This is a genomic window from Nocardia sp. NPDC060255 (assembly GCF_042727395.1).
Lineage (GTDB): Bacteria > Actinomycetota > Actinomycetes > Mycobacteriales > Mycobacteriaceae > Nocardia.
The window spans coordinates 1-57,671 of sequence record NZ_JBHXAU010000036.1 but is presented as its reverse complement, the minus strand read 5'-3'; the positions used below and the strand labels follow the sequence as shown (position 1 = coordinate 57,671).

The 57,671-nt window shown below is 68.8% G+C and carries 50 protein-coding genes (1 of these 50 running past the window's edge); 30 read left to right on the top strand and 20 right to left on the bottom strand.

The features are described from left to right. Window positions 1–196 carry the final stretch of an adenylyltransferase/sulfurtransferase MoeZ gene (gene moeZ, locus ACFWF1_RS40230; RefSeq protein ID WP_379285747.1) on the top strand. 971 nt of this gene lie to the left of the window's left edge, so only the last 196 of its 1,167 coding nucleotides appear in the window; the start codon falls outside the window, past its left edge; its stop codon occupies window positions 194–196. A 96-nt stretch (window positions 197–292) separates the two neighbouring features. Next, window positions 293–1,147, top strand: a complete 855-nt coding sequence (locus ACFWF1_RS40225) for a TIGR02569 family protein (RefSeq protein ID WP_379285562.1) — start codon at window positions 293–295, stop codon at window positions 1,145–1,147. A gap of 76 nt (window positions 1,148–1,223) precedes the next feature. Here the strand turns inward: ACFWF1_RS40225 and ACFWF1_RS40220 are convergent, their stop codons facing one another. Continuing rightward, window positions 1,224–2,732, bottom strand: a complete 1,509-nt coding sequence (locus ACFWF1_RS40220) for an MFS transporter (protein ID WP_379285560.1) — start codon at window positions 2,730–2,732, stop codon at window positions 1,224–1,226. A gap of 214 nt (window positions 2,733–2,946) precedes the next feature. Next, a complete protein-coding gene (locus tag ACFWF1_RS40215) occupies window positions 2,947–3,618 on the bottom strand; it encodes a FadR/GntR family transcriptional regulator (protein WP_379285558.1) in 672 nt (223 codons plus the stop codon). A gap of 65 nt (window positions 3,619–3,683) precedes the next feature. Between ACFWF1_RS40215 and ACFWF1_RS40210 the strand changes: the two genes are divergently transcribed. After that, window positions 3,684–4,940, top strand: coding sequence for a CynX/NimT family MFS transporter (locus ACFWF1_RS40210; RefSeq protein ID WP_379285557.1), 1,257 nt, complete (start codon window positions 3,684–3,686; stop codon window positions 4,938–4,940). A 62-nt stretch (window positions 4,941–5,002) separates the two neighbouring features. Here ACFWF1_RS40210 and ACFWF1_RS40205 read toward each other — a convergent pair whose 3' ends face one another. Continuing rightward, entirely contained in the window at window positions 5,003–5,308 is a 306-nt protein-coding gene (locus ACFWF1_RS40205) for an alpha/beta fold hydrolase (protein ID WP_379285745.1), read from the bottom strand. Window positions 5,309–5,383: 75 nt separating this feature from the next. Between ACFWF1_RS40205 and ACFWF1_RS40200 the strand changes: the two genes are divergently transcribed. Further along, complete coding sequence (locus tag ACFWF1_RS40200; protein ID WP_379285555.1) at window positions 5,384–6,001, top strand: WHG domain-containing protein; 618 nt, start codon at window positions 5,384–5,386, stop codon at window positions 5,999–6,001. A gap of 17 nt (window positions 6,002–6,018) precedes the next feature. Here ACFWF1_RS40200 and ACFWF1_RS40195 read toward each other — a convergent pair whose 3' ends face one another. Continuing rightward, window positions 6,019–6,474 (bottom strand): hypothetical protein, encoded by a 456-nt coding sequence (locus ACFWF1_RS40195; RefSeq protein WP_379285554.1) that lies wholly within the window; start codon window positions 6,472–6,474, stop codon window positions 6,019–6,021. A 35-nt stretch (window positions 6,475–6,509) separates the two neighbouring features. After that, the gene (locus ACFWF1_RS40190) at window positions 6,510–7,772 is read right to left on the bottom strand and encodes a YhgE/Pip domain-containing protein (protein ID WP_379285552.1); all 1,263 of its coding nucleotides are present in this window, start codon (window positions 7,770–7,772) and stop codon (window positions 6,510–6,512) included. Between the two features lie 484 nt (window positions 7,773–8,256). On the opposite strand from ACFWF1_RS40190, the gene nirB reads away from it, so the two are divergent. From nirB to ACFWF1_RS40150, 8 genes are all read left to right on the top strand, one after another. Then, window positions 8,257–10,767 carry a nitrite reductase large subunit NirB gene (gene nirB / locus ACFWF1_RS40185; protein WP_379285743.1) on the top strand — a complete coding sequence of 837 codons (2,511 nt, stop codon included), beginning with the start codon at window positions 8,257–8,259 and terminating at the stop codon, window positions 10,765–10,767. 64 nt (window positions 10,768–10,831) lie between these two features. Continuing rightward, window positions 10,832–11,233 (top strand): nitrite reductase small subunit NirD, encoded by a 402-nt coding sequence (gene nirD / locus ACFWF1_RS40180; protein ID WP_379285551.1) that lies wholly within the window; start codon window positions 10,832–10,834, stop codon window positions 11,231–11,233. A 4-nt stretch (window positions 11,234–11,237) separates the two neighbouring features. Further along, window positions 11,238–12,449 (top strand): uroporphyrinogen-III synthase, encoded by a 1,212-nt coding sequence (locus tag ACFWF1_RS40175; RefSeq protein ID WP_379285549.1) that lies wholly within the window; start codon window positions 11,238–11,240, stop codon window positions 12,447–12,449. After that, the gene (locus tag ACFWF1_RS40170) at window positions 12,446–13,204 is read left to right on the top strand and encodes a sirohydrochlorin chelatase (protein WP_379285547.1); all 759 of its coding nucleotides are present in this window, start codon (window positions 12,446–12,448) and stop codon (window positions 13,202–13,204) included. The genes ACFWF1_RS40175 and ACFWF1_RS40170 overlap by 4 nt, the downstream gene beginning before the upstream one ends. Before the next feature lie 199 nt (window positions 13,205–13,403). Next, window positions 13,404–17,729, top strand: coding sequence for an amino acid adenylation domain-containing protein (locus ACFWF1_RS40165; protein ID WP_379285545.1), 4,326 nt, complete (start codon window positions 13,404–13,406; stop codon window positions 17,727–17,729). Then, entirely contained in the window at window positions 17,726–18,439 is a 714-nt protein-coding gene (locus ACFWF1_RS40160; RefSeq protein WP_379285544.1) for a DUF6875 domain-containing protein, read from the top strand. The genes ACFWF1_RS40165 and ACFWF1_RS40160 overlap by 4 nt, the downstream gene beginning before the upstream one ends. Window positions 18,440–18,479: 40 nt before the next feature. Next, window positions 18,480–19,457: an alpha/beta hydrolase gene (locus tag ACFWF1_RS40155; protein WP_379285542.1), complete on the top strand. Its 978-nt coding sequence runs from the start codon at window positions 18,480–18,482 to the stop codon at window positions 19,455–19,457. A gap of 43 nt (window positions 19,458–19,500) precedes the next feature. Then, window positions 19,501–19,842, top strand: coding sequence for a TfoX/Sxy family protein (locus ACFWF1_RS40150; protein WP_379285540.1), 342 nt, complete (start codon window positions 19,501–19,503; stop codon window positions 19,840–19,842). A gap of 1 nt (window position 19,843) precedes the next feature. Here ACFWF1_RS40150 and ACFWF1_RS40145 read toward each other — a convergent pair whose 3' ends face one another. Continuing rightward, complete coding sequence (locus tag ACFWF1_RS40145) at window positions 19,844–21,547, bottom strand: metallophosphoesterase (RefSeq protein WP_379285539.1); 1,704 nt, start codon at window positions 21,545–21,547, stop codon at window positions 19,844–19,846. Between the two features lie 193 nt (window positions 21,548–21,740). Between ACFWF1_RS40145 and ACFWF1_RS40140 the strand changes: the two genes are divergently transcribed. From ACFWF1_RS40140 to ACFWF1_RS40125, 4 genes are all read left to right on the top strand, one after another. After that, complete coding sequence (locus ACFWF1_RS40140; RefSeq protein ID WP_379285537.1) at window positions 21,741–22,187, top strand: cupin domain-containing protein; 447 nt, start codon at window positions 21,741–21,743, stop codon at window positions 22,185–22,187. Between the two features lie 62 nt (window positions 22,188–22,249). Next, entirely contained in the window at window positions 22,250–23,140 is an 891-nt protein-coding gene (locus tag ACFWF1_RS40135) for a hypothetical protein (RefSeq protein WP_379285536.1), read from the top strand. A 398-nt stretch (window positions 23,141–23,538) separates the two neighbouring features. After that, window positions 23,539–23,991 (top strand): VOC family protein, encoded by a 453-nt coding sequence (locus ACFWF1_RS40130; RefSeq protein ID WP_379285534.1) that lies wholly within the window; start codon window positions 23,539–23,541, stop codon window positions 23,989–23,991. Window positions 23,992–24,014: 23 nt separating this feature from the next. Further along, window positions 24,015–24,449 carry a YdeI/OmpD-associated family protein gene (locus ACFWF1_RS40125; RefSeq protein ID WP_379285532.1) on the top strand — a complete coding sequence of 145 codons (435 nt, stop codon included), beginning with the start codon at window positions 24,015–24,017 and terminating at the stop codon, window positions 24,447–24,449. A gap of 4 nt (window positions 24,450–24,453) precedes the next feature. Here the strand turns inward: ACFWF1_RS40125 and mtnC are convergent, their stop codons facing one another. The 5 genes from mtnC to ACFWF1_RS40100 form a co-directional block, all read right to left on the bottom strand. After that, on the bottom strand, window positions 24,454–25,143 hold the full coding sequence (mtnC, locus tag ACFWF1_RS40120) for an acireductone synthase (protein ID WP_379285530.1): 690 nt from the start codon (window positions 25,141–25,143) through the stop codon (window positions 24,454–24,456). After that, a complete protein-coding gene (locus ACFWF1_RS40115; RefSeq protein WP_379285529.1) occupies window positions 25,140–25,715 on the bottom strand; it encodes an acireductone dioxygenase in 576 nt (191 codons plus the stop codon). Before ACFWF1_RS40115 ends, mtnC begins: the two co-directional genes overlap by 4 nt. Next, the gene (gene mtnA, locus ACFWF1_RS40110; protein ID WP_379285528.1) at window positions 25,712–27,382 is read right to left on the bottom strand and encodes an S-methyl-5-thioribose-1-phosphate isomerase; all 1,671 of its coding nucleotides are present in this window, start codon (window positions 27,380–27,382) and stop codon (window positions 25,712–25,714) included. Before mtnA ends, ACFWF1_RS40115 begins: the two co-directional genes overlap by 4 nt. A gap of 127 nt (window positions 27,383–27,509) precedes the next feature. After that, window positions 27,510–27,857, bottom strand: a complete 348-nt coding sequence (locus tag ACFWF1_RS40105) for a DUF1330 domain-containing protein (RefSeq protein ID WP_379285526.1) — start codon at window positions 27,855–27,857, stop codon at window positions 27,510–27,512. 104 nt (window positions 27,858–27,961) lie between these two features. Beyond that, entirely contained in the window at window positions 27,962–30,274 is a 2,313-nt protein-coding gene (locus ACFWF1_RS40100) for an arylsulfatase (protein WP_379285524.1), read from the bottom strand. Window positions 30,275–30,550: 276 nt separating this feature from the next. Between ACFWF1_RS40100 and ACFWF1_RS40095 the strand changes: the two genes are divergently transcribed. From ACFWF1_RS40095 to ACFWF1_RS40080, 4 genes are read left to right on the top strand one after another with little or no spacing between them, the layout of a single operon-like run. Continuing rightward, the gene (locus ACFWF1_RS40095; RefSeq protein ID WP_379285522.1) at window positions 30,551–32,137 is read left to right on the top strand and encodes an ABC transporter substrate-binding protein; all 1,587 of its coding nucleotides are present in this window, start codon (window positions 30,551–30,553) and stop codon (window positions 32,135–32,137) included. Between the two features lie 5 nt (window positions 32,138–32,142). After that, the gene (locus tag ACFWF1_RS40090; protein ID WP_379285520.1) at window positions 32,143–33,102 is read left to right on the top strand and encodes an ABC transporter permease; all 960 of its coding nucleotides are present in this window, start codon (window positions 32,143–32,145) and stop codon (window positions 33,100–33,102) included. Then, window positions 33,099–33,968: an ABC transporter permease gene (locus ACFWF1_RS40085; protein WP_379285518.1), complete on the top strand. Its 870-nt coding sequence runs from the start codon at window positions 33,099–33,101 to the stop codon at window positions 33,966–33,968. Before ACFWF1_RS40090 ends, ACFWF1_RS40085 begins: the two co-directional genes overlap by 4 nt. After that, a complete protein-coding gene (locus tag ACFWF1_RS40080; protein ID WP_379285516.1) occupies window positions 33,965–35,710 on the top strand; it encodes a dipeptide ABC transporter ATP-binding protein in 1,746 nt (581 codons plus the stop codon). Before ACFWF1_RS40085 ends, ACFWF1_RS40080 begins: the two co-directional genes overlap by 4 nt. Window positions 35,711–35,781: 71 nt before the next feature. Here ACFWF1_RS40080 and ACFWF1_RS40075 read toward each other — a convergent pair whose 3' ends face one another. The 6 genes from ACFWF1_RS40075 to ACFWF1_RS40050 all read right to left on the bottom strand — a co-directional run bounded on the left by ACFWF1_RS40075 (window position 35,782) and on the right by ACFWF1_RS40050 (window position 40,604). Beyond that, a complete protein-coding gene (locus ACFWF1_RS40075) occupies window positions 35,782–35,982 on the bottom strand; it encodes a hypothetical protein (protein WP_379285514.1) in 201 nt (66 codons plus the stop codon). Window positions 35,983–36,127: 145 nt separating this feature from the next. Next, window positions 36,128–36,889, bottom strand: coding sequence for a methyltransferase domain-containing protein (locus ACFWF1_RS40070; protein WP_379285512.1), 762 nt, complete (start codon window positions 36,887–36,889; stop codon window positions 36,128–36,130). A 44-nt stretch (window positions 36,890–36,933) separates the two neighbouring features. Beyond that, window positions 36,934–38,667: an NTP transferase domain-containing protein gene (locus ACFWF1_RS40065; protein ID WP_379285510.1), complete on the bottom strand. Its 1,734-nt coding sequence runs from the start codon at window positions 38,665–38,667 to the stop codon at window positions 36,934–36,936. 76 nt (window positions 38,668–38,743) lie between these two features. Next, window positions 38,744–39,487, bottom strand: coding sequence for a VOC family protein (locus tag ACFWF1_RS40060; RefSeq protein WP_379285508.1), 744 nt, complete (start codon window positions 39,485–39,487; stop codon window positions 38,744–38,746). A gap of 40 nt (window positions 39,488–39,527) precedes the next feature. Beyond that, a complete protein-coding gene (locus ACFWF1_RS40055; protein WP_357380677.1) occupies window positions 39,528–39,824 on the bottom strand; it encodes an MGMT family protein in 297 nt (98 codons plus the stop codon). Between the two features lie 3 nt (window positions 39,825–39,827). Then, on the bottom strand, window positions 39,828–40,604 hold the full coding sequence (locus ACFWF1_RS40050) for an alpha/beta fold hydrolase (RefSeq protein WP_379285506.1): 777 nt from the start codon (window positions 40,602–40,604) through the stop codon (window positions 39,828–39,830). Window positions 40,605–40,675: 71 nt separating this feature from the next. Here ACFWF1_RS40050 and ACFWF1_RS40045 point away from each other — a divergent pair, with 71 nt between their 5' ends. Both ACFWF1_RS40045 and ACFWF1_RS40040 read left to right on the top strand, forming a co-directional pair. After that, the gene (locus ACFWF1_RS40045; protein WP_379285504.1) at window positions 40,676–44,602 is read left to right on the top strand and encodes a PD-(D/E)XK nuclease family protein; all 3,927 of its coding nucleotides are present in this window, start codon (window positions 40,676–40,678) and stop codon (window positions 44,600–44,602) included. A 199-nt stretch (window positions 44,603–44,801) separates the two neighbouring features. After that, window positions 44,802–48,665: a UvrD-helicase domain-containing protein gene (locus tag ACFWF1_RS40040; protein ID WP_379285503.1), complete on the top strand. Its 3,864-nt coding sequence runs from the start codon at window positions 44,802–44,804 to the stop codon at window positions 48,663–48,665. Here ACFWF1_RS40040 and ACFWF1_RS40035 read toward each other — a convergent pair. Beyond that, window positions 48,622–49,035: a hypothetical protein gene (locus ACFWF1_RS40035; protein WP_379285502.1), complete on the bottom strand. Its 414-nt coding sequence runs from the start codon at window positions 49,033–49,035 to the stop codon at window positions 48,622–48,624. The two genes, ACFWF1_RS40040 and ACFWF1_RS40035, sit on opposite strands and share 44 nt — an antisense overlap. A gap of 140 nt (window positions 49,036–49,175) precedes the next feature. Here ACFWF1_RS40035 and ACFWF1_RS40030 point away from each other — a divergent pair, with 140 nt between their 5' ends. Beyond that, window positions 49,176–50,231, top strand: coding sequence for a potassium channel family protein (locus tag ACFWF1_RS40030; protein ID WP_379285501.1), 1,056 nt, complete (start codon window positions 49,176–49,178; stop codon window positions 50,229–50,231). 45 nt (window positions 50,232–50,276) lie between these two features. After that, window positions 50,277–51,179, top strand: a complete 903-nt coding sequence (gene nudC / locus ACFWF1_RS40025) for an NAD(+) diphosphatase (protein ID WP_379285500.1) — start codon at window positions 50,277–50,279, stop codon at window positions 51,177–51,179. 60 nt (window positions 51,180–51,239) lie between these two features. Here nudC and ACFWF1_RS40020 read toward each other — a convergent pair whose 3' ends face one another. Beyond that, window positions 51,240–51,470: a mycoredoxin gene (locus tag ACFWF1_RS40020; protein WP_379285741.1), complete on the bottom strand. Its 231-nt coding sequence runs from the start codon at window positions 51,468–51,470 to the stop codon at window positions 51,240–51,242. A 121-nt stretch (window positions 51,471–51,591) separates the two neighbouring features. Between ACFWF1_RS40020 and ACFWF1_RS40015 the strand changes: the two genes are divergently transcribed. Genes ACFWF1_RS40015 through ACFWF1_RS40005 form a run of 3 tightly spaced genes read left to right on the top strand, consistent with a single transcriptional unit; the run spans window position 51,592 to window position 52,907 of the window. Next, window positions 51,592–52,014 (top strand): hypothetical protein, encoded by a 423-nt coding sequence (locus ACFWF1_RS40015; RefSeq protein ID WP_379285499.1) that lies wholly within the window; start codon window positions 51,592–51,594, stop codon window positions 52,012–52,014. Then, window positions 52,011–52,445 carry an EVE domain-containing protein gene (locus tag ACFWF1_RS40010; RefSeq protein WP_379285498.1) on the top strand — a complete coding sequence of 145 codons (435 nt, stop codon included), beginning with the start codon at window positions 52,011–52,013 and terminating at the stop codon, window positions 52,443–52,445. The genes ACFWF1_RS40015 and ACFWF1_RS40010 overlap by 4 nt, the downstream gene beginning before the upstream one ends. A gap of 9 nt (window positions 52,446–52,454) precedes the next feature. Next, complete coding sequence (locus ACFWF1_RS40005; protein ID WP_379285496.1) at window positions 52,455–52,907, top strand: MarR family winged helix-turn-helix transcriptional regulator; 453 nt, start codon at window positions 52,455–52,457, stop codon at window positions 52,905–52,907. Here the strand turns inward: ACFWF1_RS40005 and ACFWF1_RS40000 are convergent. Then, window positions 52,902–54,170 carry a low temperature requirement protein A gene (locus ACFWF1_RS40000; protein ID WP_379285494.1) on the bottom strand — a complete coding sequence of 423 codons (1,269 nt, stop codon included), beginning with the start codon at window positions 54,168–54,170 and terminating at the stop codon, window positions 52,902–52,904. The genes ACFWF1_RS40005 and ACFWF1_RS40000 overlap by 6 nt on opposite strands. A gap of 48 nt (window positions 54,171–54,218) precedes the next feature. Here ACFWF1_RS40000 and ACFWF1_RS39995 point away from each other — a divergent pair, with 48 nt between their 5' ends. From ACFWF1_RS39995 to ACFWF1_RS39985, 3 genes are all read left to right on the top strand, one after another. Then, complete coding sequence (locus ACFWF1_RS39995; RefSeq protein ID WP_379285739.1) at window positions 54,219–56,390, top strand: ATP-dependent DNA helicase UvrD2; 2,172 nt, start codon at window positions 54,219–54,221, stop codon at window positions 56,388–56,390. Between the two features lie 111 nt (window positions 56,391–56,501). After that, the gene (locus ACFWF1_RS39990; RefSeq protein WP_379285492.1) at window positions 56,502–56,828 is read left to right on the top strand and encodes a hypothetical protein; all 327 of its coding nucleotides are present in this window, start codon (window positions 56,502–56,504) and stop codon (window positions 56,826–56,828) included. A 139-nt stretch (window positions 56,829–56,967) separates the two neighbouring features. Beyond that, window positions 56,968–57,291, top strand: coding sequence for a WhiB family transcriptional regulator (locus tag ACFWF1_RS39985; RefSeq protein ID WP_379285490.1), 324 nt, complete (start codon window positions 56,968–56,970; stop codon window positions 57,289–57,291). The last annotated feature ends 380 nt before the right edge of the window (window positions 57,292–57,671 follow it).

The following is a 57,671-nucleotide window of genomic DNA, read 5'->3' as shown; positions in this document are numbered from 1 at the left end:
GGACCGCATCCTGTCCGGCGAGGCGCTGTCCGAGCTCCCGCAGAATCGCCCGATCGTGCTCCACTGCAAGACCGGTGTGCGTTCCGCCGAGGCGCTGGCCGCCCTCAAACGCGCCGGCTTCTCCGACGCCACCCACCTGCAAGGTGGAGTCATCGCCTGGGCGCGGCAGATCGACCCGTCACTGCCCGTCTACTGATCGGCCGAAGGACGCTGTGACCCCGGCCCGAGCGGTCGGGGTTGCGTATCGGCGCGGCGTCCTGTACAGCGTCCACCCCGGCGGTACGGTACGGCCGTGACTTCTGTGGAACCCCCCGAGCACGTGCGCTCCACGTTCGGTCTACGCGAGGTTTCCCCCGTCACCTTGGGCGACTGGGAAGGTGGCTGGCGGTTCGGGGACGTGGTGCTCAGCCCGGTCGCCGATCACGCACGTGCGGCGTGGTCGGCCAAGGTGCGCGAGACGCTGAAGGTGGACGGGTTGCGCCTGGCCCGCCCGGTGCGCGCGACCGACGGCCGCTATGTGGTCTCCGGCTGGCGGGCCGACACGTATCTGGAAGGCATCCCGGAACCCCGGCACGACGAGGTGGTTTCGGTGTCGCTGCGCCTGCATCAGGCCACGACACATCTCGAGCGGCCCCGCTTCCTGGTGCAGCCGCCCGTCGCCCCGTGGGTCGATGTGGACGTGTTCGTCGCCGCCGACCGGGCCGCCTGGGAGGCGGTGCCGCTGCGCAGCCTGCGCGCGGGCGGCACACTACCGTCGGCGGATTCGCCGGACGGACAGCGCAGCATGGAACTCATCGGCCAGCTGGCCACCCTGCGCAAGCCGGTGCAGACGCCCGCCCAACTGGTGCACGGCGACCTGTTCGGGACTGTGCTGTTCGCCGGAACATTCACGCCCGGCCTCACCGACATCACGCCGTACTGGCGGCCCGCGCCGTGGGCGGCCGGGGTGATCGTAGTGGACGCACTGGCCTGGGGCGGTGCCGACGACGGACTGCTGGAGCGCTGGCGGGACCTGCCGGAATGGCCGCAGATGTTGTTGCGCGCGGTCATGTTTCGGCTCGCCGTACACGCGCTGCATCCGCGCTCGACGCCGGAGGCGTTCCCCGGTTTGGCGCGCACGGCGGACATGGTCCGCCTCATGCTCTGACGCACAGCAGTCGGCCGCCGAAAGTCTTGTGCATCCCTGACTTTCGACGGCCGACTTGCGTTATGCGTTGTGTCGGTCAGATCTTGGCGTAGGCCAGCGACGGCACTCGGTCCACGGCGAACGAGGACCGCAGGTAGAACCACCAGGTGACCGCGCCCATCAGCAGGAACGCCACGGCGTAACCCCAAAACGCCGGGGCCATCGTGTGATAGTGCGTGTTGGACAACCGCAACGCCTGCTGCAGCACCCAGCCGCCCGACGCGCCGACCGCGCCGATCACACCGATCGCCGCACCGGCCTGCCGCCGCGCGGAGGCGGTCGACTCGGTGATGTCCAGGCCGTGCTCGGCGGCGTACTTCTTGGAGATCGCGCTGAAGATGGTCGGGATCATCCGGTAGGTCGAGCCGTTGCCGATGCCGGTCATCACGAACAGCACCAGGAACGAGATCAGGTACAGCGGAAAGCTTTTCAGCTCCAGCGAGGCCATGATCAGCGCGACCGCGACCGCCATGCCGACGAACACCCACAGGGTGATCTTGGCGCCGCCGATCTTGTCGGAGACCCAGCCGCCGAACGGACGACTGAACGAACCGACGAACGCGCCGAGAAAGGCGAGGTTGCCGATCGTACTGATCCAGCCGATATTGGCCAGGCTGGGGAAGTTGGCCTTGATCAGCGTCGGGAAGGCGAAGGAGAACCCGATGAACGAGCCGAAGGTGCCGACGTAGAGCACCGCCATCACCCAGGTGTGCTGGTTGGTCAGCGCCAGCTTGTAGGACTTACCGTCGGACTTGGCCGTCGCGATGCTGTCCATGTAGCGCAGCGCGCCGAACAGTGCCAGCAGGATGAACGGGATCCACACCAGGATGGACAGCGTGATACCGAAGCGGTAGCCTCCGGGATCCTTGGCCATGATGTGCGTGCCGAGCGTGATCAGCAGCGGCAGCACCAATTGCGTCTGTGCCACACCGAGATTGCCGCCGGCCGCGTTGACGCCGAGCGCCGCGCCCTTCTTGCCCTCGGGGAAGAAGAAGTTGATGTTGGACATCGACGAGGAGAAGTTGCCGCCGCCGACACCGGCGAGCGCGGCCAGGATCATGAAGACCCACATCGGCGTGCTCGGCTGGTTGATGAAGTAGACCAGGCCGAGCGTGGGAATGAGCAGCATCGCCGCGCTGAACGCGGTGAAGGCCCGCCCGCCGAATTTCGGGATGGCGAAGGTGTACGGAATGCGCAGTGCCGCGCCGACCAGCGTCGGGGTCGACGACAGCAGCAGCGCGTTGCTCACCGCGGTCGGGTCGCCCTTGCCGAGCCCGGCCAGGAAGCCGAAGCCCGCGGCACCCATGCTGGTGACCACGGTGCCCCAGATGACCCAGATGCTGAAGCCGAGGTTCTCGGCGAACACCGAGAAGATCAGGTTCTTGCGCGCGGTCTGCGCGCCGCCGGACTCCCAGAATTTCAGGTTGTCCGGTTCCCACTGCTCCAGCCAGCGGCCGCGGGTCTGGTGCCGGAAGGTCGGTGGGTCCGATGGAGCGTCAGTCGCGGTATCCGACTCGGTGCCGGATGCGGCTGCGATGGCAGTCATCGGCGTCCTCTCGTTCGCACTCGACCGGCCCTCATCGCGGCACTGGCGCCGCCGGCGGAGTCGAGTTGCCTAGCTACGGTCGTTTCACAACGTAGGGCGTGCTTGTTGCGGCACCGTGGCTTCGCGTGACGTTCGAGGCAATTCCGACTCACACTCGGAGCAGACGGCAAGTGAGAGTTGCACACTCGGCGTCCGCTCCGACGCGGTAGCGGTCCTATCGTACTTCTGGATACTCGGCGATGAGGGTGTTGAGGAAGCAACGGGCCGCCTCGGCCGCGCGCTGGGGGTCGCCGTCGATCACGGCGTGCACCAGCTCGGCGTGCGCCTCGGGGAAGGAGTCGTCGGATTTCAACGTCCTGGCCCGGATCACCTGTTCGATGATCGGCAGCAGCGAGTCGTAGAACTCGAGGTAGACGGCGTTGTGGCTGGCCACCACGATGGCGCGGTGCAGCTCGACGTCGGACTCGATCGCGGTCGGGTTGTCGTCGTTGTAGGCCTTGTCGCGTTCGCTGAGCAGCTGCAGCAGGTTCGCGATATCGCCGTCGTCGCGGCGGCGCGCGGCCAGCGCGGCGGCCGTGGTGTCGAGCGCGAGGCGTAGTTCGAGGACGTCACGTTCTTCGGCGTCGGCGAAGTACTTGCCGAGCGTGCCGCCGAGGTCGGATGAGGCGATCACATAGGTTCCCGAACCTTGGCGTCGCTCCAGCATCCCCGCGTGTACGAGCGCCTGGACGGCCTCGCGCACGGTGTTTCGACCCGTTCCGGTGAGCTCGGTCAGCTCCGGTTCGGTAGGGATGCGGGAGCCGATGGGCCAACGGCTGGAACGGATTTCGGCACGCAGCTGCTCGGTGACCTGGGCGATGAGGCTGGTGCGCCGGACTGGTTGCACCTGCATAGAGTACCGCTCATCACAAATCGTTGCCTCCTATCATCCGGTCATCCTATGATTTCGCAGTGACTGCAACCCTCCAGAAAACCTCGACCGAGCAGGAATCACCGCAGGTCGAGCAGCGTCGGCGCGCGCTGACGGAGGGTCGTCTCCTTGTTCTCGCGGCCATCGTTATGTCCGCGCTCACGCTCCGCGTCGCGGTCACCGCGTTCAGTCCGCTGGCCGAGCGCATCGGTGACGACGTGGGCTACGGCACCGCGGTCGTCGGCGTCTTCGGCATGATCCCGACCGCGATGTTCGCGGTGTCCGGTCTGCTGACCCCGGTGCTCGTGCGCCGCTTCGGGCTGGAGCGCACCGCGCTGGTCGCCATGCTGATGGCCGGCCTCGGTCAGTTGGTCCGGGTGCTGCTGTCGGGCACCGGCGAACTCCTCGTCTTCTCCGCCCTGGCCCTCGCGGGCATGGGCATCGGCAACGTGGTGATCCCGCCGCTGGTGAAGCGCTACTTCGCCGATCGGCTCGCGGTGGTCAGCTCGCTCTACATCATGATGGTGCAGCTCGGCACCGTGGTGCCGGCGTTCGTCGCGGTACCGATCGCCGATGCGCACGGCTGGCGGTTCTCGCTCGGCCTGTGGTCGGTACTCGGCTTCGCGGCCGTGCTGCCGTGGCTCGGCGTGCTGCGTGACCGGCGCGGCCGCGAGGTCGTGGACACCACCGCGCTGCCGGCCGACGCGCCGCGCACCGGACGCGTCTGGCGTTCCCCGGTCGCCTGGGGCATGGCGGGCATGTTCGGCATGACCTCGTTGATCACCTACGCGATGTTCACCTGGCTGCCCAAGATCCTCAGCGACGCCGGCGCAAGCGCCGGATTCGGTGGCTCGATGCTCGGCCTGTTCGCGGTGGTCGGGCTGGCCGCCGCGCTCAGCGCGCCGACGGTAGTCACACGATTCCGCAATCCGTTCCCCGTCGTGGTCGGCTGCGCGGCCTTCTTCATCGCCGCCTTCGTCGGACTGCTCGTCGCCCCGATGAGCGTGCCCATCCTCTGGGTGGTGCTGCTCGGCCTGGGCCCGAGCACCTTCCCGATGGCACTGACCCTGATCAACCTGCGCACCAGCACCCCCGGTGGCTCCGCCGCGCTGTCCGGCTTCACCCAGGGCGTCGGCTACGCGGTCGCCTGCGTCGGCCCGCTGCTGTTCGGCGTGCTGCACTCGATGACCGACGGCTGGCTCGCCCCCTTCGCCTTGCTCAGCGTGGCCGTCCTGGTGCTGCTCGCCGGTGCCTGGCTGGCCTGCAAGCCACGCATGCTCGAAGACACCTGGAACTGAGCCACCAGCGGAACCCACGGCCTGGCCGTGGGTTCCGACCAGCACCGATCAGTGTGCCGGTGTCATCGATCCGCGGCGGCGACGATCAGCTCGGCGATGGCCTCGGGTGCGCCGAGCATGGCGGCGTGGCCGGTGGCGACCTCGATGGTGGTGGCCTTCATCCGTTCGGCCATGAGCCGTTGTCCCGCAACGGGAATCATCTGATCGTGGGTAGCCAGGACGTAGTAGGCGGGCAGGCGCTGCCACGCGGGCGCGCCCATGGGCTCGAGCATCCCGGCGAGGGCGAGGGGCCGCTGAGTGGCGGCCAGCACCGCGGCGGCAGCCGGGTCGACATCGGGTGCGAAGACCTCGTGGAAGTGGTCGGCCAGGATGGTGCTGCTAAGTTGACGGTGTCAACTTGTGGTTTCGATGAAAAACAACGGTGAAATCTGGGGTGTCTGCGTATGGCGAGCTCGTCGGTCCGGCGGGAGCACTACCACCACGGCGACCTGCACAACGCGCTGGTGGCGGCCGCCGTCGCGCTGGCCAGGGACGGTGGTCCGCAGGCGGTGGTGCTACGTGAGGTCGCGCGGCAAGTCGGGGTATCGGCGACCTCCGCGTATCGGCATTTCGCCAACCACCTCGACCTGTTGGTCGCGGTGAAAGCCCATGCGCAGCAGGCGCTCACCGCGGCGATGCGCGCCGAGCAGGTACCCGGCCGCGTCGACGGGGGAGCACCCGGCGACCAGAGTCTGGCCCGGCTGCACGCCTTGGGGCGCGGGTATCTGCGCTTCGCCGAGACCGAGCCCGGCTGGTTCCGAGCCGCGTTCGATCAGCACACGCCGACCGCCGCGGGCTCGGAGTCCTTCCGCCTGCTGTCCGAGGCGCTGGACGAGCTGGTGCGCAGCGGGCGCATGCCTGCCGCCCGGCGCCCCGGCGCGGAGCTCTCGGTGTGGGTCACGGTGCACGGCCTGGCCGAATTCCTGCTCGACGGTGGCCCGCTGAGCACGCTCGGAGAGGTCGAACGAGAGCGCGCCATCACCAGGACCCAGCGCTTCATCACCGACGCGCTGACCGGTTGAGCCGCAGGCTGTCCGGTTCATCCGTGGTGGCGTTGCTGACGCGCCGCGCGCCGCTCGGCGTGCCGGTCGTCGCGGGCCGCGCGCCGGGCGGCGCGCTCGTCCTGTTCGCTGTGATAGTCGGCCAGGCCGGTGATCACCAGGCGCCCCCAGGTGACCTGGCCGGTGATCCGCAATCGAGGCATGCCTGGTTGCGGTCGGCGGCCGGGCGCCAGGTCGACGCCCGCGCCGGTGGCGCTGAGCCGATCGGTATCCACTGCCCATTCGTCCGGCACGATCAGCACGATCTTGCCTGCCCGGCAGTCGACGCGGATCTCGACCTCGTCGTGCGCGCATTGGGCCGTGGTGAAGTCCAGCGTGATGGATCCCATCGTCGAGGTGGCGATGATCGAGGCGGGCACCTGCCAGGTGCCGGTCTTGGTCACGGCACCCCACCAACTGTTGACGGTCATGGGTTCGGGCGTCGGAGATGTCATGGCGTGTCCTGTCTTTCGAGGTGGGTGCGGTGGGTTCAAGCGCGGTCGGCCTGCGTGCGTTCGTAGACGCTGACGCGGTGGCGGCCGGTGCGGTCGTAGAAGGCGGTGACGAGCAGTCCGGCGGAAAGGCTGGCCACCAGCCACAGGGCGATGACGAGGACGCTGCCGATCACCGCGTCGCCGGTGACCGGAAAGATCAGGTCGCGGGCGGCGTCGGTGGTGTGCCGCATCGGCAGGATCTGCCCGAGCCACCGGAACACCTCCGGCTGCAGCTCGGGTGGGTAGGCGCCGCCGGAGGACGGAACTCCGAACACCACAAGGACAATCGTGGCGACCAGCGCGCCCGGTGCGCCGAAGACGGCCAGCAGGACGAGTGGCAGCACACCGGCGGTGGCGACCGCGAGCATCGACAGACCCCACAGGCCGAGCGGATGTTCGGCGGGCATGCCGAACGCGAGCACCGCGACGGCCTCGATCACCGTGCCCGCCACGGCCGCGCAGCCGGCCATCAGCCCGGTCTTGGCCAGCAGCGTGTGCACCCGGTTGATCGGCAGCGGCGGGTGGGTAGCGCGCTTGTGCAGGAACTCTCGCGGCGTGAATCCGAGCACGCCGTCGACACCGGAGTGCAGTAGCTGGGCGAGCAGGAATCCGGTCAGGATCAGCACCAGGGTGTAGTAGAACGCGGCCATTCCGCCCGCGCTGTGCGCCGGGACCGGTCCGACCGGAGTGAGGGTGACCCGGATCGGGTCGGCGGCCAGACCACCTGCCGCGAGCAGGCCGGTCGGCGCCGCGGGATCCGCCGCGTGCGCCGAGGCGAGTCGCGCGCCCAGCTCCCGGGACAGCCGCGCGAGCACGGCTTGTGCGATGCCGTTGGCGGTACCGCTGGCCGCGGGGCCGGCGATCGGGTTGGTCAGCACCGTCACGCGGACCGCGTCGGGCTGGGCTTGCGGGTCGGTCAGTGCGTCGACGCGAGCGCTGAAGTCGGCCGGGATCACCACTGCGGCATAGGCCGTGCCGGTGGTGAGCAGCTCGCGGGCCTGCGCCTCGTCGGTGACCGGCAGCCAGTGCGCCGACTCGTGGGCGCCTCCGGTCAGGATCTCCTCGGTCAGTGTGGCGCCCAGGTGCTGGGCGCCGTCGCCCTGGTCGGTGTCGGCCCAGGCGATGGGTATCCGTTGGGTCGGTGTGTCCGTGTCCAGTGCGCCGCCGAGGTATCCGACGGTCAGCACGATGGCCAGTAGTGCGCCGAACAGGGTGAATATCCAGATCTTCGGGCTGCGCAGGAGTGCGGTGGCGTGCATATCGTTCGTCCTTTGGTTCGCTCGTCGAGCGCGTTGTTCGCCGGCACTCCGTGATGTTGACAGCGTTAACTTAACCGGGCATGTGAACACCGTCAACATGAGGGCGTGTGACGCCGCCCATAACTGCTCGGCGGTCATATCCGAGGTCGATTTTTCGGCATGCGTCGTTCTCGGCCGGCGAAGCGCCGACCGATCTCACCGTTCGAGTTGCGGGGCGGTGCGGCGGCGTTCATGATTTTCGCGTCACACCTCACCGGCTGATTTTTTGCGAGGTCGGTCTTTTGGTGGCGCGCGGAAATCGTTGCGTCACTTTCGCGCAACATAGCGCCGAACTCACGTGGGTATTTGTCGACCCGTGAGCAACCGTTGATGCTGTGGTCATCGCGCGCAGCATGGCGGCAATACCTGTTTCCTACCGTGGGGCCAACCGGATCATGGGAGGCCCTTCTTGAGCACGCCGACGCATCACTCAGTCGCACCCGCACTGCGTAAGACCGCGGTGGTGGTCGGCCACGGCATGGTCGGGCACCGGTTCGTGGAGGCGCTGCGCGCGCGGGACGAGGCGGGGCAGTGGCAGGTGGTGGTGCTGAGCGAGGAGCGGCTGCCCGCCTACGATCGCGTCGGCCTGTCCGCCTACGTGGGCGCGTGGGACACCGCCGCGCTGGCGCTGCCCGGTAACGAGTACGCGGGGGACGCGCTGGTCGAGCTGCGGCTCGGGCAGCGGGCCGAGACGATCGACCGGGACGCTCGCAAGGTCACCACGTCGGCGGGCGACGCCATCGCCTACGACGCGCTGGTGCTCGCCACGGGCTCGTACCCGTTCGTACCGCCCGTGCCGGGGCATGACCGGCCGGAGTGCTTCGTTTACCGCACCATCGACGATCTGGACGGCATCAGAGCGGCCGCTGAGGCCGCCGGACCGGGTGCCGTCGGCGTGGTGGTCGGCGGCGGGCTGCTCGGCCTGGAGGCCGCGAATGCGCTTCGGCTGCTCGGTCTCACGCCGCACGTGGTCGAGTTCAACCAGCGGCTGATGCCCGCGCAGGTGGACGAGGGCGGCGGCGCGATCCTGGAACGACTGGTCACCGATCTCGGCTTGTCCGTGCACACCGGCGTCGGCACCGCGTCGATCGAGGCGGCCGACAACGGTGTTCGGGTCTGCCTGTCCGACGACTCGGTGATCGAGGCGTCGCTGGTCGTCTTCTCCGCCGGTGTCCGTCCGCGCGATCAGCTCGCCCGCGACAGCGGCCTAGAGGTCGGCCCGCGCGGCGGCATAATCACCGATCTGGGTTTGCGGACCTCGGATCCGAACGTCTGGGCCATCGGCGAATGCGCCGCGGTCGAGGGCACCTGCTACGGCCTAGTCGCGCCCGGCTACACCACCGCCGAGATCGTCGCCGACCGATTGCTGGGCGGCGCAGGCGAATTCCCCGGCGCGGACATGTCCACCAAGCTCAAGCTGCTCGGCGTCGACGTGGCCAGCTTCGGCGACGCGCACGGCAGCACCGCGGGCGCGCTGTCGGTGGTGCTGCACGACGCCGCCAAGGGCACCTACGCGAAACTCGTTGTCTCCGATGACGCGCGGATCCTGCTCGGCGGCATCCTGGTCGGCGACGCCACCGCCTACGCCGCGCTGCGCCCGCTGGTCGGGCGTCCGCTGCCCGCCGAGCCCGCCGCGCTGATCTCGCCCGCCGGTGCGGAATTGGGCGCCGACGCACTGCCCGATGACGCGCAGATCTGCTCCTGCAACAACGTCTCCAAGGGGGCGATCTGCGGCGCGATCGCCGATGGCGCGTGCGATATTCCCGGTATCAAGAAGTGCACGTCCGCCGGAACCTCCTGCGGCGGTTGCGTTCCCATGCTCAAGAAGCTGCTGGAGCAGTCCGGCGTCGAGCTGTCCAAGGCGCTGTGCGAGCACTTCGGCCAGTCGCGGGCGGAGTTGTTCCAGATCGTCCAGGTCACCGGCATCCGTACCTTCTCCGGCCTGATCACCAAGTACGGCAAGGGCACCGGCTGCGACATCTGCAAGCCGACCGTCGCCTCCATCCTGGCCTCGACCTCCAGCGAGCACATCCTCGACGGCGAGCAGGCCGCGCTGCAGGACACCAACGACCACTTCCTGGCCAACCTGCAGAAGAACGGCACCTACTCGGTGGTGCCCCGGATGCCCGGTGGCGAGGTGACCCCCGACCAGCTCATCACCATCGGCCACATCGCCAAGGAATTCGACCTTTACGTGAAGGTCACCGGCGGTCAGCGGATCGATCTGTTCGGCGCGCGAGTGGAACAGCTGCCGCGGATCTGGCAGCGCCTCGTCGATGTCGGCATGGAATCCGGTCACGCGTACGGCAAGTCGCTGCGCACGGTGAAGAGCTGCGTCGGCTCCACCTGGTGCCGCTACGGCCAGCAGGACTCGGTCGGCATGGCCGTGCTGCTCGAAAAGCGTTACCGCGGACTGCGTTCCCCGCACAAACTGAAGCTTGCCGTCTCCGGTTGCGCGCGCGAATGCGCCGAGGCGCGCGGTAAGGACGTCGGCGTGATCGCCACCGAACACGGCTGGAATCTGTATGTCGGTGGCAACGGCGGACTTTCGCCCAAGCACGCGGTGCTGCTCGCCGGTGAGCTCGATGACGAGACGCTGATCAAATACATCGACCGCTATCTGATGTTCTATGTCCGCACCGCCGACCGATTGCAGCGCACCGCGCCGTGGCAGGAGGCCCTCGAAGGTGGGATCGACTACCTGAAGCAGGTCGTCTGCGAGGACAGCCTCGGTATCGCCGACGAGTTGGAGGCGTCGATGGCCCAGCATGTCGCGGGTTACCGCGATGAGTGGGCCGCCGTACTGGAAGACGAGGAGAAGCTGTCGCGCTTCGTTTCCTTCGTGAACGCCCCGGATGAGACAGATCCCACAATCTCGTTCGACGAAACCGGCGAGCGCAAGGTGCCCGTCCTGCTGGGGATGCCGGACGTTCCGGTCGCCACGCACGGGAAATGACCGCTTAACCCCATAGAAACAGGGCGCCTGTACCAATGGGTAAGGCGATTGGAGGATGACACCCATGACCGTGCTCGATACCCCCGGCATCGCCGCAGTTACCGCCACCGGTTGGACGCAAGCGTGCCGGCTCGACTACCTGATCCCCGGCCGCGGCGTCGCGGTGTTGCTGAAAGGTGGCCGCCAGGCCGCCCTGTTCCTGCTGGCCGACGGCATGCTCTACGCCGTGGGCAATATCGATCCGATCGGCCGGGCCGCGGTCATCTCGCGCGGCATCGTCGGTGACCGCGGCGGCGTCCCCGTCGTCGCCTCACCGTTGCTGAAGCAGGCCTTCTCCCTGGTCGACGGGCGCTGCCTGGACGACGAATCGGCGCTGCTGCCGGTGTACGCGGTCCGCGTAGCCGACGGCATCGTTTCGATCTCCAACGAGCCGGTAGGTTCCGGGCTCGCTTCCTCGGACGGGTAACCGCATGACAACCACCGACGCCGGCCCCTGCCTCGCCGGTTTCACCATCGGCATCACCGCGGCCAGACGGGCCGACGAGTTCGCCACGCTGCTGCTGCGCCGCGGCGCCGACATCGTGTCGGCCCCGGCCATCCGGATCATCCCGCTGGCCGACGACACCGAGCTGGAGCGGGTGACCCGCCAGCTCATCGTCGACCCGCCGCGAATCGCGGTGGCCACCACCGGCATCGGCTTCCGCGGCTGGATGGAGGCGGCCGAAGGCTGGGGCATCGCGGAGGACCTGCGTGCCACGCTCGGCGGCACCCGGATGCTGGCGCGCGGCCCGAAAGCCAAGGGCGCCATCCGTGCCGCCGAACTGCGCGAGGAATGGTCGCCCGCGTCGGAGTCCTCCGCCGAGGTGCTCGATCATCTGCTCGCCGAGGGCGTGGAGGGCGTGCGCATCGCGGTCCAGCTGCACGGCGCCACCACCGAATGGGAGCCGGTGCCCGACTTCTGCGAGGTATTGCGTTGTGCCGGTGCGGATGTCGTGCCGGTGCCGGTGTATCGGTGGATGCCGCCGGAGGATCAGGGTCCGATGGACCAGCTGATCGAGGCCATCGTGACGTCCAATCTGGACTGCGTGACGTTCACCAGCGCGCCCGCCGTGGCGTCGATGTTGATGCGCGCCAAGGAAACCGGGCTGCTCGAGGGTGTGCTGCACGCGCTGCGCGGGCGGGTGCTCGCCGCGTGCGTCGGCCCGATTACCGCGGCGCCGCTGGAAGAGCTCGGGGTGGCCACATCGATGCCGGGACGTGCCCGGCTCGGCGCGCTCGCCCGGCACGTCGCCGAGGAACTGCCGCGGCGGGCCAACCGGATCTACGCCGCCGGGCACACGCTCAGCGTGCGCGGCGGCTGCGTGGTGGTCGACGGCGCGGTACGTCAGCTCGCGCCCGCGCCGATGGCGCTGATGCGGTCGCTGGCCCGGCAGCCGGGCCGGGTGGTGTCCCGGGAGAACCTGCTCGCCGCGCTGCCCGGCGGCGGTGACGACACGCACGCGGTGGAGACCGCGATCGCGCGGCTGCGCGCGGGACTCGGTGCGCCGAAGGCGATTCAGACGGTGGTCAAGCGCGGCTACCGGTTGGCGCTGGACGCGGCCGAATGCATCGACAACAACCCGCGGCCCGAGCCCGTCGTCGACGCGCCGACGCGGTACGTGCAGACCTTGGGGACTTCGTGACCGACCCCGCCCTAGTGCTGGTGGCGCACGGCACCAGGAGCACTCGCGGGGTGCAGATGATCGCCGCGCTGGCCGAGGCGGTGGCCAGGGAGCTCGGCGTCGCGATTTCGGGGCGCGATGCCGAGCTACCCGGGATGTCGCCGGTGCGAACCGCTTTCGTCGACGTGCTCGGTCCGTCGCCCGCCGAGGTGCTGCGCGATCTGACCGATCCGGCGGGGGAATCCGTTCCCGCCGTGGTCGTTCCGGCGTTCCTGGCCTCCGGCTATCACGTGTATCAGGACGTCCCACGGGAAGTCGCCGACAGCGGCCACCCCGCGGTGGCGGTCACTCCGGCGATGGGACCGGACCCGGCACTGGCCCGGATCATGACCATGCGCCTGCGTGCCGCGGGCTGGCGCCCCGGCGACGCGGTGGTCTTCGCCGCCGCCGGTTCCTCGGATCCCCGTGCCCGCCAGGATGTTCGCCGGGCCGCCGCCCTGCTCACCGAACGCCTCGGCACGCGGGTCTGTCTCGGCTACATCGCTACCGGCGCGCCTCGCGTCCCGGAAGTCGTTGCCGCCCTCCGTGATTCCGGTGCCGAACGGGTGTTCATCGCGTCGTATCTGCTGGCGCACGGCTTGTTTCAGCAGCGCCTGCACGAGGCGGGGGCCGACGGCGTCGCCGAACCCATCGGCGTGCATCCCGCCGTGGTCCGGCTCATCGCCGACCGCTACCGGGCGGCCGCGCGGGACCTGGTGCGGTCGCGCGTCGTCTGAACGAGGAAGCGTTTGCCGAGGTGCATGCCATCGCGTAGCGCTGTCCATGTCGGCGGACTCATCGCGGCGAGCTGAGCCAGACCGAACGCCCCGATCTGATTCATTTGTGCTGACAGTGGCCGCAGCACGCGCCGATTGTGCTGGAATTCCGGCTCGTTCATGCTTGGATGCCGTAAGTTTGCCGGTGAACGATTCAGCGGTGGCTTCCGAATCCGAGGGAGGCGTGTTGACCGGAGCCGACGACGCCGTGTCGCTCGACCGGACGGCGGCAACGGCACGGTCGACGTATCCATTGTCGACGGCGCAGCTGCGCTGGTGGGTGGCCCAGCAGTTGCAGCCGTCGGTGCCGATCACGGTCGCGATGTACCTGGACCTGACCGGCCCGCTCGACGTCGCCCTGATGTCGCGGTGCGCCCGCCGCGCGGCCCGCGAACTCGAGTCGCCGAACCTGCGGTTCCGCCTCGTCGACGGGTACCCGCAGCAGTACGTCGACGACGCGGCGGAGCTGCCGATACGGCTCGCGGATCTGACCGATGCGGCAGACCCGATCGGTGCGGCGCGGGATCAGATGGAACGCGACTACAGCTCGCCGCTGGATCCGCGGACCGATGATCTCACCGTCGCAATCGTGTTCCGGATAGCGCCGGACCATCATCTGCTGTATCTGCGCAGTCACCACATCGTCGTCGACGGCGTGGGAGCCGCCGCTGTGTTGCGTCGCACGGGCGAGCTCTACCGCTCGGAAGTCGTCGCGGGGCAGGGACTCGGTGACTCGTCGAGCCCGGCGTCGGATCGCGTCGGCACGTCAGCCGGGCGCGAGTCGGGCGGCGGCGGTCGCCGGTCGGCCGCGCGGGTGCTGTGGCGCTCGGCGGACGCCGCCCCGATCAGCGAATCCGGCAGCGCCGCAGTGGGTTCGATCCAAACCCTGACCGCCGTCAATACGCCGGTGGACAACGGTGCGGCACAGCATGATTCGGCAACAGCCCCGGATGTGGTCCAACCGAAGGCCCGCCGGGCAATGTCGGTGCTCGAACTGTTGGAAGACGAACGCCGATACCAGGATTCGTCCCGCGCCTCCGCCGACCGCGCGTACTGGCACAACCAACTCCAAACACTCGGCGAACCCCTCGGCCTGGCCGGGCGCCCCGCCGCACCGGAACCACGACCGCACCGGGTGACCGCGACACTGGATGCCGCGACGGCGGAACTGGTCGCCGCCGCCCGCGCCCGCCACGGCGCGACCTTCCCCGAACTGGTCGTCACCGCCTTTGCCTGCTACCTGGCCCGAATGACGGGCCGCGCCGAGGTCACACTCACCTTGCCGGTCACTGCGCGTCCTACCGCGGCGCTGCGCCGCTCGGCGGGCTCGATGTCGAATGTGGTGCCGCTGCGGCTCGCCGGCATCAACACCGGCACCGTCGGCGCGGTCATCGCCCAGGTGCGATCGCGAGTGATCGGCGCGCTGCGCCATCAGCGGTACCGGTATGAGGACATGCAACTCGACCGCGGGCAACACCACGTGGTGCGTGGCGGATTCGGGCCGGTCGTCAACGCGCTCGGATTCACCGAGCCGTTCGGCCTCGGGCCACTGACCGGCCAGGTGCGCCTGCTGTCGCTCGGTCCGGTCGAGGACCTGCTGGTGAACGGCTATCAAGCCGGTCCCGACGAACGCTCGATCAGCATCGACTTCCACGCCAATCCGGCCCGCTACCGGCCCGACATGGTGGCCTGGCAGCACCGCATGTTCCTCGACTACTTCGCCCGCTTCCTGGCCGCCGAATCCGATTGCCCGATACCGGCTTTGGACCTCACGCCGCCCGCCCCGGTGGCGGCGGCGCCCGCAGGACCGATTCGAGTGCTGCCTGACCTGCTGGGCTCGGGTCTCGTGCCGGACGCCGTCGCGATACAGGACGGCAGCCGCACGATGACCTACCGCGAGCTGGACGAGACGTCTTCGCGATGGGCTCGCGAACTGATGGCGGGCGGCGCTCGGCCCGGCGAGTTCGTCGTGGTCGCCATCACGCGATCACTCGAATCGGTACTCGCGCTGTGGGCGGTTGCCAAGGCCGGCGCGTGTTTCGTGCCGGTCGACCCGAACGACCCCATCGATCGCATTGCGAACGTGATTGCGGATTCCGGAGCGCGGCAAGGGCTTACGGTCGCCGCGGTACGCGACTATCTCCCATGCGACACCGCCTTCGCCGATCGCGACGTCGAACCCATCCCCGTCGGGGACGGAAGACAGCGTCCGAACACACGGGCCGACGGTGCAGTCGGCGGCCGCAAGGGCGCGGGCAGGTGCGGCATTCATTGGCTGATGCTCGACGACTCCCGGACCATGGCGGAAGCCGATCGCCGGGCGAGCACACCGATCGACGACAAGGAACGCCCACGGTCGCTGCGGCCCGACCATCCGGCCTACTTGATCTACACCTCGGGCACCACCGGGGCACCGAAGGGTGTGCTGGTCACCCATCGCGGTCTCGGGTCGCTGACCGGCTACATCACCGAACACTATGGGGTCGGCCGGGATTCGGTCGTGCTGCACGCGCACGCGCCATCGTTCGACGCGCATCTGCTGGAACTGCTCGCCTGCTTCGCGGCGGGAGCCCGGCTGGTGGTCGAACCGCCGTCGGTGGTCGCGGGCGACGCGCTGGCCCGGCTGATCGAGGACAGCGGCAGCACCCACTTCCTCACGACGCCCGCGGTGCTGGCCACCCTGACACCCGCCGAGCTGCCCGGCCTGCGGGCCGTCGTGGTCGGCGGCGAGGCCTGCCCGGCGGAACTGGTGCGCGCGTGGGCGCCGCACGTGCGCCTGTTCAACGGCTACGGGCCGACCGAAACCACCGTCATGGCAACGCAAACGGCGGCGATGGTGCCCGGCGAGCCCATCACGATCGGCGCGGCGCTGCCGGGAGTGCTTGCGGTGGTGTTCGATTCGCGGCTGGTGCAGGTGCCGTCGGGTGCCAGAGGTGAGCTGTACCTCGGTGGTCTCGGGGTCGCCGACGGCTACCTCCGCAATCCGGCAGGCACCGCCGTCCGGTTCATCGCCGACCCGTTCGGTATCGGGCAACGGCTGTATCGCACCGGCGATCTCGTCAGCGCCGGCCCGGATGGCGCGTTCGAATTCCTCGGCCGGATGGACGGGCAGGTCGAGGTGCGCGGGCGGCGCATCGAACCGGCGGAGATCGAGTCGGCGCTGCGCGCGGAGCCGGGGATCGCGGATGCGGTGGTGACCGTCGCCGATGCCGGACAGCCGGAGGCCAGGCTGGTCGGTTATGTGGTGACGGCAGCGGGGATTCGGTTCGATCCCGCCGAAACGTTGCGCAGACTGCGCGGCACGCTGCCCGCGGCACTGGTTCCATCAGCGCTGATCGAGCTCGATCGACTACCGGTGTCGGGCAACGGAAAACTCGACCGCACCGCCTTACCGTCGCCGGTCGTGGCACCGCGTCCCTATCGGGCTCCCGAGACCGCAACGCAGCAGTTGGTTGCCGAGCACGTCGGCAAGGCAACAGGGCACCCGCGAGTCGGCCTGGACGACGACTTCTTCGAACTCGGCGGGAATTCTCTACTGGGCGTGGCGGTCTCGGCCGAGCTGGCCGCCGCGACCGACGTCCCGGTGACGGTGCGCTGGCTCTACACCACACCGACCGTCGCGGCGCTCGCCGAACGGATCACCGGCTACGACGGCGCGGACGACACCGCCGACGACGCACTGGGCGTCCTACTCACCCTGCGCCGCAAGGGAAATCGACCACCGCTGTTCTGCGTCCACTCCGCGGTCCCGCTGGCCTGGTGCTACGCCGGGCTGGCTCGCTACATCACCGACCGTCCGGTGTACGGCCTGCAGGCGCCGACCCTGTCCGGCGCCGACCGAACGATCAGCACCATCGATGACCTCGCCGACGCCTACGTCGACGCGATGCTCCGCGTCCAGCCGGAGGGCCCATATCACCTGCTCGGTTGGTCGCTCGGCGGTCAGATCGCGCACGCCATCGCCGTCCGGCTGCGGGCTCGTGGCGCCTCGGTCGCCGCGCTGGCCATGCTGGACAGCGTCGTCTTTCCCGACGGCGCCGGCCCGCCGCCGGTGCCGCGCATGCGAGACCTGTTGACCCACTTGCTCGGTGACGAACCCGACGATGCCGATGCCGCGCCCGAGCTGACGGCTGCCGAGGCCGCCGCCGAATTGGCCTGCGCGGGTGCGTCCTTCGGTACCGGCCTGTCCGCGACCCAGCTCGAGCGGCTGCATCGCGGCTACGTCGACGGCGTCGCCCTCTCGCACCACTACCGTCCCGGCGTCTTCGACGGTGACCTGCTGTACTTTTCGGCCACCCGCGGCATGACCGAGCTGTTCGGCGCCGAGCTGTGGCGCCCGTTCGTCACCGGCGACCTCATCGAACACCCGGTGGCCGCCACCCACGCCCAGCTCACCAACGCGGCGGTGGTCGGCGAGATCGGCCCGATCCTGGCCAGGCACCTCGAGCGCATCACCGTGCCCGCCGCCGCGCGGAGCGGGCCGTGACGGCCTCGACCGCGCGCAGGCACGTCGGTGCGCGCACTGGATTGCAGTGGTGCAACGTCTTCGACGATCCAGGGGAGTGGGAGCGGCGAAATCCAGACGCCGCCACCCTGATTCGCTACCTCAGCGACCACTTGGTCCACCCACACCCACAATTGGGCCGCGACGGTCCGGTGTGCCCGTTCGTCCGCCACACGATGACACACCACAGTCTGTGGGCCGCAGCCGTTCCCGGCGGCGACGACCTCACCGTCGAAACCATGACCGCGGCGGTGGACGACGCCTTCGAGATCTATCGCTGCCTGCGCACCGACGCCGACGCTCGAATGCTGACCGCCGTCACCCTCTTTCCCGGACTCACCCGCCACGAATTGGTCGACGCCGTGCATCTGGCGCGCAAAACCGCCGTGGTGGAGGAAGGCCTGATGCTCGGCCAATTCTATCCGGGCTGCGGCGTATCCGGCCTGTGGAACAAGGACTTCCGGCCACTCGACGCCCCGGTGCCGATGCTGGTGATCCGGAAGATGATGAACACCGATTTCCCGTTCCTGGCCGGCCGCGCGGAATGGCTGTACGCGTATCTGACACAGGTCGCACCCGACCTCCCGCGCCGACTGCGCTGGTCGATTGCTGAGCGACTGCAAATGGCCGATGTCGCCGATGCTGCCATCACCGACCTGCGCGTTCATTCGTTCGGCGAACACGCCCGGTGAATGCCGGGCGTCCCGGCGACCCTGATAGATACTCGACGCCATGCGCCGGCTGATGCGATGCCTGGTTCCCCTTCTCGCGGTGGTCGCCGCGATCGTCCCGGCCGGTACGGCCGCCGCCGATCCCGATTCCCGCATCCTCGATGTGCGCCCGCTCGGTGGGCGGGAACTGGAGGTCGTCGTGCACTCGGCGGCCATGAACAAGCCCATCACGCTGTGGATGTCGCATCCGGGCACGGGTGCGCCCGCGCTGTATCTGCTCAACGCGGTCGACGGCGGCGAGGACGGCGGCCCGTGGACGCGGCGCACCGATGTCGCGGAGTTCTTCGCGGACAAGAACGTCAACGTGATCGTCCCGATGGGCGGGCGCGCCAGCTACTACACCGACTGGTTGCGCGACGACCCGGTGCTCGGGCGCAACCAGTGGACCACCTTCCTGACCAAGGAACTGCCGCCGCTGCTGGAAGCCAAGTTCGGCATGACGGGCCGCAATGCCATTGCGGGACTGTCGATGTCGGCCACCTCGGCGCTGAACCTCGCGACCGGCGCGCCCGGTCTCTATCAGGCGGTCGGCGCCTACAGCGGCTGCCCGCGCACCAGTGATCCGGTGGCGCAGGCGTATGTCTCGGCACAACTCGCGGTGTTCGGCGCGAACGCGTCGAACATGTGGGGCGGGCCGGAGAACCCGGCGTGGGCCGCGAACGACCCGATGGTGCAGGCCGAACGCTTGCGCGGGCTGGCGCTGTACGTTTCGTCGGGCAACGGTGCACCGGGCGAGCACGACAACATCGCGGACCGCGGTATCGACGGCAATCCGGCCCGGCTGGCGGACCGCGTGCTGGTCGGCGGCGTGATGGAGACGGTCGTCGGCGGCTGTACCCGGCCGTTCGTGGACCGGCTGCACGAGCTCGGTATCCCGGTCACCGCGAACCTGCGCCCGGCCGGCACGCACGCCTGGACCTACTGGCAGGACGACGTGCACCTGTCCTGGCCGCTGTTCGCCGCCGCGATCGGTGCCTGAGTAGCTGTCGCAGTTTGTCGGTGCCTTGGTCGACAATTCCGCTATGGCATATGACGAGGAACTGGCCGACCGTATTCGGTTTCTGATCAAACCGGGGCCCGAGCTGTCCGAGCGGAAAATGTTCGGCGGGCTGGCCTTCCTGATCGGCGGCAATATGGCGGTGGCGGCCAGCAGGCAGGGCGGCCTGCTGGTCCGGGTCGATCCGAAGGAAAACGACCAGCTGCTCGCCGTCGAATTCGTCCGGCCCATGGTGATGGCCGGTCGCGAAAGGGTCGGCTGGTTGTATGTCAGCCCCGACGCGGCCGATGACGACGCGGTGCTGCGGGAATGGGTCGACCGCGGCGTCGGCTACGCGCGGTCGCTGCCGCCGAAAAAGAAGAAGTAGGTCAGCTGCGAACCTGCCTGCGGTAGGTGACGCGGTCGAACTCGCGGCCGTACTCGTCGACGGCGGTCACGTCCATTTCGCTGGCGAAGACGCCGGGGCGGACGTCGACGCGCAGGAACGAGTAGTTGCGGAAGCGCACCCGCGACCAGGGGGCCGCCTCGTTCTGCTTGTCGCCGCCGGAGGACCACACGTAGCTGTTGGGCACCGAGGTGTCCGGTATTTCGTTGCCGCGGTAGGACTCCCGCGAGCCCGGCTGGAAGTCGTAGCGGGGCCGACCGCCGCCGCCGACCGTGTAGTAGACGGTGCCGTCGGTCTCCGGGTAGACCACGGAGTTGTCGCCCGCGACCTTCGTCGCCGCGTTGCCGCGGATCGGGTCGGTGCGTTCGAAGACGTGATTGTGCCCCTGCAGCACCAGGTCCACCTGATAGCGGTCGAACAGTGCCACCCAGGCATCACGTACCCCGCCGTCGCTGGCGTGCGCGTCGGTCGTCGAGTAGGCGCAGTGGTGGAAGAAGCAGACGAGGAAGTCGATGCCGGGGTCAGCCCGGTATGCGGCGAGCGTGCGTTCCACCCAACTCGTTTGCGCCCCACCGGAATACCCGGTGTTGGCGCGAATCTCGTAGGAGACGTCGTTGGCGTCGAGCGAGAGCACCGCGACATTGCCGTAGGTGAACGAGTACGCCGACGGACAGCCGGACGGCCCGTTGCCCGGAAGGTCCAGTCGCGCAGCGTGTCCGCCGTAGCCGAGGCTGCCGTAGGTCGCCTCCATGTCGTGGTTGCCGGTCGCGAACATCCACGGCGTCTGGGCCGCGCTTGCCTCGATGGCGCCGAAGTAGACGTCCCACACGTACGGGTTGAACTTGTCGAAGCCGTCCGGGAGTTGCGCACCGTGCGCGATGAATTGGGCGGGCTTGCCCGCGCCGGACGGATCGGCGTAGGCGATGTCGCCGGCCAGGATGTGGAAATCCGGTCTGGCCGCGGCGATTTGGCGCAGCACGTTGCTGGCGTGCGGTGCGTTCGGGTCGTTGTCGGCCTTGTAGTACTTGTCGTCGTAGTCACCCGGCGCGACACCCGATGGCTGCGCCGGTGTTTCGTCGGTGCCCTGGTCGCCCATCATGGTGAAGCGGAACGGCACGATCGCGGCCCGTGCGGTGGGCATCGCGGGGGCGGCGGCGCGGATGTCGCCGGTGAACCCGTCGGCGGTGCGCCAGCGGTAGAAATGCGGCACCCGGCCGGGCAGTCCGTCCACCGGCGCGTGCGCGTAGAACTGTTCTGCCGCAAGCACTCCGCCGTCGCTGCTCGGCAGCTGGGTCAGCAGGTTGCGCACCTCGGCCTCGACCGTCCCGCCGAGTGCGGGCGTTGGTCCGTGATCGAGGAACACCTTGGTACCCGCGGGCTGCCTGGACAACTGGGCCGCGAAGCGCAGCTGGCTGGTCGAGTCGGGCCCGAATCCGACGTGCCGCCCACCCACCGCGAGCTGTGTGACCTCGGCGTAGGCGCGCTTTCCGAACGGCGATGTGCCGACCGCCGCCACGGCTGCGGCTGCCGCGGCCCCGCGCAGGATATTGCGGCGCGTCACCGGATGTCGGCGTAAATAGCCGCGGTGCCATTCGTGCTGCTCGGCCATTGTCATGTCGGCGGAGAGCCCGCCTGGAATTCCGGTTTCCGGAATATCGCCTACGGGATTCAGCGGATTCGACGCCATAACGAACGATGCTCTACCGCTCGCGCCGACCCGGCAACTCGACACTGCGGGCCGAGTGCGAACTCTGGGTGAATTCTGCCGATCCGGACCTCCGCGGCCAGGCGACCACGGCGCACATCCGAATCCGGCTATTCAGCCACCACCAGCCCGAATTCACCTGTTCGTGCCCGTCGCCGCCCGATATGCTCCCGCGATGACGCCATTCACCCGCGCGACCGCCGTCGCGATCATGCTCGGCGCCGCCCTCGGCACGGGCGCTCCCGCCGACGCCACGCCCGGCACGGACATCACCGCCGTCACCCTCGCCCAAGCCCAGATCCCCGCCGGGCTGCTCCCGTTCGTCGCGGGCACCGACTTCGTGGTCCGCGAAATCACCATCGCCCCAGGCGGTTCCACCGGCTGGCACTACCATGACGGCCCCGTCTTCGGCATCATCCGCGCAGGCACCCTCACCCACCCCGGCCCCGACTGCGTCGCCCCCATCTACCACGCAGGCGACTTCATCTACGAACCCGAAGGCGACTGGAACGTCCACATCGGCCGCAACCTCGGCCCCGACCCCCTCATCCTCGACGTCGTCTACGCCCCACCCACCGGCAAACCCCTCTTCCAAGACGCCCCCGCCCCACCCTGCGCCTGACCTGGTCCGCAACCATATTGTGACTCGAACATATTTTCGAATCTCGAGGTATCTTCGGCGGCATGGTCGGTTCACAACATGAAGCGTTGCACCGGATCTTCCAAGACCACCCAGCGATGTTCGCGCGCGCCTTCCGCGAGTTGAACGTCCCCCTGGACGACCCAACCGAAGTAGCTTTGCTACCAACTGATCTCACCGAGATCAGACCACTCGAACGTCGGGTCGACACCCTATTACGGTTCACTACGCCGTCGGGTCGATTTCTGCTACTGGTCGAGGCCCAAGGTGAAGTCGACCCGGACAAGCCCTCGGCGTGGGCGTACTACCTGGCCCACGCCCACGCGAAGTACCGCCTTCCCGCAGTGCTGCTGGTCGTCTGCCATGACCGACGCACCGCAGACTGGGCATCCTGCCCGGCCGAGTTCGGCCCTTCCTTCTGGGCCAGCCTCACCATGCGCCCCCTAGTCCTCGGCCCAGACAATGTGCCCGTCGTGACCGATCCCGCCGTCGCAGCCGCCGACGTCCCCCTAGCCGCCCTCTCCGCAATGACGCACGCCAAAGACCCATGCATTGATGCGATACTGAAATCGCTGGCCGCCGCACTGCGAGGGATCGACGAAGAAGACGCGTACGTCTTCGCCGAACTCACTGAACTCGGCCTGGGCAATAGCCAGGCCGCCGAAACTTGGAGGCACCTGATGTCGCTCGACCCATCGTTCTTCCGCTCGGAGACCTCGCAGCGCCTGCGTGAAGAGGGGCGGACCGTCGGCTTGGCCGAGGGAGAGACCAAGGCGGTCGTTCGGAATATTCTGCGGGTCCTGGAGCGACGTGGATTCGTCGTCGACGATGAGGTGCGACACCGGATCACGTCGTGCACCGACCTTGATGTGTTGGACGGTTGGCTCGATCAGTCGGTGACGGTAACCACGGTCGCTGAGCTTTTCGAGGCCTAGTGGCGAAGATCTATGTCCACCAGTCCGTCTTGGATGAGATTTCTCGGCGAGTGCACGAGCTGCGACGAGAAGCGAAAGTGGCCCACGTAATCGGAGAATGCATTCTTGAAGTCCTGTATGTGCGAGAGGTCGAAGTCCCGCCCGACGTTCGTGCTCGCATCGTGGGACACCCGAACCCGAAGGTGGTGCTTCCATGGCTCCATCGCGCGGTGACCGCGACCACGATCTCTGATCTCTTGATCGAGGACGAGGCGTAGCCGAGCAAGCCTGCTCGCTGAAGGTCCAGGTCAGACTGGTCGGAAAAAACTTTCGGGAAATTTGGTGAGATAGGTCGAAGTGGGGGTGGCGGCTCCGACCAAGGGGTGACAGCAAGTCATACACCACGGTTAGGAGCCGTCATGTCTATCAATACTTTCTTCTGGTTCGAGAGTGCGGCTGAGGAAGCGGCCACTCTGTATACGGCGCTGGTGCCGAACTCGCGGATCATCGATGTTGCCCGGAACTCGGATGGGGTGGCGTTTGTGGTTTCGGTCGAGCTCGATGGGCAGTCGGTGACGTTGATGAATGGTGGGCCGGGGCATCCGTTGACTGATGCGGCATCGCTGCAGGTAGTGGTAGAGACGCAGGAGGATGTCGATCAGTTGTGGGATGCGCTCGTCGAGGGTGGTGAGGCCGGGCCTTGCGGGTGGCTGACTGATCGGTTCGGGCTGTCCTGGCAGGTGACCCCGTCGGTCTTGTCGACCTTGATGAGTGGTGATGACCCGGCCAAGACGATCGCGGTCGGGACGGCGTTGCGGAGTATGTCCAAGCTGGATATCAAGACTTTGCAGGATGCCTACGACAACGCGTAGCTGTGGGGTTTAGGGTCGGGTTCATGGCGGAATTCGAGGCGACGATCGAGTCCGGGGCTGGTGGCGGTGCCTACGTACCGGTGCCGGACGAGATTGTGGTTGCGCTGGGTGGAGGTGGCCGGATTCCGGTTGCGGCCGCCTTCGACGGCGTCGAGTATCGCGGCTCGATCACGGACATGGGTGCCGGACCTTGCCTCGGCATCTTGAAGGCGATCCGCACCGAGCTCGGTAAGCAGGCCGGTGATCGAGTTGTGGTCACCGTCGTGTGCGACGAGGGCGAGCGAGCCGTCGAGGTTCCGGACGACCTGGCCGACGCGCTGCGATCCGCCGGACTGCGTGCCGCGTTCGACGCGCTGTCCTATTCGCGGCGGCGTGAACATGTCACGGCGGTCATCGAGGTAAAGCGCGCGGACACGCGGGCCCGGCGGATCGCGAAGGTTATCGAGTCGCTGAGTTGATCCGCTACAGCGCGCCAGGGTCGATGTCGGCGAACGTATCGACCCAACGATGCGGCGGTCGTGGCGGATTGGGCTCGCCGGGGCGGGCCAGACCGATGGCATGCCAGCCTGCGGCGACGGCCGCGTCGACCTCGTCGGGATGATCGGACAGGAAGAGGATGCGGTCGGCGGGGACGCCGATCGCGCCTGCGATCTTCTCGTAGGACGCAGCCTCGCGTTTGCCGCCCGCGGTGGACAGATCGAAGTGGCCGCTGATCAGTGAGGCCAGCTCACCGCCGCGGGCGAACGCGAACCAATCCTGTTGGTTACGAATAGATCCCGACGAATACACGTACAGCGCGAGACCATCCGCATGCCACGCCCGCAGCGCCGGCGGCACATCGGCGAAGAACTCACCGTGCAGCGCGCCGTTGCGGAAACCTTCCGCGCAGATCAATCCCTGGGCCGCTTTGAGCGACTCCGCCTTGACGTCGGTGTCGAGCCAACCCCGCAGGATGGCAGCGACCTCGTCGGTGTCGGCCTCCGGCCGCCCGGCCTGTTCCCGAGTGGCGGCGATGATGGGAGCCGCAGCGTCCGTACGGTTTTCGGCCAACCAAGCCGGAAGCCGTTCGCGGGTATAGCCGTACAGATCCTCGCGCACCGAACTGGTCGGGCTGGTGGTTCCTTCGATGTCGACTACTACCGTCGTGATCATGAGTTGGTGAGCAGTTCGTCGAGGGTCGGGAACCCTTCGCTGATCCGGTCGCCGCTGAAATCGCCGACCCAGCCGTCTTCCTCCTCGAAGAAGCGGATGGCGATGAAGTCCGGCCGGCTGCCCATGTCGAACCAGTGCAGCGTGCCGGCAGGCACCGAGAGCAGGTCGCCGCCCTCGCAGACGACGGCGAGCACCTCGTGCCCGAGGTGCAGGTAGAAGCAGCCGCGGCCGGCGGCGAAGTAGCGAACCTCGTCCTCGGCGTGCCGGTGCTCGTTGAGGAACTTCTCCCGCGCGCCCTTGGCGATCCGCGGCCACTCCGGGTTCGCGTCGTCCGGGTGGATGCGGGCGATGTCGATGTGCTTGTAGCGGCCGGACTCGTTCAGTGCGGCGACCTGGTCGGTGTAGTGCGTGAGCAGGTCATCGGAGTCGACCGCGGCGGCGTTGTCCAGCACCGGCCAGCGACCGAAAGTGATGCCGTGCTGTGCCAATTCGGTGCCGATCACCGCGTCGTCGGTGGTCCGCACCCGCACGTCGGCCGCGTTGTCGGCGGCCATCACCTGGAGCAGGGTCATGTCAGTCCAATCTCGAGAGTCTCGTCGCGCGCACCGAAGGCCTGCCGCCGCCCGGTGCGGGCGACCAGCTCGCACAAGGCTTCCAGGCATTCGGCGCGATCGCGCGCCTGGGAAAGATTGTCCCCCCATGCGGTGATCCCGTGCCCGGAGATGAACAGGACCGGGGGCGCGGCCGGGTGCTCGGTGAGGTAGCGCTCGATATCGGCGCCGATGCGCGGCACATCCGGCCAGTTGGGGAATACCGGGATGTCGATGGCTGCGGGATCGGTGCCGCCGAGCCCCTTGATCAGCTCGTAGTCGGTGATGCGCATGAACGTGACCTCGTCGGACGTGCCGGAGCGGGTCGCCAGCGCGGTGGCATACGGCGGATGGATATGCACGACGGCCTGCGCGGCAGTGGCCCGATAGGCCGCGGTGTGAATCGTGGTCTCCGCCGAGGGTTTCCGGCTGTTGCCCGCGATCGGTGCCGAATCCGCCACCTGGACGGTCACCATATCGTGTTCGGTGAGTTCACCTTTGGACAAGCCACTGCCGGTGATCACGGCTGTCTCGCCGGTCCGCACCGAGATATTGCCGGCGGTGCCCGGCATCCACCCACGCTGATACAGCCCACGCGCGATGTCGGCAATTGCCTTGCCGGGCAGGGGATTCGCGCCGTCGACGACCAGGGCCGCCGCGCCGTGCACCACACCCAACTCCGTGACGACCGCCGTCACCAATTCGCCCGGCGTCACATCGAAGGCCGGGTTGAACACCTCGGTTCCCTCGGGAGCCGTTGCGACACCACCGAATCCGATCACCTCGGCGGCCGCCCGCTCCTCCACCACGATGTCGCGGCCGGTCGCCATGTTCGGATCGCGGGTCGATTCCGGCGCCACCACGATGAACGGAATCCCGTGATGCCGAGCAGCGAGCGCGAGTGAATACGTGCCGATCTTGTTCGCCACGTCTCCGTTCACGGTGACCCGATCCGCGCCGACCAGCACGCAGTCGACCTGCCCGGTCGCCATGGCCCACGCGGCCGCGGAATCGATGGTCAGCCGATGCGGAATGCCCGCCTCGGCGAGTTCCCAGGTGGTGAGCCGCGCACCCTGCAGCAGCGGCCGGGTCTCGTCGACCAGGACGTTCTCGATCGCACCACGATCGGACAGCACCCGCAGCGTGCCGATCGCGGTGCCGAACGCGCTCGTCGCGAGCCGTCCGGTGTTGCAGTGGGTGAGCACGCGCAGCGGCCGATCCGGGCAGAGCCGCTGCACCAGATCGGCGGCGTGGGTCGCGGCGGCCCGGTTGACCCGGCCGTCCTCGGCGAGCATGTCCAGGGTTTCGGCGAGCACGGCATCGGCGCCCTGCGCGACCTTGGCGCGCACTCGTTGCACTGCCCACGCGAGGTTCACCGCGGTCGGCCGGGCGGCCGCGATCCGGTCGGCGTCGGCCTGCGCTCGTACCTCGTCCACCACACCGTCGACGGTGTGCGCGAGGGTGGCGATGACCACACCGAACGCCCCGGCGATGCCGATGGCGGGCGCGCCCCGAATGGCCAGCGCCTGAATGGCGTCGATGACCGCATCGACCGTGCCGAGCCGCAGCTCGCGGACTTCGTGCGGCAGCCCACGCTGGTCGATGGTGACCAGCGCACCGTCATCCCAGATCAGAGAACTGTCGTCCATCAGGCGCATCCTTTATCGCGTGGAGCCGTGTTGTGCCTGGTCAACGGTATCGGACGGGGGCGGCTCTGAGAAAGTCGGTCGACCGTCCTGATCCGGCCACCGGCTGCTCGCTGATGGGGGAGCCGTGTTATCCGGCAGCGGCCTCGGCGCGCAGCTTCGCGGCCCGTTCGCGCGGGTCGTAGGTCGGCCCGACGCCCTCGATCAGCAGCAGATCGCCATCGATGTGATCGGTGCGCAGGCGGATTATCGCCTGATACGCGGGGGAGCGGTACCACGCCCGTGCCGTGCCCAGATCGGGGAATTCGATCAGCACCATACTGCCCGGCCAGTCGCCCTCCGCGATCTCGGCGGGCGGGCCGTGGATGACGAAGCGACCGTGGAACGGATCCAAGGTGTCCTGAATGCGCTCCAGGTACTCGAGGATGTCGGCGTGCGGCCTGCGGGCGCGCAGATGGGCGAAGCCAAATGCGGACATGAACTGTTCCTTTGTTCGGTGACGGCGCCGAAACGCGGCGCCGACCCGAACGTAGGCCGCTCCGTGCAACAGGACAATTACCTCGGGGGTAACCGCCGATCCGCTTACTCCGCAACGAATTCCGCTTCCCGCTCCACCGCCTCGATGGTGCCGGTCGGCACTCGGATCGGGCCGGGGGTGTAGGTGATCGCGCGCAGCGCGCCGGTGTAGCGGAAGGCACCACGGCGCTCCCGCAGGTCCCACGACACCGGCCCCCGCGCGTCCACGCCGACGGAGATGCCGGTCCACGGCGACATGCCGACCAGTTGCACCTGGTCGCGGAGTTCGGCGACCCGGGTGCCGTCGACCTCGATGTCGAAGTCCCAGCGCAGGCGCGGACGCACCGTCGCGGACACCGAGATCCGCCGGGTGCCCGGTGCGAGCGGGCCCGTCGACACCGAGTCGTACCTGCCGTAGCTGTTCACCCCGAACGTCAGCCAGCCGTCCTCGAGGTACAGCAGGTAGCCACCGAGCGGATCACCGTGTGCGACAAGGACTCCCTCCTCGCCGGGTTGATAGTTGTCCAGCTCTGCGGTAATCGTGAAGTCCCGGTAGGCGATCAGGCGTTGCGATCGGTAGCGCTCCAACGTGGGCGTGCCGGGCAGCAGCCGCAGCGGCTCGCTGAACCGGCGCTCCTCGGGCCGCCTGCGGGCCAGGTCCTGCCGGGTGAGCAGCGGGAAAACGGTGTTCGCCCAAGCGGATTCATCCCAGGCGGCAGCCAGCTCGGCGGCCTTCTCCGGGAACTGCGCCGAAAGGTCGTGCAGCTCGGTGGGATCGGCGCGCACATCGAACAGCTGCCAGTTCGGCGCGTCGACGTCGGCGCCGCGCTCGTGCAGCGACAACAACTTCCAACCGTCGCGATAGAAGCCGCGATGCCCGGTCATCTCGGAGTACTGCTCGGTGTGCCTGGTGGGTGCCTGCGGATCGCGCAACAGCTCGGCCGCGGAGATGCCATCGAACTCCTTGGCGGGCAGTCCGTTACGCACGCTCGGCCACCGCAACCCGGCCAGCTCCAGCAGCGTCGGCGCGAGGTCGGTGACGTAGGCGTATTCGTGCCGGATGCCGTTGTCGTCGCCGCTCCGCGCCAGCCCCTTCGGCCAGGACACGAGCAACGGCACCCGCACGCCGCCGGCGAAGGTCTGGCCCTTGTAGAAGCGGAACGGGGTGTTCGACGCCTGCCCCCAGCCGCGCGGATAGTGCACGCCGAGCTGCGCGGTGCCGATCAATTCCTCGTCGAGCGGCACGTCGCCGACCCAGTCCGGGTCGTCGATGTGCGCGAATTCGGCGAAGTAGGTGCGGGTTCCCTCTGGGCCGCCCTCGGCGGTGCCGCCGTTGTCGGAGGTGAACACCACGATGGTGTTGTCGAGTTCGTCGAGCTGTTCCAGGGTGTCGAGGATGCGCCCGAGGCTCTGGTCGATGCTGTCGACCATGCCCGCGTACACCTCCATGTACCTGGCGAAGCGCCGCTGCTCGTCCTCGGAGAGCGAATCCCATTCCGCCGCTTCGTAACCGGGCTCGGTGTTGCGCGGCTTCTGCTGAGTGCCCTCGGGAAACAGGCCCTGCGCCAGCTGCGCGGCGAACCTGTTCTGCCGCAGCTTGTCCCAGCCCTCGGCGTAGCGGCCACGATACTTGGCCAGATCGGCGGGCTTGGCCTGCAACGGGCCGTGCATGGCGACGTGCGCGAAGTAGAGGAAGAACGGCTTGGCCGAATCGTGCGCGCGCAGATCCTTGATGTAGGAGATCGCCTTGTCGGTCAGGTCGTCGGTCAGGTAGTAGCCCTCCGGGTACTCCTCGACGTCGACGACGGAACTGTCCGACACCAGCTGATTCGGATAGTAGAAGGAGTTCAGTCCCTCCAGTGAGCCGTAGTAGCGGTCGAAGCCGCGCTGGGTCGGCCACGAATCCCGGTGCGCCGCAGGGTTCATCGTGGCGTCGCGGACCAGATGCCACTTGCCGACCGCGTAGGTCGCGTATCCGTTGGTGCGCAGGATCTCCGGCAGCGTCAGCACATCGTCGGCGAGTTCCAGGCGCAGGCCGGGGTATCCGGGATCGGCGTTCGCGACGAAGCCGAAACCCGCACGGTGGGAGTTGATTCCGGTCAGCAGCGCGGCCCGCGATGGCGAGCACAGCGGCGTGGTGTGATAGTTCGTCAGGCGGACACCGTGCGCGGCGAGCCGATCCAAGGTCGGCGTGTCGATTTCGGAGCCGAACGGCCCGATGTCGCTGTATCCCATGTCGTCGACCAGCACCACGATGATGTTCGGCGCGTCCGCCGGTGCCGTCGGCGGGTAGGTCCACTCGGGGGTCGAATCCGCGGTGGTGCGTCCGATGGTGCCGGCGAAGGACTCGTAACCGCGTGCATGGGAGGGAACAGGCATCCTTCCAGTAAATAGTGGAATATGCCCAGGTCGCCAGCATTTCGCGCACGGTGCGCGGAACCGGTGCCCGTGCGGTCGCTACCTGTTAGCGTCACCGGCATGGACTCGAATCAGCCCTGCGCTCCCCAGGTGGAGTGCGCGCAGGACCCCTGCTGTTCGTGTTGTCCGTCGCGTGGCTGACGCCCGCCATCGCTGATTCTTTGCCCTTCTCCCGGCGCCACCGCGGCGCCGTAATCGGCCCGTGTCCCGGCCGATGTGTCTTCGAGGATTTGTCAGATGAGCTCTTCCCCCGGCGGGTTAGATCGCCGTAATTTCTTGCGTGGCACCGGCATTGCCGCGCTCGCGATCTTCGGCACCGGCGCACTCGCGGCCTGCACGTCGGCGGTGCAGGAGCAGAAGTCGGCCGGCGACAATGCCGCGCCGGTCCGCGGCGGCACCTTGAAGGTCGGCACACCCGTGGACATCGTTCCCGGAAACCTGCTGACCAACACCGGCGCGACGCCCGCCGTGATCGGACTGGTCTACGAGACGCTGACCCGCTACCCCAACGACAAGCTGGAACCCGCACCGCGACTGGCGAAGTCGTGGAATCTCGCGCCCGACGGGCTCTCGCTGGCCGTCGAACTGCGCGACGACGTCAAGTTCCACAGCGGCCGACCGTTCACCTCGAAGGACGTCGAGTTCTCGCTGCGCACCTACGCCGACCCCAAGTGGTCCGCCCAGCTGAAGAGCACGGCCGCGGCGATCACCGCCTTCGACACCAGTGCGCCGCATCGCATCGTGCTCCAATTCGCCCATCCGCTGGGCAATATCTTCGACCTGCTCGACACCGCGCCGATCCTGGACAGCGAATCCATCGAGCAGCTCGCGACCGGTGACAAGTTCGTCGGCACCGGCCCGTTCAAGCTGACCCAGCGCATCCCGAACACCCAGCTGATCTTCGAGAAGAACGAGCAGTACTGGGTGCCCGAGCGACCGTATCTGGACCGGGTCGAGGTGGCGATCATCCCGGACAGCCAGGCGCTGGTGAACTCGCTGAAGTCCGGGCAGATCGCGCTGGCGCACGACCTGAACTACCGCGACAACGAAACCCTCGCCAAGAACGGCGGATTCAAGACCATCGATTACGAGGGCGCCGAACTGCAGCTGTATGTCGGTGCGAACGTGCAGGATCCGGCCCTGGCAGACGTGCGCCTGCGTCAGGTCGTCGCGTACGCGATCGACCGTGAACGGATCATCGCCGAGGTGTTCCGTGGCTCGGGCTATCCGCTGAACCTGCCGTGGCCCAAGACCTCTCCCGCCTTCGACGGCACCCGCAATACCAAATACGCTCGCGACCTCGCCAAGGCCAAGCAGGTGCTCGCGCAGCTACCCAAGCCGCCGAAGCTGCCGCTGACCTACGAAACCAGCACGCCCTACTACGAATCGGCCGCGCAGATCGTGCAGGCGAACCTCGCGGAGATCGGCGTCGAGGTCACCCTGGATCCGATCGATTCCGCCACCTTCATCAAAAGGCTTGTCGGCGCGCAGTTCCCGGGCCTGTGGATCACCGACCACTCGTGGGCGCAGTTCGTGCCCTCAACGCTGACCGTCAGCGCCTATCCGTTCAACGCGCGCAAGAACGCCTCGCACTACGAGTCGCCCGCCTACGTGGCGGCGGCGGACGCGGCGTGGCAGGTCACGCAGGGCACCGGGCCGGAGGCGGTGCGCGCTTACCAAACCCTCAGCGAGCAGCTGCTGGACGGATTGTTCCTGATCGAGATCGGTGCCAGGTTCAAGCAGGTCGCCACCGCGAGCAAGGTGCACGGCCTGTCCTGGACCAAGCGCCGCGAGACCGTGCTCACCGACGCCTTCCTGGCCTGACTCCGATGATCCGATACCTGTTGCGGCGCTTACCTTCCGCCGTCCTGGTGCTGTTCGGCGCGTCCGTACTGATCTTCCTGCTGCTGCGGCTGGTGCCGGGCGACCCGGCGACCACCCTGGCGGGTTCGGACGCCTCCCCGCAGACGATCGCGGCGATCCGGCATCAGCTCGGGCTGGATCGATCCATTCCGGCGCAATACGTGACGTGGCTCGGTGACCTGCTCAGCTTCGATCTCGGCAGGTCCTACATCATCGGCGGGCAGATCGCCGATCTGGTCGGCCGTGGGCTGACCAACACCGTGGTGCTGACCGTGTCGGCGCTGGTACTTGCGGTGGTGGTGAGCCTCGTGGTGAGTGTGGCGTCGGTGGTGTGGCCGAGCCGCTGGCTGAATACCGTTGTCGCCGCGGCCAATACGGTCGCGATCGCACTGCCGACGTTCGTGACCAGTGTGTTGCTGGTGCTGGTGTTCGCGGTGGCGCTGCCGGTGTTGCCCGCGGGCGGCGTGCCGCCGGACGGTTTCATCGCGCGCCCGGATATCGCCGTGCAGTACCTGCTGTTGCCGTCGATCTGCCTCGCGCTGCCGGTGGCGGCGGCGCTGACCCGCTTCCTCACCGAGTCGTTGCGCACCGAACTGGGCAAGCAGTACGTGCTCACCGCTCGGTCGCTGGGTATCTCGCACTGGCAGATCGTGACTCGCGGCGCGCTGCGCAACGCACTGCCGACCATGTTGACGGCGTTGGGCATGCAGACCGGGCAGCTGCTCGGCGGTGCCGTGCTGGTGGAGGCGGCGTTCGCCTGGCCGGGCATCGGGCAGCTCATCGAGCAGGGCATCAGCCGCCGCGACTATCCCGTGGTGCAGGTGCTGTTGCTGCTGTCGGTCTCGGTGTTCGTGGCGATCCAGCTGCTCACCGATATCGCGCACGCGTACTTGGATCCGCGGATCCGGATCGGTGGCCGGTCATGACCGAACTCGCGGTCGAACCCCTTGCATTGGAAGCGATTTCCGAGCGGCCGCCACATCCGCTGCTGCGTGCCTTTCGGACCGGCCAGGGGCTGACCGGCCTGCTGCTCGTCGGTCTGATCGCTGCGGCAGGCATTTTCGCCGGAGTACTCACCTCCTACGATCCGATCGCGCAGATCCCGGGCGCGAATCTGCTCGGGCCCAGCGGTGAACACTGGCTGGGCACCGATCATCTGAACCGGGATGTGCTCGCGCGGGTGCTGCACGGCATTCGGATCGATCTGCTCATCGTGTTCCTCGCCGTCCCGCTCGGGGCGCTGATCGGTGCGCTGGCCGGACTGTTGTCGAGCATGAACGCGGTCGCGGATGTGCTGGCGCAGCGGGTGTTCGACCTGATCCTCGCCTTTCCGGCGCTCATCTTCGCGATCGCGTTGACCGCGATCACCGGGCCGGGCGCGCATGCGGTAGCCGTGGTCATCATCGCGGCGGAGATCCCCATCTTCGGCAGGCAGATCCGGACGTCGATCCTGCAGGTTCGCGAACAACCCTTCGTCGAGGCCGCCGAGGTCATCGGCGCGGGACCGTGGTGGACGCTGCGAAAGCACGTGCTGCCCAACGCCGCCGAGCCGCTGGCCGTGCAGCTGGCGCTGTCCATGTCGGTGGCGGTGTTCCTGGAGGGCGCGATGAGCTTCATCGGCATCGGCGTACGACCACCGGATCCCTCACTGGGATCGCTGATTTCGGAGTCCATCGGCAACCTGGACGCCAATCCGGCGATGGCGATCGGCCCGCTGGCCGTGGTCGCCGGGCTGACCCTCGGATTTCTGTTGATCGCCCAGGCATTGGGCCGGGCCAGGAGGATCGGATGACCGGGGACGCGCTGCTGGAGATCCAGGATCTGGTGGTGCGCTTCGGAGCGCGCACCGTCATAGCCGGAATCGGTTTCGCGGTGCGCCGTGGTGAAGTGGTCGCACTGGTCGGGGAATCGGGTTCCGGCAAGTCGCTCACCGCCCGCGCCGTCCTCGGCCTGCTGCCCGACGGAGCGCGGCCTACCGGCTCTATCCGGTTGGGCGACAACGAGATCGTCGACGCACCCGAGGCCGAACTCCGCGCTGTGCGCGGCACCCGCGCGGCCATGGTGTTCCAGGAACCACAGACCGCGCTGAACCCGGTGCAGCGGGTCGGCACGCAGATCGCGCAGGCGCTGCGGGCGCACCGGCGGATCTCGAAGTCCGAGGCACGCGCGCGTGCGGTGGAACTGCTTCGCCTGGTGGACATTCCGGAGCCGGAGCGCCGCGTCGACTGGTATCCGCACCAGCTCTCCGGCGGCCAGAAGCAGCGCGTGGTGATCGCGCTCGCGCTCTCCGGCGAACCGGACCTGCTGATCGCCGACGAGCCGACGACCGCGCTGGACGTGACGGTGCAGGCGGAGATTCTGGCGCTATTGCGCACGTTGCAGCGCACCAACGGCACCGCGATCCTGTTCATCACGCACAACCTGGGTGTGGTCGCCGAGATCGCCGACCGGGTCGTCGTGCTGCGCGCCGGACAGGTGGTCGAGCAGGGGTCGGTGTTCGACCTGTTCGCCACCCCACGCGAGGACTACACCAAGACGCTGCTGGCCGCCGTACCGCGGCTGCCGGTGGCCACGTCAGGGCCGCACCCGCAGCCCGCGGGTCAAGCTGCCCCAGCCGTGCGCCCGTCGGTCGATATCGCGCCCGCGACGGCTCAGCCGTCTATCGGCGCGGCTCCAGCCGTGCGTACGCCAGCGGATGTCGAGCAGGCAACGCCCGTGCTGCGGGTCAGCGACCTCACCGTCGTTTACCGCGGTCGCGGGGGAGCGGGCGAGTTCCGCGCGCTGCATGACGTATCGCTGACCCTCGCGGCCCGCGAAGTGGTCGGCCTGGTCGGCGAATCCGGTTCCGGCAAGAGCACTCTCGGTCGCACAGCGCTCGGCCTCGTCCCGGCGCACGCGGGACAGGTAGAGCTACAGGGGGTTTCGCTGCGCGGCCTCGCCGCGAAGGAATTGCGGGCCTTACGCAAGCACGTCGCGCTGGTGCACCAGGATGTCGCCGCGTCGCTGGATCCACGCCGTTCCATCGAGGACGCCATCGGTGAGCCACTGCTGGTGCATCGCGTCGCGTCCGGTTCGCTGGTGCGGGCGAAGGTCGGTGATCTCCTCGAATCCGTCCGGCTGCCCCGGGATTACGCGTCGCGCCGCCCCGGCGAGCTGTCCGGTGGTCAACGACAGCGGGTCGCCCTGGCCCGCGCGTTGGCGTTGGCGCCGCGCCTGCTCGTCGCGGACGAACCGACCAGCGCGCTGGATGTTTCGGTGCAGGCGCAGGTGCTGGATCTGTTCGCCGATCTGCGGGCCGAGTACGGCTTCGCCTGCCTGTTCATCAGCCACGATCTCGCGGTGGTGCATCAGGTGGCGGATCGGGTGGTGGTGCTGCGCGCCGGTTCGGTGGTCGAAACCGGTCCGGTAGCAGAGGTTTTCGCGCATCCGGCGGCGGAATACACGCGGCGGCTGCTCGACGCGGTGCCGACGCCCGATCCGGTGGTCGCACGTGGCCGCGGCGATGGTTCGTTATTGGTGGCCGCCGGCGCGTAAGGCGCATCGGAAACGACCACAACCGCAGCCGCCGGTTCCACAGTGAACCGGCGGCACGCGGTGCAGATCAGTTAGTTGTGGCCCATCCTGCGCTGGTCGTCATTGCGCCGGTCGTTGTCCGACTGGCGCTGGTTCGGCATGCGCTGGCCATCTGAATTCGCGCCTGGGCGGTTTGCGCCCTGGTTCTGGTTTTGATCCTGGCGCTGTTGCTGCTGCTGCCGATCCATCTGCCTCGGCGTTTTCTTAGGCGCGTTCTTCGACTTTTCAGCCATCTCCACTCGGTCCTTTCCGGGGATTGATATTCGCCTAACGTCACTCACGATAGCGAGCCGCGAGCAATTCCGGAAGGGAAAGTGAAAATTGCCTGTCGCATCGGCGATCCGGCAAGTTTTTCCAGGTAGAAGCGATATTGATGCGTTAAGGCTTGCGTGCTTCGATAAGAAATCGGGTCGAGTGGGCGACGAATGGGCCATGTGCTTCGATCTCGTCGTGCATAGCCAGGAGCCGGTCACGGTACCCGTCCACGGTGAAGTCGGGGACCATCCACGGCACCTTCCGCAGGAAGTACACGACCGCGCCGATATCGCCGAACTCGACGCGCAACCGTTCGTATCGGAGATCGACGATTTCGAGTCCGGCGGCGATCGCCGCGGCCCGATCGTCATCCGGATTGCGGCGTTTACGAATTTCCTCGGTTTGTGCGCCGATGAAATACTCGACGAGTTCGAAAACACTTGCCTCGCCGACATGTTGCGCTAAATACGTGCCGGACGGCCGAAGCACGCGCGCGATCTCGGACCACCACACGGTGACCGGGTGCCGACTGCTCACCAGATCAAAGGCATTGTCGCCGAACGGCAACGGCGGTTCATCCGGATCCGCGACCAACGCCACCCCCAGCGGATGCAGCAGTCGCGTCGCCTTGGCGATGTTCGGCGGCCACGACTCGGTCGCCACCATCAGCGGCGGCAGGTTCCCGGCCCCGGCGAGCACCTCACCACCACCGGTCTGAATATCTAGTGCCGCAGCGACTTTGCCCAGCCGCTCACCCAGGATCCGCTGATACCCCCACGACGGCCGCTGCTCGCTGGCCCGCCCATCGAGCCACCCGAAATCCCAGCCGGCCACGGAGACCGCACCGGCCTCCGCTACCAGATCCTCGAAGCCGCGTCGTCCCATGCCCCGATTGTTGCCGAGTGGTTGCCCTCGCGGCAACAGGTTTCCTACCTGGGCAGCGGCAGGAACTCCACCGTCGCGCCGTCGGTGGCGTCGGCGGGGACGATCACCAGGCCGTCCCGGTCGACGAGGCCGCCGAGGTGGGCGGTGCGGATGTTCGGGTCGCCGAGCCAGCCACCCTGCGGCGCGAAGCGGGCGGGGACGATACGGGCGACCGGTCCCGATATCTCGGCGGCATTGTGCAGCGGGCCGAGGAGTGGATGGCGGGTGCTGCCGCCGGTGCGGCCCTCGACGAGGGCCGGAGCCAGCGCCATCAGGGTGGCCACGGCGGCGAAGGGATTGCCCGGCAGGCCGAGAACCGTAGTGCCCGAGGCCAGTTCGGCGACGACCGTGGAGCCACCCGGCCGTAGTCGTAGTCGCCGCACCAGGACTCGTGCCTCGGTGCGGTCCACCGCGGCGCGCAGCTGATCGGCCGCGCCACTGCCCGTCGCGCCGACGATCACCAGCAGGTCGCAGTCGAGCGGCGCGGTGAGCACCTCGTCGAAGCCGTTCGGGGTGTCGCGCAGGTGCACCCGGTCGGTGGTGTGAATCCCGTACCAGGACAGCAGGTCCGGCAGGATCGGCCCGATCGAGTCGCGGGTCTGGCCGTTGTGCAGCGGACCCTCGCTGCGGATCTCGTCGCCGGTCATCACGATCCTGGCGCGGACCGGCCCGCGCACCGGCGCCGCGGTCACCTCGACACTCGCTGCCGCGGAGATCAACGCGGCGGTGACCGGGGTTCCCTGTGGCGCAACGAGATCGCCGGGGTGCCGGTCCTCGCCACGACGTCGGACGTCGTCCCTGATCGGGGTGTCCGGTAGTCGATGCAGGCGGTCATCCGGTGCCGCCCGGACGAATTCGTCGCGCACCACACCGGTGGTGCCGTCCGGCACGTGCGCGCCGGTGGCGATGCGCACCGCCTCGCCGGGCAGCAGCCCGACGGGGCGCTGACCGCCCGCGAACCCGATATCGCGGCGCAACCGCCACGGTCCCTCGCCCGCCACCGCGTATCCGTCCATCGCGGAGACGTCGAAGCGGGGTAGCGGCCCGACGGCCGCCAAGGGGGCCGCGAGCGCCGCGCCGCGCACCGAGCGCAGGTCGGCTTCGTAGCTGACCAGCCGGGAAAGGTTGTCGCGCAGGATATTCCGCGCCTCATCCAGGGCGAGCGCGGGTGTGGCGACCGCGGCGCGGGCCTGCCGCACCTCCTCGTCGGTATCGCAGTCGGCGACTCCGGGTAGCGCGATGATCGCCGAATCGGCGGGAATCAGCGCCTTCATCGGCTGATTGATCAGCGAAGCCAACCCGTCGAGCGCCGCCGCCAGCGCGGTCCGCCGCCACACCCCGATCAGATACTGCGGCCGCCCGGACTCGTCCGCCGCGAACACCGCGTCGGCCCCGGATTCGCAGGTATATCTGATCAACTCGGTGATCGACCGGGCGGACAGGAACGGCAGATCGGCCGCGAGCACCACCACCAGCGGCGCCGCCGAGCCGAGCGAACGCAACCCGGCACCGATCGCCGCCACCGGCCCGGACCCCGGCGGCACCTCCCGCGTCTGGTTGATCTCCGGCGGCAGCTCGGGCCGGTGCGGTCCGACCACGACCGTGTGCGTGCACGCGGCGACGGCGGCCAGCGCGGCGTCGAGCATGGACCGGCCACCGATGACGATCGCCGGTTTGTCGACACCGCCCATCCGGCTGGCCCGGCCACCCGCGAGCACGATCGCGTCGGCAGCGGTCACCGAGCGCGGCTTCGAGCTAGGTACACCATGGCGGACATGCTAATTCGTCGCCGCCGCGCGGCCGGGAGGCGGCTGCCTACACGGTCGAGCAGTCGCGCACGGGCCGGAGCAGGCCGAACTCGTTGGTCTCCGGATCGGCGAGGGTGCGGCTCGGCGCGGTCGATGGATGCGCACCGTCGATCTGGGTGGCACCGGCGGCGCGCAGCCGCGCCACCTCGACGTCCTGATCATCGAACGAGGCCAGATTCAGCCGCAGCAGGTTGCGGCCGGACTTCGCCTCGGGCGTGCGCACGAACTCCAGCCACGAGCCGAGCCCGGTCGCCGACCGCAGCCCGGCGACCTGCTCGCCGCCGTGCGCGACCGGCCAGCCTGCGGCGGTGGCCCAGAATTCGGCCAGTCGCAGCGGATCCCGGGTGTCCAGCACGATCGCCGCGACGGCGCCGGTGTCCACATATTCCTCGCGCGGTTCGAGCACGCAGAATTCGTTGCCCTCGGGATCGGCGAGCACCACCCACGGCACCGCGCCCTGGCCGATGTCGACGCGACGGGCGCCCAGCGACAGCGCGCGATCCACCTGCAGGCGCTGATGGTCGATCGAACGGCTGGCCAGGTCCAGATGAATACGGTTCTTGCCGTGCTTGGCCCGGGCGACGGGCAGGAAGGTCAGTGCCAGGTCGGCACCGTCGGGATCGGGGGCCGCTACGTCTACTTGTTCCGGACGGTCGATGGTCACGCCCCAACCGAGCAACTCGGCCCAGAAGTCCGCGATGAACCGCGGGCGGTCTGCATCGAACACGACACACGCCAGGCGGGTGGACATGAGGCAACGGTAGCCGTCGCGCGGCTCGTCCCGTGCCCGTTTACGGAAACGGAAAACGCGCCGCCCGCAGGTTCACTCGGCCCTCGCGGATCGGCACGCCCTCGGTCGCGAGCAGCCGCAGCTGCCGGTCCGCCAGATGTGCCGCGGGCTTGCCGCCCGCGCCGATCACCCGATGCCACGGCAGGTCGGCGGCGTCGGTGCGCATGATCCAGCCGACCGTGCGCGGCGTGGACAGCCCGGCGGCCGCGGCGATGTCGCCGTAGGTCGCCACCCGGCCGGGCGGGATCGAGGCGACCAGGGCTCGAACCCGCTCGACCTGGTCGTCGGTGGTGGCCATCGCTCAGAGCACCGAGCGGATCAGCGCGGCCGTCTCGGCGGGCATAGCCTGCGGGATCATGTGGTCGCTGTCCCACTCGTGCACGGTGAGGCGGTCGCCGAGATGCGCGGTGAGCGCGGCCAGGAACGCCGGTGTGACGAACGGCGGCTGTACCTTCAGCGCCTGTACCAGCACCGTCGGCACGTCCTGCGGCGGCAACACGAAGGGGCGGGCCAGCTGGCCCCAGTACGACGTGATCGCGGGAAGGCTCATCCGCCAGGCGAAGCGGCCCTGCGGCGTGGGCACCAGATGTTCGGCGAGCTCGGCCGCCAGGACGTCCGGTGCCACATCCGCCCAGGCGGAGGCGAGTTTGTCTTCGCGAGCCCTGGCCACCGATACGTAGTCGGGCTCGGCCAGCAGCGATTCGGCGATGTCGCCGACCAGATCCGGCTCGAGCGCGATGGCCGGATCCAGCAGGACGAGCTGACGGACCAGGTCCGGGCGGCGGCGCGCGAGATACAACGCACTCGCGCCGCCGAACGAGTGCCCGACCACAGTCACCGGGTCCGCGGTCTCCGCGACGAGCAACTCGACCAGGTCATCGACCACGGCCTCGAAGGTCCACGGCGGCAGCGCGCTCGACCGTCCGTGTCCGCGCAGGTCAGGCGCGATGATCCGGACGTCGGGGAGATGGTTGGCGGCCAAGTGTTCCCAGCGTTTGCCATGGCCGGTCACCCCGTGCAGGGCCAGCACGGCCGGTCCGGTCGCCGGGCCGAATCGATAGACATTCAGAGCAGACACCGGTCCATTCTGACCGGTGCCGCGAAGACTCGTTGGGCGAGTCGCGCGAGGGGGCCGTCGGCGTGTCGGTCGTGTCTGTTGCAATAGCCCGCGTGGTGCGATCGGATAGCGCGGTGCGACTTGTTCGCCGGAACGTGGCGGCACCCAGGCCGCGCGCCTGGGGTGCCGACGTTCGCGCGCTGTTCGACGCCACGGCCGCGGCCGGGCCGACGCGCCCGGGGTGGCGGCCCTGGCAGGTGCTCGGCGGACCAGGCACGGGCAAAACAGCGCTGCTCGTCGATCTCGCGGCCGAGCGCATCGCGGCCGGCGACGATCCCGAATCTGTGCTGGTCCTTGCCCATTCGAAGCAGGCGGCGAGCGCGGCCCGCGATGCCATCACCGCCCGGTTGGCCGGTCCCGACGCCGAGGGCGGCGTACCCGGCGCGACCAGGGAGCCGCTGGCCCGCACTCTGCACTCCTACGCCTTCTCGGTACTGCGCAGGCATGCGACCGCGCACGGCAACCCGCCGCCGCGTTTGCTGACCGGTGCCGAACAGGATGCGGTGCTGCGCGAAATGCTGCGCGGTGACCTGATCGACATCGCCGAGGGTGCGGACGGGCTGTGGCCGGAACGCCTGCAACCCGCGCTGGCGCTCGGCGGCTTCGCCGAACAGTTGCGCGATCTGATGTTGCGCGCCACCGAACGCGGGCTCGGGCCGGAGGATCTGGTGCGCCTCGGCCGCGAGCACGGTAAACCGGAGTGGGTGGCGGCGGGCAAGTTCGCGGTGCGCTACGAGCAGACGATGCTGTTGCGCTGGTCGGTGGGCGTCGAGGCGCCGGAGGCGACCGCGCCCGCGCTGGACGCGGCCGAGCTGATCGGTGCCGCGTTGGACGCGCTGGCCGGAGACGCCGAGCTGCTGGCCGCCGAACGGGCGCGGATCCGGTACCTGCTGGTCGACGACGCGCAACATCTCGATCCGCAGGCCGCGATTCTGGTCAGGGCGATCGGGCACAGCGCGCACACCACCGTCGTCGCGGGCGACCCCGATCAGGGCATCTTCGCCTTCCGCGGCGCGGACGCGCGGTTCGTCGCCGATCTGGCCGCGCCGGACGGACAGCGCATCATCCTGCGGGACAACCATCGGACCGGCGGGCCGGTGCGGCTGGCGGTCGCCAGGGTCGCGGCCAAGTTGCCCGGCAGTGCGCCGCAACGCTTTTCGCTGCCGAAGCGGGCCGAGCAACCGGCCGGCGACGGCACCGAGGTGCGGGTGCGGGTGCTCGCCACTCCGGCGAAGGAAGCCGCGCTCATCGCCGATCACCTGCGGCGCGCGCACCTGACCGGCGGGGTGCCGTGGTCGCGGATGGCGGTGATCGTCCGGTCGGTGCCGCTGTCGTTGCCGCCGCTGCGCCGCGCGCTGCTCGCGGCGGGGGTGCCGGTGCAGCAGCCCGCGCTGGATACGCCGCTGGCGCGGCGGCGCGGTGCGGCCTGGATGTTGCTGTCGCTGCGGGCGGTGCTCGCGGGGGAGAAGGGCTCGGCGTTCGAGCCGGAGGACGCGTTGGATCTGCTCGCGGGTCCGCTCGGCGGCGCCGATCAGATCACGTTGCGGCGGTTGCGGCGTGGTGTGCGCCGCAGCGTGCTGGAGTCCGAGCGGAACCGGGCGAGGTCCGGGCGGGCAGCTCCGGAGAGCGAGTATTCGGAGCGGAGTGCCGAACGGACTATCGAAAGCTCGGAGCGCGGTTCCGGACTGCCCGAACCGAGTCCGGGTAGTCTCGAGCGAGACGCAGATGACGCCGATTGGTATGGCGTAGAGCCCGAATGGACTCCGGAAGACTCCGAATGGCGTGGCAGCGAGGCCGAACAGAGCAGTGCGGCCAACGAGGCCGAACAGAGCAGTGCGGCCAACGAGGCCGAACAGCGCGACGAGGCGGCCGACCGGCCCGTCGGACCGGCCGATGCCAGCGCCGAAGGGACTGTCGGCGGGGCCGATTCAGGTGCTGAGAGCCCCCGACAGGTTGACTCCGGACAGCCCGACGAGTCTGTCGAGCTGCGACACGGCATCGACCAATCCTCCGCGGAAGTGTTGCGGGATCTGCTGATCGGGGTCGGGGACTCGCGAATCCTGGATCGGCTGACCGATGTCGAGGCCGCGCCGCTGCGGCGGGTGCTCGACGCGCTGGAACGGGCCCGCAAGGCGCGTCGTCGCGGGGCGGGTCTCGAGGATGTGCTGTGGGCGCTGTGGACCGCCTCGCGACTGGAACGCCGCTGGGTCGGGCAGTCCGAACGCGGCGGCGCCGTCGGCATGCAGGCCGACCGTGATCTCGATGCCGCCGTCGGGCTGTTCGACGCCGCCGCGGCGTACGTGGACCGGCTGCCCCGCGCGAGCATCGAGGGGTTCGTGGAATACCTGCTGCAGCAGGAGATTCCGAACGGCTCGATGCCACGCACCGCGCCGAAGGAGGCCGTTGCGCTGCTCAGCGCGCACGCCGCCGCGGGCCGGGAGTGGGACGTGGTCGCGGTTGCCGCTGTGCAGGAAGGGATTTGGCCGAACCCGCGGTCGCGCGGCACGCTGCTGAACACCGAGGACCTGGTCGATCTGACCGCCGGTGTCATCGACGGTGGCGAACAGGTGAGTCGCGCGGCGCCGATCCTCGCCGAGGAACGCAGGCTGCTGCTGGTCGCATGCAGCAGGGCGCGGCGTTCGTTGCTGGTCACCGCGGTGGAATCGGTGTCGGGCGAACGGGATCTGGTTCCGTCGCGGTTCCTTGCCGAATTGCTCGGGCACGACGAGGACGGCGAACCGGGGGCGTTGCCGATTGCCGACCCCGGTCGCGCCCTGGTGATGCATTCGCTGGTGGCCGAATTACGTGGCGCTGTCTGCGATCCCGAGTCCGACCCGGACCGCAGGCAACGCGCCGCGCACCAGTTGGCCCGCTTGGCCAGTGCGGGCGTACCGGGCACCCATCCCGATGATTGGTATGGCACAGCCGAATTGAGCTCGCAGCGGACGCTGTGGGAGGAGGACGACAGCCCGGTCGGCCTGTCGCCGTCCACGGTGGAGCTGCTGCGCACCTGCCCGCTGCGCTGGGCGCTGGAACGGCACGGCGGCACCGACGGCGACAACCCGCACGCCGTCAAGGGCAACCTGGTGCACACGCTGGTGCAGGCGCTGGCCGGGCAGGTGCCGGAGGCACAGGTGCGTGCCGCGCTCGACAAGGCCTGGCAGTCGGTCGATCCCGGGTCCGGCTGGCACTCCAGGCAGGAGCTGCGCCGCACCGAGACCATGCTGGAAACCTTCATGGCGTGGGTGCGCAACACGCGTGGTGAACTCACCCAGGCCGGGGTCGAGGTGCCGGTCGACTGCGTGCTGCCGCCGCGCACGGAAGACGAACGGCCCGTGCGGATTCGCGGCCGGGTGGACCGGCTGGAACGGGATGCGCTCGGCCGCTTCGTGATCGTCGATGTGAAGACCGGGAAGTCGCCGGTCACCAAGCAGGCGGCGGTCGATCACGCGCAGCTGGCGACGTATCAGGTGGCGGCGGCGATGGGCGCGCTCGACGCGGCCACCGAGGTAGCGCGGGCCGAGGCGGGTGAATCGGGTGCGGGCGAATCGGACGCTTCGGTTGCTGTCCGAGGCGAATTGGTCGTCGCACCAGGCGATCCGGGGGCGGGCGAGCCGGGTGTAGACGCAGGCGACGAATCGGGTGTGGCCGAAGGCGATCCGAGCTCGGCCGCGGGTGAACAAGGTTCAGCCGCAGGCGAATCCGGCGCGCTGGGCGAGCCCGGCGGTGCCAGGCTGGTGTACGTCGCCAAGCCGAGCAGCAAGGAGGGCGCCACCCAGCGCATGCAGCCGCCGCTCGACCCCGAAGCCCTCGGCAAGTGGCGCGACACCATCCACGACGCCGCCGCGGCCACCCAGGGCCCGAGCTACCTCGCCATGCGCAATGACGGCTGCCGCCACTGCCCGGTCGCAGGCAGCTGCCCCGTCCAGGACACCGGTAGGCAGGTGACCGACGAGTGAGGGAAAAGCGCTTCCGTGTCCCGCTGCCGATCTGTGGTGCCGAATGCCTGTGCTGCACAGTCATACCGGAGCGAGCGATCGACGCCGCCGCGCACCCGAGTGCCGGACGTCGAGGTGCGGCCCGGCGCGTCCGTCGGGCGCGACCCGGCGGCCCGGTGCCCCCGGGACCGTCGGCGTGCGACGCCGATGAGGCGCAGCCGTGACCGGCGGACGGGTTACGCCGCATCAACTGGCCGACGCACTCGGCCTGCCGCCACCCACCGACGAACAGGCGGCGGTGATCGCCGCACCCCCCGGCCCGACGCTGGTCGTCGCGGGTGCCGGGGCGGGCAAGACCGAGACGATGGCCGCCCGCGTGGTGTGGATGGTGGCCAATCGCCTGGTGCTGCCCGACGAGGTGCTCGGCCTGACCTTCACCCGAAAGGCCGCGCAGCAGTTGACCGCTCGCATCCGGACCCGGCTGGCCCGGTTGGCGGGCGCGCCGCTGCTGCGCGAGCTCGACCCGTCCGGTCAGCTGCGGGCGCAGCTGTCCGGCGCCGAGCCGGAGATCAGCACCTATCACTCGTACGCGGGCAGGCTGCTCACCGAACACGGCCTGCTGCTGCCGGTGGAACCCTCGGCGACGCTGCTCACCCAGACCCAGCTCTGGCAGCTCGCACACCAGGTGGTGCGCACCTGGGACGGCGACCTGGACACCGATCGCACCCCGGTCTCGGTCACCGAGGCGATCCTGGCCCTGTCCGGGCAACTCGCCGAGCATCTGGTCGAGCCGGAACAGCTGGCCGAGGCACACACCGACCTGGAAAAGCTGGTGCACACGCTGCCGCCCGGCCCACGCCAGCGCGGCGGGCCGAGCCAAGCCCTGCTCGGCATCCTCCAGGTTCAACGCGAACGCATCGCCCTGCTGCCGCTGGTCCAGCAACTGGCCGACGCGTTACGTCGGCGTGGGGCCTTGGATTTCGGCGCGCAGATGTCCCTTGCTGCCCGCCTCGCCGCTGAGCACCCGGAGGTCGCCGCCGCCGAGCGCACCCGCTTCCGGCTCGTCCTGCTCGATGAGTACCAGGACACCGGACACGCCCAACGAGTCCTGCTGGCAGCACTTTTCGGTGGTGCACCCGAGCCAGATCCGACGCCTGCCGCAGCGGCATCAGCTGACGTGCAGGGCGGGCCGCGTGCGCAGGAGCCGCGGTACGTCAACCGGCCGATGAACGAGGAGTCCGAGCGGCAATCGGGCAAGAAGCGCAGCTCTGCCAAGCCCGCGAATGCTGCTGGGCAGGAAGCCGTACCGCGTCGCGACCAGCGGCTGGCAGTCACGGCGGTAGGCGACCCGATGCAATCGATCTACGGCTGGCGCGGTGCGTCCGCCGCGAACCTGCCGCGCTTCGCCACCGACTTCCCCATGGCGCCCGGCGTTCCCGCGCCGACCCTGCCGCTGTTGACCAGCTGGCGCAATCCGCCCGAGGCGTTGGCGTTGGCGAACCTGGTCGCGGACCCGTTGCGCCGCAAGGCCATCGAGGGTGGCGGCGTGACGGTCGACGCCTTGCGTGCGAAACCCGATGCGGGGCAGGGCGTGGTGGCCCTGGCGCTGACCGACACCGTTGCCGAGGAACGCGATTGGATCGCCGAGCGGATCGCCGAGGAGTGGGCGGCCCGGCGGGCCGCGGGAGAGCCGCCGCCCACCTCGGCGGTGCTGGTGCGGCGCAACGCCGATGCGTCACCGCTCGCGGAAGCCTTACGCGCGCAAGGGCTACCGGTGGAGATCGTCGGGCTCGGCGGTCTGCTCGCCACCCCCGAGGTCGCCGACATCGTCGCCACGCTGCGCCTGATCGCCGAACCCGGCTCCGGCAGTGCGGCGATGCGCGTACTCACCGGCGCGCGCTGGCGCATCGGCGTCGCCGATATCGCGGCGCTGGCCCGCCGCGCGCGCACCCTGTCGATCAGCCGCTTCTCCAGCGGTGACGCGCCGGAGATCACCGACGGGAGCACATTGGCCGCGGCATTGCGTGAGGTGGCGCCGGAACCCGCCGAACAGGCGGGTCTGGCCGACGCGATCGCCGATCCCGGTCCGCGCGAACAGTATTCGGAGTCCGGTTTCGTACGCATCGAGGCATTGAGCAGGGAGCTCGGCGCGCTCCGCGAACGCAGCGGCCAGTTGCTGACCGAGCTGGTCGCCGATGTGGAGCGCACCATCGGCGTCGGCGTGGAGACCCAAGCCCGTCGGGCCATGTCTGGCACGGGTGCCGGGCGTGAGCACCTGGACGCCTTCGCCGAGGTGGTCGCCGGGTACGCCGCCGACTCCGGTGCGGCTTTGAGCGGGTTGCTGTCCTTCCTCGCCGCCGCCGAATCCGTCGAAAACGGCTTGGAGCCAGGCGAAGTCGAGGTCGCCAAGGACCGGGTGCAGGTGCTGACCGTGCACGCGGCGAAGGGGCTCGAGTGGGAGATCGTCTCGGTACCGCACGTAGTGCGTGGCGTATTCCCTTCCGGTACAGCGTCGGGCACCTGGCTCGGCGCCCTCGCCGAACTCCCGACCAAACTGCGCGGCGACCGGCAACAGGACGACGCGGCCGAGGGCGTCCCGGTCCTCGACCTGGCCGACCTGTACGACCGCGCCGACCTCGAACGCGCCATCAAGTCCCACAAGGAAGCGCTGGAGCGCCGCCGCATCGACGAAGAGCGCCGCCTCTTCTACGTCGCACTCACCAGAACCGAACGCGTGCTGCTTGTTTCGTCGCACCACTGGGCCGAAACCGGAACTTCGCCCAAGGGCCCGTCCGACTTCCTGCTCGAACTGAAGCACGCCAGCGAATCCGCCGACAGTCCCGCCAACGGCGTCGTCGCCGTCGCTCGCTGGGACGACCCGCCGGAGCACGACGCGGTGAACCCGTTCACCGACAACCCCGCCACCGCCGAATGGCCGCGTGACCCGCTCGGCAACCGCCGCGACCCCATCGAACAGGGTGCCGCCCTGGTCCGCGCCGCCCTGGCCGAACTCCGCAGCAAGCCCGCCGCACCCCGCGACACCGCGAAGGTAGCCGGAAAACCTGACGTCGGCTCGGCACTCGAAACAGACCAGGCCCCCGAGGGCCTCTTCGACGAAACGACCTTCGCCACCGGCGAATTCAGCGAGCCTTACCCGTTCGAACCGCCGGACGAGATCGACGCCCTGCCGCCGGATCCCATGGACGCACCACTCCACGCCTCCGTCGAGCCCCCGCACCTCAGCGATATCCCGCCCGACCCCATGCACGATCACCTCTCCGACGAGGACATCGCCTTCGCCGCAGCGGAATTCATCGACGACTACCCCCTCGGCCCGACCCCGGACCCCGACGACCCCGACGGCTGGGCCGCCGACGTCGACGCTCTACTCGCCGAATTCGAATCCGAGCAGGCCGCCGCCGAGGAGGTCGAACTCCCCGGCCAGATCGCCGCGACCGCCCTGGTGGAAATGCGCGCCGATCCGACGAAACTCGCTGCGCGCCTGCGCCGCCCGCTCCCGTTCCCACCGAGCCCGCTGGCCCGCCGCGGCACCGCATTCCACGCCTGGGTGCAGCGCTGGTTCGGTTCGACCCGCCTGCTCGGCCTCGACGAACTCCCGGGCGCGGCCGACAGCGCCGCCGCCGACGCCGGCGTGGACGACGAGCTGACCGCGATGCAGGACGCGTTCCTGAACTCCTCGTGGGCCAACCGCAGCCCGATCGACGTGGAGGTCCCGTTCGAAACCTCGCTGGCGGGCACCGTGATTCGCGGCCGGATGGACGCGGTGTTCGCCGAACCAGGCGGCGGCTGGATCGTGGTCGACTGGAAGACCGGCGCCGAGCCGACCCCCGCCGAGGAGCCCGCGGTCGCCATGCAGCTCGCCGTCTATCGGCTGGCCTGGGCCAGGCTGATGGCGTCCAGGACGGGCAAACCCGAGCGGGAGATGCTCGAACGGATCAGTGCCGCTTTCCATTACGTGCGTACCGGCCGCACCATCGCCCCGGCCGAGCTGGCCGGGGCGGCCGAACTGGCCGAGCTGATCAGGAATTCCGCGCCGACCGGCTCACCTTCAACGACTGGGTGATCAGCGGGATCTGCAGCGGCAGCCGCAGCACCGTGCCGATCTTGAACAGCGGCGATGCCTTCTTGTTGCCGACCACATCGACGGCCATCTGGACGTTCGCCGGGAGGACCGCGAGGAACAGCAGCGCGGCCAGCCGCCCGCCGAGACCCCGGGTTCGCGGGATCGCCAGCGCGGCGGCGACGCCGAGCTCGGCGACGCCCGAGGCGTAGGTGTAGTTCCTCGGCTCGCCCGGCAGGGCCTTCGGCACGATCGAGTCGTAGGGCTTCGGCATCACGAAATGCAGCACCCCGGAGGAGAACAGCAAGGTGGCGAGGGCCAATGCGGGCCGCCGTCCGGAGTTGCGGACGAGTGTGTGCGCGTTATCTGCCATGAGGGCACCTTTACATCTATTAGGTGTTCGCGTCGAGACCGGGTGGGATCGCGGGCAGCGGGTAGGCTCCCGTGCTGTGCTGGCGGGACAAACAATGCCGGAGACATCCGACACGAGGTATATCAGGGCGGGTGCGTCCGGTGTTCGGTGATCGAGCGCGCACGCTCGGGCTGTCGAATCGCCCGCATTTCGCCCTGGTGGGTGTGCTGCGCATCCCGGAAGTCCAGACCAGCCCGTGGATTTCGCTGTCGCGCCGGGTGCTGTTCGCGGTCGGGCTGCTGTTCGCCGCGGCCCTGGTGGTCTACGTCGGCCGCGACGGCTACCACGACAACGCGGGCGATCCGCTCGGCTTCCTCGACGCGCTCTATTACGCGACGGTGTCGCTGTCCACCACGGGGTACGGCGATATCGCCCCGGTGACGGCCGAGGCGCGACTGGTCAACATCGTCATCATCACCCCGCTGCGCATCCTCTTCCTCATTGTTCTCGTCGGAACCACCCTCGGCGTGCTGACGGAACGGTCCCGGCAGGCTTTCAAGATTCAGCGATGGAGGCACAGCGTGCGTAATCACACCGTGGTCGTCGGATACGGCACGAAGGGCCGGACCGCGATCGACGCCATGCTCGGCGACAACGTGCAGCCCGCCGACATCGTGGTGGTCGACACCGATGTCGTCGCACTGGACGCGGCCGCCAACGCGGGCCTGGTGACGGTGCACGGTTCGGCGACCCAGTCCGACGTGCAGCGGCTGGCCGGTGTGCAGAACGCATCGTCGGTGGTGGTCGCCACCAACCGGGACGACACCGCGGTGCTGGTCACCCTCACCGCCCGCGAGCTCACCAAGAGCGCCAAGATCGTGGTCTCGATCCGCGAGGCGGAGAACACCCACCTGGTCCGCCAGTCCGGCGCCGACTCGGTGGTGGTGTCCTCGGAGACGGCGGGCCGGCTGCTCGGCATCGCGACGACCACGCCCTCGGTGGTCGAGATGATGGAAGACCTGCTCACCCCGGAGGAGGGGTTCGCGATCGCCGAGCGCGAGGTGGAATCGGCGGAAATCGGGGGCTCGCCACGGCATCTGGGCGACATCGTGCTCGGCGTGGTGCGCGGCGGCGTGCTGGCCAGGGTCGGCGAGCCGGAGGTCGACTCGCTCGAGGCGGGCGACAAGCTGCTCTACATCCGCCGCGCGGCCAAGTAAGGCCGCGCGAGGGGCGCCGGGGGTCCGGCGCGATAGTCTCGGTGGGTGCCGGTCTTTCAGCTCAATGGTGTTCCGAAGCTGTCCCGTTCTGTGCTCGATCGCGCCGAGGAGACGCGGGCCGACGCGCAGGCTCTCCAGGAGGGGTGGCGCGACGCCAAGCTGCTGCGGGTGAACGCCCGCGGCCAGGTCAAATACGAAGACGGCGCGCTGGTCCTGGACAAGGCGATCGATCTGTCGCCCGAGCCGAGCCCCGAGGCGGTGTTCCTCGGCATCGTCGGCGGCGCCCACCTGTGGGCCGTGCGCGATCGTGAGCTGCAGGGCTCGCTGACCGATCTGCGCGGCATGTCGAACACGGTCGACGATCTCACCGCCAGCGTGCTCTCCACCGCGGCCGCCCTGCTGAACTGGCACGACAAGGCCGGATTCAACAGTGCCGACGGCACGGTGACCACGCCGAGCAAGGCCGGTTGGTCGCGGGTGACCGAGGGCGGTTACGAGGAGTTCCCGCGGATCGACCCGGCGGTCATCTGCCTGATCCACGACGGCGGCGACCGGGTGCTGCTCGCGCGGCAGCACAGCTGGCCGGAGACGCTGTTCTCGCTGCTCGCCGGGTTCGTCGAGGCGGGCGAGTCGCTGGAGCGCTGCGTCGAGCGGGAGATCAAGGAGGAGGTCGGCGTCGATGTCCGGGACATCAACTATCTGGGCAGCCAGCCGTGGCCGTTCCCTCGGTCGTTGATGCTCGGGTTCGCCGCGGTCGGTGATCCGGAGCAGCCGCTGGTCTTCTCCGATGGTGAGATCGCCGAGGCGCACTGGTTCACCCGCGCGGAGGTGCGCGAGGCGTTGAACGCGGGCGACTGGTCGGCGCAGGGGACGGGCGCGCGGCTGCTGCTGCCGGGTTCGATCTCCATCGCCCGGACCATCATGGAGTCCTGGGCCGAGCTCGACTGAGCACAAGAGAAATCAGCGCGGGCCGAGGTGGCCCGCGCGTATTTCAGAACTGTGTAGTGATCAGGCCAGTGCGGCGAGCGCCTGCTTGACGGCCACCAGCGTCGGATTGGTCGCGGTCGAGCCGTCGGCGAACTTCACGGTCGGCACCACATGGTTGCCGCCGTTGACGCTGCCGACGAACTCGGCCGATGCCGGATCGTCTTCGATGTCGATCTCGATGTAGCTGATACCGGACTCGTCCAGCTGCTTCTTCAGCCTGCGGCAGTAGCCGCACCAGGTGGTCGAGTACATCGTCAGGTCGGGCGTTGCTTCAGTCACGGATTGTGCAACGCCGATCAGGGCGCGGGTGTTCCAGTCAAGTCTTTTTCCGTGGCCTCTTGCGCTGCTTTTAGTAAGCGCGCATACTAATCACATGACGATCATTGCCACCGCGCAAGCCAACTCGACCGCCGCTCCCGCCGCCTTCTTCGCCAAATGGGCGGACATGGCCACCTGGCCGGAATGGAACAACGACACCGAATGGGTTCGCCTCGACGGACCGTTCGTGCAAGGCGCGACCGGGACGCTGAAGCCGAAGGGCGGACCGAAGGTGCCGTTCGTCGTCGAGCGGCTCAGCGACACCGAATTCGTCGACGTCTCCAAGCTCATCGGCGCCCGGCTGACCTTCGACCACCAGATCGCGGTGGCCGACGGACGCACCACGATCAGCGTCACCGTCTCGATCGACGGCCCGCTGCGCTGGCTGTGGACCAAGGTGATGGGCGGCGACCTGGCCAAGTCGGTCCGGCCCGACCTCGACGCACTCATCGCCGTCGCCGAGGGGGTGCGGGCATGACCAGGTATTGGTTGGGCGTCGTGTCCAAGGAACACGTAATGCGCGGCGTCGAACTCGGCTTCGCGCAGGCCAATCACGGCAAGCGCCCGCCCGTCGAACGCATGCGGCCGGGCGACACGCTCATCTACTACTCGCCGCGCGAGGGCATCCGTTCCGGCGCGCAGATCCGCGCGTTCACCGCGATCGGCACCATCGACGACAGCCCCGTCTGGCAGGCCGGCCCGGTCGATCTGCCGGACGGGAGTTGCTTCCAGCCGTGGCGCCGGGCGGTCAGCTACCGCGCCGATGCGAAGGAGACGGCGATCGACGAACTGCGCGACGAGCTCGATCTGACCAGCTCACCGAACTGGGGAATGGTTTTGCGGCGCGGCCTGATAGAACTCACCGCACACGATCATGCGGTGATCGCGAAAGCGATGACCGGCGAGTGAGGGAGGCCGATGAGCAATGAGGGACTACGCACCGAGTTCGAGCAGGCCGACGAGAGCCCCGGCTTGCTGCTCTGGCAGGTGACCAACCGGTGGCAGGCGGCGCAGCGCGCGGCGCTCGCGCCGTTCGATCTCACCCACGTGCAGTTCGTGCTGCTCGCCTCGCTCACCTACCTCGCGGTGGCCGGCGACCCGGTGATGCAGCGCGACCTCGCCGCGCAGGCCGCCACCGACCCGATGATGACCTCCCAGGTGGTGCGTGCGCTCGAACAGAAGGGCCTGGTCGAGCGCCGCGATCACCCGAGTGATCGGCGGGCGAAGTCGCTGGTGCCCACCGAAGCCGGTGCGGCGCTGGCGAACCGGGCGGTGGTCGCGGTGGAGGCCTGCGATCGCGAGTTCTTCGGCCCACTCGGCCCGCGGACCGGGCAATTCGCCACCGACCTGCGCAGCCTGCGGCGGTTATAGGACCTCGTCGATCCCGAGGCCGTGATCCCGCCGCCACGACTTCCAGCGCGGCCGCTCGGGACCGGACCCGGCGCCCCACTGACCGGCGGCGTGCGTCTGGCACAGCAGGGCCCAGATGCACAGGGCCACAACGCCATACACGAGCGCCAGGGCCCCGATGTACGGACCGGCGGCACCGAGCACCACCGCGAGCACCGCACATGGCAACGGCCAGGACAGCAGCCAGCGCCAGCCCGCCTCGCTGCGCGCGCCACCGAGTCCGGTGATCACGAAATACGCTGCGGCGCCGCCACCGAGCGACCAGCCGATGCCGGTGGACACGTGCGCGTCCGCATGTTCGACGGCCAGGCCGAGCCCGGCGGTGATGGTGGCGATCGCGGCGGTGATCCAGCAATGCATCGCCATCGTGTACTGCCTCGGTATCGAGCCCGCCGGGTCGTCGCCGGCCATCATCCGCGGCACGAAGCCGTACATCAGGGTCAGCGCCCACAGGCTCGCCAGCACCACGAACGCCCCGAAGCCGAGGGCGAGCACCTTCGGATGCCACATCACGCCGCCCACCGCGGTGATCACCACGATCACCCCCTCGCCGAGCACGATGATCACGTACAGACCGAGACGCTCGCCGAGATGCACCGAATCAGCGTGCAGCGCTTTCATTTTCGGCGGCTCGACGTTCTTCATCCGCTGCGAGTTGCGGAATCGGCGATCGACCTCCTCCTGTGCGCCCGCCATCATCCGTTCGCCGGTGACCGCGAACATCAGCCACAGATCGAGAGCGAGGCCGAACGCCCACAGCCAGTATTTCCACGGCTCGGGCACCCACAGCGAGACGATCCACGGCAGTACGCCGACGGACAGTTGCGCGATCGGCCAATCGACCACCAGCCTGCCCCGGCCCCAGACCTGCGCGGCGACGATGCGCACGATCACGTAGACCGCCGCGAAGGTGGTCGCGTGCCGGTCCGGGATCCCGGCCACCGCCGCCGCCATCACGCCGAGGCCGAGCATCGCGCCGAGCATCAGATAGATCCTGGTGTGGTCGCGGGCGATGTTGCCGTACAGCATGATGCACGCCCAGACCGTCCAAAAGGCCAGGTAGAGCAGGATGTACAGGGCGAAGTCACCGAGCGAGGGGCCGCGGTGCAGCAGGTGGGTGAGCTGGCCGATGCCGGCCACCGCGACGAGGTCGAAGAACAACTCCATCCAGGTCGCGTGCCGGTCGGCGGGTCGAGCGTCGGTTGACGGCGTGTCGTGTACCACGAGGGGACAGTATTGCGCGCGCGGCGGGAGTTGTCGGCGGGCACTGACATGATGGGTGCCGTGTCGTCAACCAGTACACACCAACCGACCGGCTCCGAGCTGGATTCGCTCGACCCCGAACAGGCCGCCGCTGTACGCGCGCCACGGGGTCCCGTGTGTGTACTCGCGGGGGCGGGCACCGGCAAGACCAGGACCATCACCCATCGGATCGCGCATCTGGTGTCCACCGGACACGTGAAGGCCGACCAGGTGCTCGCGGTCACCTTCACCGCGCGGGCGGCGGGGGAGTTGCGCAACCGGCTGCGCGCGCTCGGCCTCGGCGGCGACGCGAACCAGGTGCAGGCGCGCACCTTCCACGCGGCGGCGCTGCGGCAGCTCAAATACTTCTGGCCGCAGATCGTCGGCGACGTGCCGTGGCGGCTGATCGACGGCAAGTTCCCGATCGTCGCGCAGGCGGCGAACCGGGCCGGGCTCTCCTCGGCCACCGACAGCGTGCGCGACCTGCTCAGCGAGATCGAGTGGGCGAAGGCCTCGCTCATCGCGCCGGAGGACTATCCGGCGGCGGTGGCCAAGCACCGCCGCGAGATCCCGTACGACGCGCTGCGGGTGGCCGAGGTGTACGCGGGTTACGAGAAGCTCAAGGCCACGCCGGACGGTCTGCTGCTCGACTTCGACGACCTGTTGCTGCACACCGCGGCGGCGCTGGAGGACTATCCGGCGGTGGCCGACGAATTCCGCGGCCGCTACCGCAGTTTCGTGGTGGACGAGTACCAGGACGTCACCCCGTTGCAGCAGCGCGTGCTCGACGCCTGGCTCGGCGAGCGCGACGATCTGACCGTGGTCGGCGACGCCAATCAGACGATCTACTCGTTCACCGGAGCCACCCCGGGCTATCTGCTCGACTTCTCCCGCCGCTTCCCCGACGCCACCGTGATCCGGCTGGAACGCGACTATCGCTCGACGCCGCAGGTGGTCTCGCTGGCCAACCGGGTCATCGGCGTCGCGCGCGGCCGCATCGCGGGGACCAGGCTGCAGCTCATCGGCCAGCGACCGGACGGGCCCGAGCCGATCTTCGCCGAATACGACGACGGCCCAGCCGAGGCCGCCGCGGTGGCGAGGTCGATCAAAAAGCTGATCGACGCGGGCACACCCGCCGCTGAGATCGCCGTGCTCTACCGGATCAACGCCCAGTCCGAGAGCTATGAGCAGGCGCTCACCGAGCGCGGCATCGCCTACCAGGTGCGCGGCGGTGAGGGGTTCTTCCAGCGAGCCGAGGTCAGGCAGGCCGTTTCGGTCCTGCGGCAGGCCGCGTCGCGTGACGATCTGCCCGTCGAGGCACGCAGCGGTGCCACACTGGTCACCCTGGTCCGCGCGGTGCTGGCGCCGGTCGGCCTGACCACCGAGGAACCCGTCGGTGCGCAGGCCAGGGAGAAGTGGTCCTCGCTCGTCGCGCTGGTCAGCTTGACCGAGGAACTGGTCACCCACGACGACAAGCTCGACCTGCCGGGCCTGCTGCGCGAGCTGGCCGCCCGCACCGAGGCCAGGCATCCACCGACCGTGCAGGGCGTCACGCTCGCCTCGCTGCACGCCGCCAAGGGTTTGGAATGGGACGCGGTCTTCCTGGTCGGCGTGGCCGACGGCACGCTGCCGATCGCACACGTGCTCGCCGACGACGGCTCGGTCGGCGACGAGGCGAAACTCGAGGAGGAGCGCAGGCTGCTCTACGTCGGCGTGACCAGGGCGCGCGAACATCTGCAGCTGTCCTGGGCGCTGGCCCGCAGCGAGGGCAAGCGACGCACTCGTCGCCGGTCCCGATTCCTCAACGGTCTCGTCCCCGACGATTCGCCCGCGTCCAGGATCGCGACGCCGGTCGTCGAGGCGAAAGGCATGCGTCCCACCTGCCGAGTGTGTGCGAAACCACTGATCGGCACCTATGCGACTATGCTTGGCCGCTGTCGTCGTTGCCCGGCAGATCTCGATGCCGAACTTCTGGTGGCGCTGCAGGAGTGGCGCGCGGAGAAGGCACAGGCGTTGCAGGTGCGCGAATTCGTGGTGTTCACCGACACCACGTTGACCGCGATCGCCGAACAACTCCCTGGTGACGACGCCGCGCTGGCCGCGATCGCGGGCATCGGCGCGAAGAAGCTCGAACAGTACGGCGGCGACGTGCTCGCGATCATTGCTTCGCGGCTGCGCGCAAGACCCCAAAACCGCAGGTAGAAAATAGGTTGTACCGCCCGGCGAACTTGCCTATGGTGGGTTTTACGCACCGGGAGGTTATCCCGGCGCGCTGAGTTCAAACAGACACAACGAGTTAGGAGGGAGTCCGACGTGAACATCAAATTCTTCAATGCGATCGACGTTGCGGTGAATTCACCCATGTCGGCCTCCCGGGGGATCCTCGCCTTGCAGGGGATCGGTCTGTCCGAAATCGGAGTCTTCGGCACGCAGGCGCAACTCGAGCGCACGCATGCCCAGATGTGCATTTTGGACAAGCCCAGTGCGGGTGGCTGGCACCCGTCTGTCGTCGACACGGCAGACGTCAATGTCGCCGCAGCAGCCGGTTATGAGCCGGCGGATCTGCAGGCAACGCGCCTTCGTCCCGCACACCAAGCGATCGTGATCAGGACTCGACAGAGATGTCGAATACCTAGGTAGGGAACTTCCCTCCCAGACCTCCTGGCCACGGATCGCACACCGCGAAACCGTGGCCATTCTTTTTCGGCCCTTCAGCCAGCTGGCCCCGGTTTCGCGGACAACACAACGAACCGCTGCAAACGAGCTGAAGGAGAACGACGTGTTCACCGCCCAGGATTGGCCATCGGCCACTACTGACGTGACATGCGGAACCGTGGCGCCGACCACTCGGACCCGGGAGGGCAACAAGTCCGTGCCTTGCCGAGCCGGAGATCCCGATCTCTGGTTCGCCGAGAGCCCCAACCAGTTGGAGCAGGCCAAGGCGCTGTGCGCCAGCTGCCCCATCCGAAAGGGCTGCTTGACCGCGGCCATGGACAGGCGCGAGCCGTGGGGTGTCTGGGGTGGCGAGATCTTCGATCAGGGGGTCGTCATCGCCCGTAAGCGCCCGCGTGGACGTCCGCGCAAGGTCGCGATCCCGGCATGAAGCCGGGAATAACTTCCCTCCCTCCGGTCGATGTGCTCGATTCGGTTGGTCCTGACACGGGCCGAGCCAACGAACGAGAAAGCAGACGAACCGCTCACCGTCGCCCGGTGAGCGGCTCGTTTGCGTTGTCGTGCAGTACTTTCGGGGAGATGGGGGATGGGGATCAGGTTCGTCGTGGCCCGTGGGGTGCCCGGCGGACCGTCAGCCCGTCGGCAACGGCGAGCAGTAGTGTTCTGGTGTCGTCGGCGTGCGCCCACCAGCGGTGGCGCACCCCCCACCGGCCGTAGTAGGAGTCTACGGTGGGCAGCGCCCAGTCGGCCGACGAAATAACCGTCCACCGCGGTCTATTATAAACAAAATACGCTGCCGACGATAAAAAA

Bases quoted from the DNA above. Each gene is read 5' to 3' on its own strand.
- ACFWF1_RS40220 (WP_379285560.1), bottom strand. From the start codon at position 2,732: ATGACTGCCATCGCAGCCGCATCCGGCACCGAGTCGGATACCGCGACT.
- ACFWF1_RS40200 (WP_379285555.1), top strand. From the start codon at position 5,384: ATGGCGAGCTCGTCGGTCCGGCGGGAGCACTACCACCACGGCGACCTG.
- ACFWF1_RS40195 (WP_379285554.1), bottom strand. From the start codon at position 6,474: ATGACATCTCCGACGCCCGAACCCATGACCGTCAACAGTTGGTGGGGT.
- ACFWF1_RS40190 (WP_379285552.1), bottom strand. From the start codon at position 7,772: ATGCACGCCACCGCACTCCTGCGCAGCCCGAAGATCTGGATATTCACC.
- nirD (WP_379285551.1), top strand. From the start codon at position 10,832: ATGACCGTGCTCGATACCCCCGGCATCGCCGCAGTTACCGCCACCGGT.
- ACFWF1_RS40175 (WP_379285549.1), top strand. From the start codon at position 11,238: ATGACAACCACCGACGCCGGCCCCTGCCTCGCCGGTTTCACCATCGGC.
- ACFWF1_RS40155 (WP_379285542.1), top strand. From the start codon at position 18,480: ATGCGCCGGCTGATGCGATGCCTGGTTCCCCTTCTCGCGGTGGTCGCC.
- ACFWF1_RS40150 (WP_379285540.1), top strand. From the start codon at position 19,501: ATGGCATATGACGAGGAACTGGCCGACCGTATTCGGTTTCTGATCAAA.
- ACFWF1_RS40145 (WP_379285539.1), bottom strand. From the start codon at position 21,547: ATGGCGTCGAATCCGCTGAATCCCGTAGGCGATATTCCGGAAACCGGA.
- ACFWF1_RS40140 (WP_379285537.1), top strand. From the start codon at position 21,741: ATGACGCCATTCACCCGCGCGACCGCCGTCGCGATCATGCTCGGCGCC.
- ACFWF1_RS40135 (WP_379285536.1), top strand. From the start codon at position 22,250: ATGGTCGGTTCACAACATGAAGCGTTGCACCGGATCTTCCAAGACCAC.
- ACFWF1_RS40130 (WP_379285534.1), top strand. From the start codon at position 23,539: ATGTCTATCAATACTTTCTTCTGGTTCGAGAGTGCGGCTGAGGAAGCG.
- ACFWF1_RS40125 (WP_379285532.1), top strand. From the start codon at position 24,015: ATGGCGGAATTCGAGGCGACGATCGAGTCCGGGGCTGGTGGCGGTGCC.
- mtnC (WP_379285530.1), bottom strand. From the start codon at position 25,143: ATGATCACGACGGTAGTAGTCGACATCGAAGGAACCACCAGCCCGACC.
- ACFWF1_RS40115 (WP_379285529.1), bottom strand. From the start codon at position 25,715: ATGACCCTGCTCCAGGTGATGGCCGCCGACAACGCGGCCGACGTGCGG.
- mtnA (WP_379285528.1), bottom strand. From the start codon at position 27,382: ATGGACGACAGTTCTCTGATCTGGGATGACGGTGCGCTGGTCACCATC.
- ACFWF1_RS40105 (WP_379285526.1), bottom strand. From the start codon at position 27,857: ATGTCCGCATTTGGCTTCGCCCATCTGCGCGCCCGCAGGCCGCACGCC.
- ACFWF1_RS40100 (WP_379285524.1), bottom strand. From the start codon at position 30,274: ATGCCTGTTCCCTCCCATGCACGCGGTTACGAGTCCTTCGCCGGCACC.
- ACFWF1_RS40095 (WP_379285522.1), top strand. From the start codon at position 30,551: ATGAGCTCTTCCCCCGGCGGGTTAGATCGCCGTAATTTCTTGCGTGGC.
- ACFWF1_RS40090 (WP_379285520.1), top strand. From the start codon at position 32,143: ATGATCCGATACCTGTTGCGGCGCTTACCTTCCGCCGTCCTGGTGCTG.
- ACFWF1_RS40085 (WP_379285518.1), top strand. From the start codon at position 33,099: ATGACCGAACTCGCGGTCGAACCCCTTGCATTGGAAGCGATTTCCGAG.
- ACFWF1_RS40080 (WP_379285516.1), top strand. From the start codon at position 33,965: ATGACCGGGGACGCGCTGCTGGAGATCCAGGATCTGGTGGTGCGCTTC.
- ACFWF1_RS40075 (WP_379285514.1), bottom strand. From the start codon at position 35,982: ATGGCTGAAAAGTCGAAGAACGCGCCTAAGAAAACGCCGAGGCAGATG.
- ACFWF1_RS40070 (WP_379285512.1), bottom strand. From the start codon at position 36,889: ATGGGACGACGCGGCTTCGAGGATCTGGTAGCGGAGGCCGGTGCGGTC.
- ACFWF1_RS40060 (WP_379285508.1), bottom strand. From the start codon at position 39,487: ATGTCCACCCGCCTGGCGTGTGTCGTGTTCGATGCAGACCGCCCGCGG.
- ACFWF1_RS40055 (WP_357380677.1), bottom strand. From the start codon at position 39,824: ATGGCCACCACCGACGACCAGGTCGAGCGGGTTCGAGCCCTGGTCGCC.
- ACFWF1_RS40035 (WP_379285502.1), bottom strand. From the start codon at position 49,035: ATGGCAGATAACGCGCACACACTCGTCCGCAACTCCGGACGGCGGCCC.
- ACFWF1_RS40020 (WP_379285741.1), bottom strand. From the start codon at position 51,470: ATGTACTCGACCACCTGGTGCGGCTACTGCCGCAGGCTGAAGAAGCAG.
- ACFWF1_RS40015 (WP_379285499.1), top strand. From the start codon at position 51,592: ATGACGATCATTGCCACCGCGCAAGCCAACTCGACCGCCGCTCCCGCC.
- ACFWF1_RS40010 (WP_379285498.1), top strand. From the start codon at position 52,011: ATGACCAGGTATTGGTTGGGCGTCGTGTCCAAGGAACACGTAATGCGC.
- ACFWF1_RS40005 (WP_379285496.1), top strand. From the start codon at position 52,455: ATGAGCAATGAGGGACTACGCACCGAGTTCGAGCAGGCCGACGAGAGC.
- ACFWF1_RS39995 (WP_379285739.1), top strand. From the start codon at position 54,219: ATGATGGGTGCCGTGTCGTCAACCAGTACACACCAACCGACCGGCTCC.